23 protein-coding genes (1 of these 23 running past the window's edge) are annotated in these 57,671 nt (G+C 69.7%); 22 read left to right on the top strand and 1 reads right to left on the bottom strand.

Annotated features, from left to right (window positions below; genetic code table 11):
• From ACWPXK_RS23690 to ACWPXK_RS23590, 21 genes are all read left to right on the top strand, one after another.
• A protein-coding gene (locus tag ACWPXK_RS23690; RefSeq protein ID WP_454198383.1) for a WXG100-like domain-containing protein crosses the window boundary here: on the top strand, positions 1-18,412 show its 3' portion. 6,446 nt of this gene lie to the left of the window's left edge; 18,412 of the gene's 24,858 nt are visible here — the last part of the coding sequence; the start codon falls outside the window, past its left edge; the stop codon is at positions 18,410-18,412.
• A 36-nt stretch (positions 18,413-18,448) separates the two neighbouring features.
• A complete protein-coding gene (locus ACWPXK_RS23685) occupies positions 18,449-18,745 on the top strand; it encodes a hypothetical protein (protein ID WP_454198382.1) in 297 nt (98 codons plus the stop codon).
• A 155-nt stretch (positions 18,746-18,900) separates the two neighbouring features.
• Complete coding sequence (locus ACWPXK_RS23680; RefSeq protein WP_454198381.1) at positions 18,901-20,481, top strand: hypothetical protein; 1,581 nt, start codon at positions 18,901-18,903, stop codon at positions 20,479-20,481.
• A gap of 43 nt (positions 20,482-20,524) precedes the next feature.
• Positions 20,525-20,833, top strand: a complete 309-nt coding sequence (locus ACWPXK_RS23675; RefSeq protein ID WP_454198380.1) for a hypothetical protein — start codon at positions 20,525-20,527, stop codon at positions 20,831-20,833.
• 113 nt (positions 20,834-20,946) lie between these two features.
• The gene (locus ACWPXK_RS23670; protein ID WP_454198379.1) at positions 20,947-21,273 is read left to right on the top strand and encodes a hypothetical protein; all 327 of its coding nucleotides are present in this window, start codon (positions 20,947-20,949) and stop codon (positions 21,271-21,273) included.
• Positions 21,274-21,317: 44 nt separating this feature from the next.
• On the top strand, positions 21,318-21,812 hold the full coding sequence (locus tag ACWPXK_RS23665; protein ID WP_454198378.1) for a YbaB/EbfC family nucleoid-associated protein: 495 nt from the start codon (positions 21,318-21,320) through the stop codon (positions 21,810-21,812).
• Between the two features lie 18 nt (positions 21,813-21,830).
• A complete protein-coding gene (locus ACWPXK_RS23660; protein ID WP_454198377.1) occupies positions 21,831-29,309 on the top strand; it encodes an alpha/beta hydrolase in 7,479 nt (2,492 codons plus the stop codon).
• A complete protein-coding gene (locus ACWPXK_RS23655) occupies positions 29,198-44,866 on the top strand; it encodes a sigma-70 family RNA polymerase sigma factor (RefSeq protein ID WP_454198581.1) in 15,669 nt (5,222 codons plus the stop codon). Before ACWPXK_RS23660 ends, ACWPXK_RS23655 begins: the two co-directional genes overlap by 112 nt.
• Positions 44,863-45,540: a hypothetical protein gene (locus ACWPXK_RS23650; RefSeq protein ID WP_454198376.1), complete on the top strand. Its 678-nt coding sequence runs from the start codon at positions 44,863-44,865 to the stop codon at positions 45,538-45,540. Before ACWPXK_RS23655 ends, ACWPXK_RS23650 begins: the two co-directional genes overlap by 4 nt.
• Before the next feature lie 249 nt (positions 45,541-45,789).
• Positions 45,790-47,652, top strand: coding sequence for a hypothetical protein (locus tag ACWPXK_RS23645; RefSeq protein WP_454198375.1), 1,863 nt, complete (start codon positions 45,790-45,792; stop codon positions 47,650-47,652).
• A complete protein-coding gene (locus tag ACWPXK_RS23640; RefSeq protein ID WP_454198374.1) occupies positions 47,649-48,431 on the top strand; it encodes an ESX secretion-associated protein EspG in 783 nt (260 codons plus the stop codon). Before ACWPXK_RS23645 ends, ACWPXK_RS23640 begins: the two co-directional genes overlap by 4 nt.
• 27 nt (positions 48,432-48,458) lie before the next feature.
• Entirely contained in the window at positions 48,459-48,701 is a 243-nt protein-coding gene (locus tag ACWPXK_RS23635; protein WP_454198373.1) for a hypothetical protein, read from the top strand.
• A 69-nt stretch (positions 48,702-48,770) separates the two neighbouring features.
• Positions 48,771-49,097 (top strand): hypothetical protein, encoded by a 327-nt coding sequence (locus tag ACWPXK_RS23630; RefSeq protein WP_454198372.1) that lies wholly within the window; start codon positions 48,771-48,773, stop codon positions 49,095-49,097.
• A 14-nt stretch (positions 49,098-49,111) separates the two neighbouring features.
• Complete coding sequence (locus ACWPXK_RS23625) at positions 49,112-49,417, top strand: YbaB/EbfC family nucleoid-associated protein (protein WP_454198371.1); 306 nt, start codon at positions 49,112-49,114, stop codon at positions 49,415-49,417.
• A gap of 129 nt (positions 49,418-49,546) precedes the next feature.
• The gene (locus tag ACWPXK_RS23620) at positions 49,547-49,864 is read left to right on the top strand and encodes a type VII secretion target (RefSeq protein WP_454198370.1); all 318 of its coding nucleotides are present in this window, start codon (positions 49,547-49,549) and stop codon (positions 49,862-49,864) included.
• Positions 49,861-51,150 (top strand): hypothetical protein, encoded by a 1,290-nt coding sequence (locus tag ACWPXK_RS23615; RefSeq protein ID WP_454198369.1) that lies wholly within the window; start codon positions 49,861-49,863, stop codon positions 51,148-51,150. Before ACWPXK_RS23620 ends, ACWPXK_RS23615 begins: the two co-directional genes overlap by 4 nt.
• A 12-nt stretch (positions 51,151-51,162) precedes the next feature.
• Positions 51,163-51,456, top strand: a complete 294-nt coding sequence (locus tag ACWPXK_RS23610) for a PE domain-containing protein (RefSeq protein WP_454198368.1) — start codon at positions 51,163-51,165, stop codon at positions 51,454-51,456.
• A gap of 12 nt (positions 51,457-51,468) precedes the next feature.
• The gene (locus ACWPXK_RS23605) at positions 51,469-52,449 is read left to right on the top strand and encodes a PPE domain-containing protein (RefSeq protein WP_454198367.1); all 981 of its coding nucleotides are present in this window, start codon (positions 51,469-51,471) and stop codon (positions 52,447-52,449) included.
• A 103-nt stretch (positions 52,450-52,552) separates the two neighbouring features.
• Entirely contained in the window at positions 52,553-53,344 is a 792-nt protein-coding gene (locus ACWPXK_RS23600) for an ESX secretion-associated protein EspG (protein ID WP_454198366.1), read from the top strand.
• 85 nt (positions 53,345-53,429) lie between these two features.
• Positions 53,430-53,726, top strand: coding sequence for a WXG100 family type VII secretion target (locus ACWPXK_RS23595; protein WP_364329655.1), 297 nt, complete (start codon positions 53,430-53,432; stop codon positions 53,724-53,726).
• A gap of 37 nt (positions 53,727-53,763) precedes the next feature.
• Positions 53,764-54,051 carry a WXG100 family type VII secretion target gene (locus ACWPXK_RS23590; protein WP_454198365.1) on the top strand — a complete coding sequence of 96 codons (288 nt, stop codon included), beginning with the start codon at positions 53,764-53,766 and terminating at the stop codon, positions 54,049-54,051.
• Positions 54,052-54,157: 106 nt separating this feature from the next.
• On the opposite strand, the gene eccE is transcribed toward ACWPXK_RS23590, so the two are convergent.
• Positions 54,158-55,882: a type VII secretion protein EccE gene (gene eccE, locus ACWPXK_RS23585; RefSeq protein ID WP_454198364.1), complete on the bottom strand. Its 1,725-nt coding sequence runs from the start codon at positions 55,880-55,882 to the stop codon at positions 54,158-54,160.
• Positions 55,883-55,977: 95 nt separating this feature from the next.
• Between eccE and eccB the strand changes: the two genes are divergently transcribed.
• Positions 55,978-57,429 (top strand): type VII secretion protein EccB, encoded by a 1,452-nt coding sequence (eccB, locus tag ACWPXK_RS23580; protein ID WP_454198363.1) that lies wholly within the window; start codon positions 55,978-55,980, stop codon positions 57,427-57,429.
• Positions 57,430-57,671 lie beyond the last annotated feature (242 nt).

Raw genomic sequence — 57,671 nt, 5'->3', positions numbered from 1 at the left:
CGACGGATCGGCCGACCTGAACGATCGCAGCGCGCCACGGGGCCTGCTCGGGCGGATCGCGGATCGGCTGTCGTTCGGGTCGCGGCCGGAAACCGGCGCCACGCCGCTCGGTGCAGCCGATCCGCGCGAACTGCCGCCCGACCGGGCACGATCCGAGGACGACCTGGACATCGCCGACGACCCGGAATCCTCCGGCCGCGACGGCGACGTGCTACACGAGGGAAACCTGCCCGAATCCGGAACGCCGTTGTATCGGGGCATTCCGCGCCTGCTCCCGGACGGGACGGTGAATCCGGCCTACCAACGCGCTCTTTCGGGCATCGCCCAACCGCGCGGGACGGCGGACCTCTCCGCCGAGGACCACATCACGCAGCTGGGCGCCGAGGACAGCGACTCCACCTCGTGGACCCGAAGCCGCAGCACCGCGGCCATTTTCGCGCACGGGGACGGCATCGTCCTGGAATGGCGGACGGGTGCGCCGCCGGAGGGCGCGTCCTGGCGATTCAAGCCGGTTTTCGACGTCGAGGGCGATCTGTCCCAGGTGCTGATCCAAGGCACCTTGACCGACGCCCGTGCAGTGCGGATCGTGGCGGAGGACGCCACTGGCACATCGCGCCCCGACACGCAATCCGTCGAATCGCCCGACCCGTCGGGCCAGGACGGACCCGCCCGACCCCACCCCGGTGACGCGACGCAGGACGGCCCCGCGGACCGTTCCGAACCAGCCGACCAGCAGGCGGCGCCGATCCAGGACGAATGGTCCCGGCTCGGCCCCGAGGAGGTCGGGCGTGAACTGGCGAACCGAACCGGGCTGGAGACCTTCGGTTTCGACCTGCCCGGCATCGAACCGGAAGCGGCGCGGGAGTACGCGCGGGCGGTGGTGGCGATGCGGGCCGCCTACCCGGACGTCGATCTGCGTGCGGTCGGTATCGGCGACCTGAACGGCTGGGTCGCGGGCCGTGCCTACTCCGCGATCGATCCGGCGACCGGCAGGCGTTTCACCGAGAAGATCGTGATCAGCACCAGGGACATGTCGGACGTCGCCGCGTTCCGGGCGCGGCTGGAGTCCAACGTCGCCAAGGGCCGCTTCGGCGACGGCGTGCTGCACCGCCCGATTTACAGCGTCTTCGTGCACGAATACGGTCACGCGATCGACGGCGAGGGCCAGCGCGGCGCCCGGGACGCCGCGGACGACGTGCTGCTGCAGCACTACATGACCACGCACGACCCCGCGACGGTCGCCGGGTACGAGCAGTGGCTGCGACAGCTCAGCGGCTACAGCTTCGACGACAACGGCCAGCTGCGCCCGCACGAGGCGCTGCCCGAGGCCTTCCGTGATGTCTACCTGAACGGCGACAACGCCAGTGAGCCCGCGCGGGTGCTCAACGACCTGCTGCTGCGGTCTGCCGGGCTCACCCCCGCCGATCCGGCCGGGTCGCCGGGCCGGACGGATGCCTTCGACACCGGCCGCCGCCTGGCACAGGACGATCCGGTACAGCGCGCAGCCGACCACGACCAGCTCGATTCCACGCCCGCCGATCACCCGTCCGAACCCGACGACGAATGGTCGCGGATGGACGCCGCCGAGATCCGGCAGACTCTCGAAGAGCGCCACGGCCTCGACGTGATCGGCTTCGATCGCGACACCGTCGACATCGCGGCGAAGCGGGAATTCGCGCGAGCAGTCGACGAGATGCTGACCAAGTATCCGGAGATCGACCTGCGCAGCCTGCGGATCGCCCCGATCGAAGGGCACACTCACGGGGGCGGAAGGATCTCCGGCCGCGCCGTCTGGGTGGTCGACCCGAACGACATCTACCGGTACCACACCGAATCGATCACGTTGAACGAAGACGTCGCGGGCGATCCGGAGGCGTTCCGCGAGACCAAGCGCCGCAGCGAACACTTCTTCTTCACCGTGCCGGGTGTTTCCGCGCGTCCGGTCTACACGACGATCCTGCACGAACTCGGCCACGCGCTCGACTACGCGGGCGGCATGCGAGCACGCAGCCGCGCCGAGGACGCGCTGCTGGAGCACTACGCCGCGACCCGCGCCCGGGTGGATCCCGACGAATACAGCGTGTGGCTGAATCAGCTCACCGGCTACAGCTTCAAGCGGGGCGATTTCTTCTCCCCGGAAGCGATGGCGGACGCGTTCCTCGATGTCGAGTTCAACGGCGACCGGGCAAGCGAACCGGCGCGGGTCCTGCACGACTTGCTGGTCCAGGAGGCGCGCACCGATCCGAATCGCGATGTGCCACGCGACCGGTCTTCCGACTCCGACGACATGGCGGTGGAACCACCCGAGCGGCAACCTGATCCGGTCGGCTGGCTGAGCAGGCCGCCGGACCAGGACGCGGCGCAGGTCTGGCAGGTACTCGACCAGACCGAGGTCGGCCGCGGGGCGGCGGCGACATTGCGGGAGGCCGGGGCGGCGGTTCGGTTCGGCGAATCCGGCGACGGCGCGGTGCGACCGGATTCGTTCAACGGCAGGACGATGGATGTCGTCGTCGGGACTCGGGACCGGAGCCAGTTGGCTCAGGCCGCAGCGGTGGTGCGGGCGGCGGTGCTGGCCGAGGCGGTGCTCGCCGGTCGAATCGAGGTGACACCGGCGGGGATCCGGGCAATGGATCGCGCGGATCATGTCGCGGCGTATCTGCGTGCGGAGGCTGCCGCGTTGGGTCGCGAGGCCGAGTTCAACCGGGAACTGCGCGCGGCGGGCTACGATCCGACACCCGGGCCATTGCATGACGTGACGGAAGTGGCGTACCGCCGGGCGCTGGAAACCACGTATCTCGATGCCTACGACGCGGCGGTCGCCGCTGCCCGCCGGCAAGATCCGAGCATCGACGCCGATCAGCTGCGGCGTATCGGTCGCGAAGCCGGTGTGGCGGACCTGCTGGCGAGCGAACTGTTCGATTCGCCGGACTACCCGGCCGCGGGGCACAGCCACCGCGATGTGGCGGGCCGGGAATGGGATGCCCAGCATCGCAGCACCGCGCCGGACGGCATGCACGAGCATGTCCCGTCGTCACCGGAATCTGCTCGGACGCTGCAGCAATTGGTGCGCGAGCACGCGGCTCTCCTGCGGGAGATGACGCGGATCGATGCCGAATGGGATCGACTCGTGCGGCGCCTGCAAGGTGCGTTCGGCGTTCCGGACGACCTGATCGGACCGGACCGGCAGGCCGTGCTCGACTTGCTGATGGATCGCTCCCGGTTCGTCGTCTTCAGGAACTCCGATGCCGATATGCGGTTGCTGGTCGATCTGGCCGAGCGGCATGCCCAGGCCGAAACCGAGCGCACCCGGATCATCGACGCGATCTCCACAGCCGTTCAGCGCGACACGCCCGCGCCGACCGGCACCGATGCCGCGCCGGTCGGACCTGTCCGGATCCACCTGGACGAATCCGGGGTCCTCTTCGTGTCTCGTGACGGTGCGGAGCCGGTGCGATCCGATGGACCGGACGACGTCGCGCCGCCACCCGAAGCGGATCTGCCGGGCAACCTGACGGCGGTCGCCGATCGAGCGGACGACGCGCTCACGCGGACCCGGGAACTGCTCGGTTCCAACGATTTCGGTCGCTGGGCAGCCGACGCGCTGGAGCGGCATGGGGTGCGCATCCGATACAGCACCGAGCCGGAGGCACGCGCCCGGCGAGACGACGGTGGCCGGTTCGAACTGGGCCGAGTCGCGGGCTACGACCCGGTCTCGAACACCGTGGTGCTGGACCTCTCCGACAATCCACGTCAGCAAGCGGTGGCCCTGGTCCGCGCGGCCGTACTGGCCGATCAGCTGAGCGTGACCGAGGGCCACCCGCTGGAGCGGTTCACCCTGTCGCGCGACGAATACGTGGTCCTGATGCTGGACCGCCAGGCCGAGGCACACGCCGCCGGGTTCGCCTTCAGCAGGCAGCTGCGGGATACGACCGGCGCCATCGGATCTCTGGCGGATCCGTTGGCGAGGGAGTATGTGGCCGCGCACGAGCGGGGGGTGGAGACGGCGAGCGACGTCTACCGCAGGCGGCGTTACGGCAATCGGTTCATCATCGCCGGGGAGTGGCTCAACGCGGCGGCGCACCGTGCCGGTGTCCGCGCGGTGCGCGCTCGCTTGAGCGATCTCGGCCCGCTCGTGGACGGCCTCGACTACGCCCAGCGGTACGGGACGGAGTGGGACCGGGCCCATGGCATCAGTCCGGGCACGGACGCCGTGACGTGGTCCGATGCGCCGCGGGCTCCGCGCGGCGACACCCCTGCGATGCGGGACCAGCGCAGCCGGGACTACGCGCTGGATATCGAGGCCTTCCGGATGCTGCGCGAGTCGGGCAGGTTCGTCCCGATCAGTCCCGCGGAACGTGTTTACGCCGATGCCTACGACAAGGCGTATCGCAAGGCGAGCCGGGCCGCCGCGCGTTCGGCCGACGCGCCGCCACCGGAACGGGTCGCCTACGAGGCCGGGCGTGCGGCGCTTCGGCGCCACATCGATAAGGTCGGCTTGGAGACGGCCGAGATCGCCTTCGATGTCGCGCGTTCGGTCGACAACGACGGCATCCGGTGGGCGAATCCCCGCCCGGAGCCGAACGTCTCGGACAGCGCCCCGATTCGCGAACCGGCCGACACGAGGTCCCAGTTGTCGGAGGCCGACGCCACCGACCTCGTTCGCCGTGCCGTCGAAGGGCAGCTGCGCCTCGAACCCGGCGGTGAGCCGCTGACCGACCACGTCTTGGCCTATCCGCGCCAGGAGGGTTGGGGCAGAGTACCCCGATTGGTCGTCGTGGCAGCCGAGGGACGGCACATGGACGCCTTGCGCGAGCTGGCGGCGAACCGGCCGGAGTACAGCACTGTGCTGTGGGACGGCACGCACTGGCTCGACTACCGGCAGGTGTCCCGCGGACCTGACGGTGAGCTCGTGACGGAGGCGATCGACGCGCGCGAGGCCGAGGGACCGCAGCGCCGTCCGGACCGGGACGAGGCGGTCTCGCACATGCTCGCGCATTACCTGCGCTACCGCGCCGAAGGCCTGACCTCCCTCGGCTATGACGCATGGCTCCAACAGCTCGACGGGGATGCCTTCTATACCAAGGCGGATGAGCGGGATGCCCGCCCGACATTGAAGTCCTGGCGCGCGGCGGGCAGGCTTCGCGAGAATTTCACCGCGGTCGGACATCGTGCGTTCCAGGCCGATCCGTCTCTCGGGCCACCGCATCCCGCGGAAGTCGCGCATCGGTTGTACACCCGTCAGCTGCCGCGGCAGATCGGCGGGGGGTCCGCGCAACGGTATGACACGCGGTTCAGGGTCGGCCACGTCAGGGTCCGCGGGGATTCCCTGCCGATCGAGCTCCTCAGCGACGGTAACGGCGGGTGGCGGGTGCCGCCGCCGATGGGTTCCGGCTCGATCTCCGATGTGCTGGCTCGTCACTTCCAGGGCTGGTCGGACCGAAGCCCGGAACGGCTCACGGACCGGATCGGCCGATTACTGCAAGATGGTTCGGCGGACCTGAGCGGTGCGCCGCGTGGTTTGCTCGGCCGGATCTCGGATCGGCTGCCGTTCGGATCACGCCAGGATGACGACGCCGGGTCGGCCCGGACGGAGGCGAAGCCTGCTTTGCCGGACAGGAACCCGGCCACCGAGGGGGAAACGAACCCGAACCGGCCGGATGAGATGGCGGTCGACGACGAGGGCACGGGCCATGTGCCGGACCGGACCGACGCACCTATCCGGGACGAGTGGTCGCGACTCGATCCGGAGCAGGTCGGCGAACGCCTGTCGGAGCTGACGGGTATGGAGACGTTCGGATTCGACCGGCCCGGCCTGGATCCGGAAGCCGTGCGCGAATACGCCAGGGCAGTCATGGATATGCGCACGGCTCATCCGGATGTCGATCTGCGCCGGGTCGGTATCGGGCCACTGCGCGGCTGGGTCGCGGGGCGGGCGTATTCGGCCATCGATCCGGCGACCGGCCGGACGTACACCGACTCGATCGTGCTCAGCGACCGGGATCTGTCCGACCCCGGCGCGTTCCGGGATCGCTTGCAACGCAACGTAGGCCGCGGTCGCTTCGACCCTAGTGTCCTCGACCGCCCGATCTACAGCGTGTTCGTGCACGAGTACGGGCACGCGATGGATCACGCGGGCGATCGGGCGGTCCACGACGTGGTCGATGACGCGCTGCTGCGGCACTACACCACGAACCACGATCCGGCGACGGTCGAGGGTTACCAGGCGTGGTTGCGCCGGCTCAGCGGCTACAGCTTCGACCAGCACGGTGTCCTCGACCCGAAGGAGGCGGTGCCCGAGGCATTCCGTGATGTGGTGCTGCGCGGCGCGAACGCCAGCGAGCCCGCCCGGCTGATCTACGACCTGGTGCGCCGCGCCGCGGGCTTGCCGCCGGATGGTCTCGGTATCGCCCCGCGGCCGGATTCCGCTGACCCGGGCGGCATTCAGGAACCACCGCAGGCAGGTGACGACGGTCCACACCGCGACGACGCCCTCGACACGCCCGACGAGCAGCCCGTATTCGACGACGAATGGTCGCGGATGGACGCCGCCGAGATCCAGCGAACGCTGGAACAGCGGCATGGGCTTCAGGTCATCGGGTTCGACAATCCCAGAGTCGATGTCGACGTCCTCAGAGAATTCGCCAGGGCGATCGATGAACGCCTGATCCGCTTCCCACAGATCCACCTGGACAGCGTGCGGGTCGAGCCGCTGGAGGACGGAATCTTCGCGAAGACCGTCTCGATCCACCGGCCGGCCGACGGTCGACCGCCGTATGCCGAGTCCATCATCCTCAATGAAACACTCGCGACGGATCCGGCGAAGCTGCGCCGTTCCGTCGCGCTCAATGTCGAAGACGGGCGGTTCAATCCGGCCTACAACCGCAGGCCCGTCTACAGCATCATCGTCCACGAGGTCGGCCACGCCATGGACACCTCGGGTTCGCCGCTGACCCGATTCCGCGTCGACTCGGAGCTGGTGCGGCGTTACACCGCGACGCACGAGAACCCGACGCCCGAGGGCTACGACGAGTGGCTGCGCCAGATGCCGAGGCTGTGCTTCGACGCGCGCGACGCCCTCTACAACTCGGAGGCATTGCCCGAAGGATTCGCCGACGTAGAACTGAACGGCGACAACGCTTCCGAGCCCGCGAAGGTCCTCAATGCCGCGTTGTTACGCGCGCTGGAGGAGCACGGGACACCGCGCCACGGAACCGGGACCCCACGCACCGACTCCGACGACATGGCTGTCCCGCCGGACGACTCTCCGCCACCCGAACCGAGGGACGCGCGGCCGGACCCTGCTTCCGATGACGCGGCCGAGCCGGTAGCGGAGGCTGGTGGCGGATCGAAGAAGCCCCCCGAGGAGCCGCAGGCGCCTCCCGCATCCGAACCCGACGAGCCCGACGGCGGACAGCCCGGCTCGCCACATGAGGAGGCGGTTCGCGCTCATGCCGATGCCGTCGCCCGGCGCGATGAGCTGGCCGCGCGGATCAGGGAACTCGCCGATGCCCTCCTGACCTCGGTGGACCCAGAGGACCTTGCCCCCGAACGGATTCGAGCGACCGTTGCCGACTTGTCCAGCAGGAAACTACTGCCGGAAGGCGACGACGCCCTGGTGGCGGAACTCCGCATGCTCGTCCCGGAATTCGAGCGCGCGGCCGCCGAGGTGGGCGAACTCGCGGCACGGATCGGCCTGATCGAGGAATACGACGGGTTGCTCCGGCAGCGCCAGGACCTCGTTCGCGAACGTGAGTTCGTCCGTGCCAAGGCCAACGAACGCGCGGCCAACCTCGGCGTGGACGATTCCACCGAATGGGTGCGCCGGGACGCGGATTCGCGGGACGAGGCGATCCAGGCGCTGCACGCGGGCGCGCGCACCGACGTCGTCGAGGTGAGCGGCGGTCTCGAAGAAGCCGACCGGCAGGTGCGCAAGCCGGTGACGCCCGAGGAGCGGGAACGGCGCACCGAGGCCCTGCGCAAACTGCTGGCCGCGACCGAGGAGTTCACCACCCTCGACGAGCGGATCCGCCGCGTGGACCAGCGCCTCACCGAGCTGGAGGAGGCGGGCGTCGCGCGGCACCGCCCACCGTCCGACGAGGCCGCCGCCGAATTGGACCGCATGGCGCGGGAGCGGGCCGAAGAGCTGCGGCGGATCAAACCGCGGCGTGGCATGCGCGACGACCTCGCCGTCCGGCTCGGGGTGGTCGACGATTCGGGCCGCCCCGACGAGGCCGCGCTGGGCCCGGACCGGCTGCGCGACACGATCGACGAACTGCACGCGCAGGTGCGGGACGAACTCCGCGACGGCACGCTGCACGTCGACGAACTGCCCGCCCGGCTGCTCCAGATCGAGGGGGTGGCCGATGCCGCGGACGATGTGAACCAGGCGCACAACCGGATCGGCCGGTTGCAGGACGAGATGGCGCGGGCCGCCGGTGTGTGGCGGCGACTCGTCGAGGCCGAGGGCGGGCGGATGGTGACCGACCGGGTCGGCATCGTGGAAGGCGAGCGGCCGCGGATCATCGTGCTCGGTCCCCGCAGCGATCCGGTAGCGCCGCGCGCGGATCACGATCGCGCCCTCGCCGACGCGCTACGTCGCGACGCCGCGGTTGCCCAGGCTTTCGTGCGCGAGGAAACGACGGTCGAATACCGGCAGGTGCTGGCCGACCGTGAGGGCAACGCACGGACGGCGGACATGGCGCCGCCGGAGGTGGAACATCTCAGCAGCGGCTGGCACGACGGCAGACGGCTGCACATGACCGCCTGGCGAGACGCCGAAGGCAACCTGCACCCGGTCGACCCGACCCGCCCCACCTGGACGACCAACCGGGACGGCGGCACCCTGCCGAAGAAGTACAAGACGAAGGACCTGCCGGACGGCGTGAGCGGGTGGGCGATGGAGGACGTCGTCAACGACATCACGCTGCCCACCGATGACATACCGCCGGGTCAGATCCCGGAAAGCTCGCTGCCGGTGCACATGCCGCAGGCTCCGGCGCAGTACGACACCTCCGATGTGCCGCCGGGGATGAGCGTATTCGCACAGCATTGGGGCGCCGACTCCTACAACATCGTGCGCCTGATCCTGATGGCGGCGTTGGTGCCGAACCACCCCGCGGTGAAGGCATGGATCCAGCGTCATCCGGAGATCGGCGAGTGGGTGCAGGCCCGGCCCTGGCTGCAGAAGATTCCGCCGTTCGGCACGGTATTCCGCGACTACGAGTGGTTCGCGCCGCCGGAGCGCAATATCCAGCCGATGCATCGGCCGTGGGATCCGGCCGAGCACGGCAACCCCGCCGATCGCGTGGAGATCCCGGAATCCCTTCAGCGCGAATGGGATGCGGACGTAGCCAACTGGCGTCGCGTGCAGGAATGGGCCGACAGCGAACACGACCGGTTCCTGGCCGACGGCACCGACGTGGACCGGATAGCCGAGGGGCTGGAGGCGCATCGGCGGGCACGGCAGCACGCGGCCGCGCGTGACGTGGTCGACGTCGTCCGAGACGAACTGGTCACCGGGGATCGCGGCGTCAACCCGCTGCTCGACGTCGACGCCCAGCTGTTGCACATGCAGGATGCCATCGATCGGGTTGCCGGGCAGCTGGCCGACCGCTTCGCCTCCGACGACCCGGACGCGGTGCGCGACACCATCGAGGACATTCGCGAACTGCTGTACTTCGGCACCGATCCCGACGCCATCGCGGCCGTCCTCGCCGAGCACATGCGCGACGACGTCCCGGTGTTCACGCGCGACCAGCTCGAGCAGATCAAGAACCACCTCATGGTGGACGAGCATCGGGTGCGCGATTACACCGACCCCAACGGCGCGTACGTGCGCCGGCCGATGGACCGGCTCGCCGATGTTGCCGAGGCGTGGAATCGCCTCATGGCGGGCGAGCCGCTGCCGCAAGACCTGGTGCTGCTGCAAGACGCCTTGGCCGAGTCGGAGTTCCTGCGCGCCAACCCGAGTGCGGGCTGGCGCGAGGCGAATATGCACGCCATCGGCCTCGGGTACCACTGGGACGCGGCCCGGCCGCCGCTCACCGGATGGCGCGCGGGCATTCCGTACGCCGTTCACCCGGTCGCGCCGAATCCCGCCTGGCTGCCGCCCACCTCGGGAACGGACGGCCCCGAACTGCCGCCGCCCGACGGACCGCGACCTGCCGCACTTCCACCGCCACCGGACACACCGAGTTCCGGCGGGACCAGACGTCCGGAACCCGCCGATCCGAATGCGGCCGAATCGCCGGACCCGGCGACGGGTCGACGCGAGACTGCGCCGCACGAACCCCCGGCGATTCGTCCGGACCAGGCGCCCGAGTCCGCGACCGGCGAGACCGAGCCGGGTGTGCTGCCCGAGTCTTCGACCAGTCGTCGGGATGACGCGTCCGAGGACCTGGCGCGTTCGGCGGGCCAGCCGGGTGATGTGCGCGTGTGGCCGCCGGAGTCGCGGCGAACTCCGGTACAGCCGGAAGCCACGGATGCGCCCGCCCCTTCGTCCGGGCGGCTGACCGGGCCGGATGAACCGCCTCAGTCCGCGACCGGTCGTCGGGAGGATGTGTCCGGCGACCCGGAGCGTGCGAGCGGTGAGTCCGGGAAGGCGCGGGTGCCGTCGCCGGAACCCGGCGAGACGCAGGAGCCGTCGGGTTCCGTTGAGGGCCCTGAGGCGAACGCGGGTGGTGGAGCGCAGAAGCCGCCCGGCGGGCCGCCGACGCCAGCGCCCCCGCCCGAGGATGGACCGTCGGGACCCGAGTTGCCCGGTGAACCCTCGGACTGGTTCCTCCGCATGCAGATCGAGCAAGCCGAATGGAACGCCAGGATGGCGGCCGAGCACGCGGCGTGGCTGCACGAGATGGCCGAGCAGCCGTTGCCGCCGGACGCGACGATCGTCGACGAGATGCGGCAGTTCGCCGCCCGCATGCGCGCGGAGAATGCCGATATGGCGGCTCGCGTGGCGCAGCAGCGGGTGCAGGAGCTGCGTGATCTCGCCGCCGCGCGACGGACCGCCGAGCCCGAACCAGGGGTCTCCGAGGCGGAATCGTCCGCCGGCCGTCCGGACGGCTCGTCGCGGGCCGACGAGGGTTCGGACCTCCCGATCCGTCCGGACAGCCCGGACGACTGGTTCGAGCGGATGCGTGTCGAGCAGGCCGAATGGGAAGCGCGCATGGACGCCGAGCGCGCCGAGTGGCTGCGCGGTCTGTCCGACCGCGATCCGGAGGACAGCTGGGCGCGTTTGCAGGCCGAACAGGCCGAGTGGGAGGCCCGCATGGGCGCCGAGCGCGCCGCCTGGCTGCGGGATATGGCGGGTCTACCGGAATCCTCGGGCGCGGAACCCGCCGAACGACGCGGCGCCACAACGGAACCCGGCCCGCAGAGGGCGCCGGAACCCGCTCCTGGGGACAATGAAGGCCCCACCGAGCCGCCCGGCTCCGGACGACCCGGTGAACCGGTCGCGCCGCGCGCGGATTCCTCTGAGAGCGAGGGCGCGACACCCGCGGAATCGCCCACGACCGCGCAACCTGCGCCGGACCCCGCTTGGAACGCCGAGGAACCTTCCGCGCGGCAGCGGGATTCGGCGTCTCGGGACAATGGCGAGCCCGGTGACGTCCGGGTGTGGCCGCCCGAGGGCGCGGAGCAGAAGGCGGAGCCGGAGCCGCATGGTGCGGGCGGATCGCAGCATCCACCGCATGAGCCGCCGAGCGCGGCGCAGCCCGAGCCCGGTGAGCCCGATCCGAGTGGATGGCGGCCGGACGGACCGGCGCGCTCGCACCAACCCGTCACGCCGGAACTGCGCAACGCGCTGCCACAGCTGCAGCAGCGGATTGCCGACGCCGCGGCCGCCCGAGCGGCGGTTGATCGAAGCATCACCGAACGCGCGCGTCTGCTCGGTTTGCATCCGGAAGGGATGACGCCGCACGAGATCTCGCGTGCTGTCGACACGCTGATGCAGGCGGAGATCGGGCGCGCGGAGGCCCTGCGCAACCGCGAGCACGTGCCGCGCGAGGAGATGGTGCAGTACTTCGACGATCTTCGCGCGGCCGAGCGGCGCGTCGCCGATCTCACGTCTGCCGTCCGCGCCATCCGATCGGACCTGAACAGGCTCCACCAAGCGGTCGCCGAGGAGAACAACGCCAGGACCGAGGCCGGGATCCTCGCCGCTCGCGACGTGCTCGCCGCCGAGGGCGCGCGGCTGGTCGCCGAGGGCGTCGGTGTGCTGCCGGACGGGCAGCGGGTGGTGGTGGCGTCGCCGTTGGCCGAGCCGGATCCAGTGCTGGCGCCGGAGACCAGGCGGCAACTGGCCGATCAGGGTGTGCGCGTCGACTTCCGCCTCGTCACGGTGGACGAGAACGGCGTACACGTCACCACGATCCGGCCGCCCGAGGAGGGGGGATCGCCCGCGCGGCCCGCACCCGACACGCCCGGTTCCGGCCCCGCACAGGGCGAGTCGCGTGCGCCCCGGCCGCAGTCCGGACAGCCGCGCACCGCGGGTGAGCCCGGCGGCGAACAGCAACGTGCCGCAACCGAAGATCAGCGGCCGACCGAAACGGATCGCTCGCCCGCAGGTCAGCCCTCCGCGCCGGAAGACACCCGCACCGATCAGATCACGCCCGAGGCGCGGGCCGAACTCGAACGCCTGCGTGCCGAGCGTGCGGAAGCGGTGGCGCGCAGCGAGGAACTGCGCGCCCTGCGTGATCAGCGCGCCGAACTGTTGCCGGTCGACCCCGGGACCGACCTCACCCCCGAGCGGCTCGACGCGACGTTGGCGGAACTGCGCGGCAAGACGATGCGGGTCGACGATATGACGCGCAGGCACGCGGCCATCGATGCCCTGGAAGACGCGGCCAGGGCGTGCAACGAGGCGGACGAGCGCGTCGCCGCGCTGGACGAGCAGATCGAGGCGGCGTATCTGGCGGGAACACCCGACGGCGTCTACCACGCGTTGCTGCGTGAGCGTGCCGCCTTGGCTTCGGAACGCGAGTTCTGGCGGGCGAAGCGCGATGACCGGTTCTCTCGATTCGACACCCCCGGCCGCACGATCCACGACCCGGACGAGGCGCTGAACCAGGACAACTTGACCGCGATGATCGAGGAGCTGACCGCGGACCTGGTCGGCGTCCGGGACGTCGCCGGTTTCGGTGACGAAACCGACACGCAGATTCCGGAAGTGGTCGGCGAGGCGGAGCGCGCGCAACGCTTGGCGGCGATCTTCAAACTCCAGGACGCCGCGGAGCGGTTCAACGAGGCGGACCAGCGGCTGGCGGAACTGGATCAGCGCATCGCGCGACTGGAAGCGGCCGGCGCGGGTCCGCATCGGCCTCCGGACCCGGAGACCGTGGCCGAGCTGGAACGACTGATCGCCGAACGCGCCGAGATCAAGAACGCCAAGGACAAGTTCGCCGACCCGGACGCCGCTCTCGCGGAACTGGATCGACGCATCGACGCCCTGCGTGCCGACCTCGCGCGGCAACAGCCGTTGCCGTCCGCGGAGGTCGCCGCCGAACTCGACCGGCTCGGACGCGAACGCGCCGACCTGGTGCTCGGCATCAAACCGTGGCGGGTGATGCGCGACGACATCGCCGCCCGCCTGCGCGTCGATCCGGACCGGCTGGGCCCGCATGACCTGGCCGACACGCTCGACGAGGTGGCCGGTCGCACCATTCGCGCCGATGAGGTGGCCGAACGGGCCAGGAACCTGGAGTTGCTGCGCGAGGCGGCCGAACGGGTCAACCGGGCCGAGAACGAGATCGGCAGGCTCCAGGACCGCATCGCCGAGCTGGGCGGCGCCTTCCGGGACGTCTTGGCCGAGGCGGGCGCGCGCCGCATCACCGATCGCGTCGGCATCGTCGACGGAGAGCGGCCGCGCATCATCGTTGTCGGCCCGCGTGGCGCGCTGGACAGTCCGCGCGCCGATCACGACGCGGCGCTGCACGACGCGTTGCAGCGCGACGCCGGGCTCGCGCAGGCGTTCACCCGGCCGGAGACGACCATCGAATACCGGCAGATCATCGCCGACCGCGAAGGGGACCGGCACACCGAGGATCTGGCGCCGCCGCGCCGGGAATTCGTCACCTCGCGGTGGCGCGACGGCGACCCCGGCATCCACCTGACCCGCTGGCAGGACGCCGAGGGCGAATGGCATCCGGTGAACCCGGACCGGCCCGGCTGGGAGCAGCGCGGGCATTCGGGGACCGTGCCGAAGAAGTTTTCCCCGCGCGATCTGCCCGAGGGCGTCAGCGGGTGGGCGGTCGATCCGTTCCAGGCAGCCATGGTCGATCCGTTCGTCGACAATGGGCCCGGCATCAACGCGGACTTGCTGCCGGTCATTCCGGGTGGCAAGCCGCTCGACCCGGGCATGCCAACCTATGAGCTGCCATTCGCCGACGTCTTCTACAACACGATGCGGATCATCCTGGAGTCGGCGAAGCTGTCCGGGTTCACCTGGTTCAGCGACAAGGACCATCCCGGACGGATCCGCCCTGGCTTCAAGGGCCATCCGTGGTTCCGGGCGCCGCGCCCCGACGTGCAACCGATGGCGCGGGAGTGGGACGTCCGCGATGAGGTGCCCGACCGCGGCGACCTCACCGAGCCGTTCCTGCGCAAACAGCGCGAGGCGCAGCAGAACTGGGCGCGGGTGCAGGAGTGGGCCGATGGCGAGTACCAGCATTTCCGAACCGACGACAGCGACATCGACACGATCACCGACAACCTCGCCGCGCACCGCGAGGCCGACCGGACCGCGCGCGCACGGGATCTCATCGCCCAGATCGCACATCAGCTCGCGACCCGAGGCGAGGTCGACGTCGACGGGCTCGCGGAAGGCTTGGCCGGTCAGTTGCGCGACGAACAGCCTGGCGACGCGATGCAATTGGTCACCGACATCAGGGACGTGTTGCGCGAGGCCACCGGCGTGGCCGACCTCGCGGATCTCGCCCGGCCGGTGGCCGATCAGCTCGCCGACAGCACGCCGGAGTTCATCCGCGACGAGATCGAGCGGATCAAGAACCACCTGATGCGCGACGAGCACCTGGTGCGCGACCCGCGCGACGGCGTGCTGATCCGCCGTCCGCTGGACGCGGTGGCCGACGTCGCCGAGGCATGGAACCGGCTCATCGCGGGTGAGCCACTGCCGCAGGACATCTTGATGCTGCAGGACGGCTTGGCCGAGTCGAACTACCTGCGCGCCAACCCGACCGCCACCTGGCGCGACGCCAACCAGCACGTCATCATGATCGGCCTGGACTGGAACGCCAACCGCCCACCGCTGACCGGCTGGCGCGCCGGAATCCCCTACGCGCCCGCGCCGCTCACACCGGACCGTCAACTCCCGCCCCGCGCGGACGCACCGGAGCTCCCGCCCGGCCCAGAGCCCCGTCCTGACACTCCGCCGAGCGCGCTTCCTCCCGCAGAAGATGGGGCGTCGCGTGCGGACCAACGCCCCGAACCCTCACGTTCGGCAATGCCGGACGAGGATTCGGCCCCTGATGGTTCCACGGAGCCGCCCCCGCACCGGTCATCCGAAGACGCTGCCACACAACAGACTTCGTCCCCCGACCGTGCCGCTGCGGATCCGCCGCGCAGCGAGTCACCGGACGACGCCGTTACCGCGCCGCTCCCGCGTCCGAACGCCACTCCGGAAGCGGACACGGCACCAGCCGAAGGGATTCCGCGGCCGGAGGACGACACGTCTACGCACCCCGTCGCGCGCGCCGATCAACCGGCCGAGCAGATGCCGCCGCCCGACCCGACCGGCGGTGTTGCCGACCAGCCGGAGGGCGTGCCGGAGCGTTCGGTGGAGTCGCGCCGTATGCCATCGGACGCGGGGACTGAGCACGGTGTCGCGCAGCCCACGGGTTCGGTGGTCGAGCCGGGTGGTTCCGGCAGGCGTGCCGACGGCATCCAGGGCGCGGATATCACAGGCGCCGAGGCTATTTCGCGGCCCGCGGAGGACGAAGGAGCTACGGAGGCGGCCCGGCGCGCTGGCGAACCGGTCGAGCAGGTGGCGCCGCCCGAGGGAACGCAGGGCGCCGCCGACCGGTCGCGGCATGCGCCGGAGGAATCCGTGCGCCCGCACCGTCCCGCCGACTCCGAGACCGACCGCGGCGATAGCGAACCGGAAGAAGGCGGTGCGGGCACGGTCGCGCCGTATGGTCCGCAACCGCATCGGCCGGGCTCGGGCACCACCGCCGAACCGCCGGTGCGGCAGGATGACACGCCTGTCGCCGGTGACGAACGCAGCTCGTCCGATGGTGTCGGTCTTGCGGGGGAGGACTCCGAGAGCGGTTCTTCCGAGCGGGGTGGGCCCGAGATCGAGCTCTCGGAAGGAGAATCGGCTTCGGATCGGGACGACTCGGCCGACCCATCCGACGAAGGAAGCGCCCGCCGCGACGAGCCGCAGACCGACGAGGAAGACACCGAGCCCACGGAGGAGTCAGACGCGCAGTCGTCGGAGAGCCCCGAGACGGGCGCACGCTCCGAGCGCGGCGGTACGCCCAACCCGCCAGACGGGCCCACTGGTGAGAACGGCGACGGCAGCGCGGAACCACCAGGCTCGCAGCCGAACCCGCAGGGCACTCCGGGCCGTTCCTACCTGCCCGGTTCGTCGTTGCGATCGCACATTCCGCACCTACCGAAGCGCTACGACTTCGACATGCCGGATCCACTGCACATCCCGGTGCAGGACCTGCCACCCTTGCTTCCACAGCCACAGCCACAGCCACAGCCACAGCCACAGCCACAGCCACAGCCACAGCCACAGCCACAGCCACAGCCACAGCCACAGCCACAGCCACAGCCACAGCCACCGCCACAGCCACAGCCACCGCCACAGCCACAGCCACAGCCACAGCCACAGCCACAGCCACAGCCACAGCCGCCGGAGCAGCCGGAGTTGCCGGAACCGCCGGGCCTGCCGGAGCGTCCGGAGTTGCCGCAGCCACCGGGGTTGCCGGAGCGTCCGGAGTTGCCGGAACCACCAGGCTTGCCGGAGCGTCCGGAGTTGCCGCAGCCACCGGGGTTGCCGGAGCGTCCGGAGTTGCCGGAACCGCCGGGGTTGCCGGAGCGTCCGGAGTTGCCGCAGCCACCGGGGTTGCCGGAGCGTCCGGAGTTGCCGGAACCGCCGGGGTTGCCGGAGCGTCCGGAGTTGCCGGAACCACCAGGCCTGCCGGAACTTCCGGAGCTGCCCGAGCACCCGGATACGCCGGACAAGCCGCGACTGCCGGATCTGCCGGGTGCGCCGCAGCTTCCACATCTACCCGGGTTGCCGGACCTGCCCGAGACTCCGGGTATTCCCCAACTGCCGGAGCTTCCGCATGCGCCGGAGGTACCGCGCCCGCCGGGGTTGCCGCATGCTCCGAACCAGCCACCGGCACCAGGATCGGCGGACGCCCCGGAACTTCCGCATGGGCCGGACCTGCCCGACCTCTCGGGGCACGCGAGTGCGCCGGATGCGCCGTTCTCGCTGTACGTGCCCGAGTCACTGCGGCTTCCGCACGTGCCGGACCTCCCGACGGCTCCGCAGTCACCTGCTCCGCCGCACGCGTTCCCGCCAGAGGCCTCGTCCTCCCATAATGGCTCCACGGCATCGAGCGAATCGGCCGGATCGAACGGCGCAGGGCCCGGCTCCACGAATTTCTCCGGGGCACCGACCTATTCGGGCACGCCGGTGGTGCCCACCTGGCCGGATACCTTGGGCCCGCACGATCCCGCACCGCTCCCGAACGACACTTCCGGAAACAACGGCGGTTCGCCATCCACGCACACCGCACCGGACCCGGCGCGCGAATCGGCAGGCCTTCAGGAGTATTCGGCCCCAAGAGTGGACCAGCACACCCCGCGGCCGGACATCGGCGCACCCAACCCCGCGACGCCAGCGCCCCACCAGCCCGGACAACCCGGTGCGCCGGGCATGCCCGCCATGCCGCCGATGGCCTCGCCCTCGTCCGGTTCCGCCCCGTCGCGCGCGTTCCCGCGTGCGTCGTACGGCAACGGGCGAGACAACGGCGGTAATGGCGGGCCTGCTACCAGCAGCGGGATTCTGGTTCGCGCGCATGCCGGGTTCGGTGAAGTCTCCGACTTCGACCCCGTGTCCGGAGCCCTCCGCGGCGTCGCGCTCGGCGTGGGGCCGGTCGGCGGGGTCTACGGAGACCTCGGGCCGACACCAATGGTCTTCTACCGGGACGGCGCCCGCCTGCTTCTTCGCGCGGGCGAGCGGGTGATCGATCTGGAAGACCGGCAGGTGGCCGCGCAGTGGCACCAGGTGGACAACCGCACCACGCGGTTGGTGCTGACCGTGGCGGACCGGGTGGTGTGCGATGTGCACTATCCCGCGGTGCCGCCCGACTTCGACCTCGGTTTGCTGATCCGCGACGTGCTCGCCGACCCGGTCCGGCGCACCCGCATCTTCGCCGGATGAACCGGCGCGGAGAATGGACGAGAGTAAGGAGGGATCGTGCGCGACGACTATCCGACCGACGACGAACTGCGCGCCAACTTCGACGAGTTGCTTGCTTCGGTGCTCACCGGTGGCGGCATCTACTCCGAGAGCGGCTTGGACATGGAAACCGAGGAGGCGCTGTGGACGATCGCGCGCGCCTACCCGGACGTGTCCGACGAACTCGTCGATGCGGCCCGCGCCGCGTTCGCCGGTCAGCTGGACGGTTCGAACGCCGCCGCCAGGCAGGCCGCGCTCGCCCGCAAGATCGAGGAGTTCAACCGGCGCAGGGCAGCGGAACAATCGGGCAAGTAGCCGGGGCGCCGGGATCTGCGGACTACCTCGTAGTTCAGCGGCCGCCGGGCGGGTCGTTGTGCCAGGATGGGACCAGTGACACAGCTCGGGCACCGGCGCGCCGCTCCCGCGTGGGGTCGTGCCTCGGTGCGGACGAATGAGGAGATCGCGTCGACGTGACCAAGCCAGACGACGAGGCCGAGGACCGCGGGGCCGGCAACGACGCGGGGTCCGGCGGCGATCCCGAGGAGCCGACCGCGGAGGCCAACGAAGCCTTCATGCGGCAGTTCATGGCGAGCTTGCAGGAGCACAGCGACGACCCGGACGTGGAATTCACCCTCGTCGAGAACGAGGCGTCCGATATCGCCGAGCGGGCCAAGCAACTCAATCACCAGATCGCCCGCGAGCTGGCGGCATTGGGTCCCCAGGGCTGGGCGCGGCTGAACGCGGTGTTCGCGCTGACGACGGTGGCGGAGGTGGCGCAAGTCGTCTTCGCCGACGATCAAGAGCGCTCGGTGCGCATCCAACCCCCCGAGGCTGTGCTCGCGCTGGTACGCGAGCATCGGCAGCTGTCGGCGCAGCTCAGTGACGGCCCTTGGTGGCGATTGGTGCTGACGTTGACCAACGTCGGGGAGATCGAAGTCGACTATGACTACGGCGACGAGCCGTTCCCGGACGATCAACTGTTCCCGCCGGAGATCTACCGCGCGGATCTCGAGGCTTTTCCCCGGGATACTTTGCCAGTTTGGCTGGCGGCCTATGTCGGACACGACGGCAGGCAGTCGCGCACCGCGCAAGAGGCAGCGGTCCAGGCGCGAGCCGATCGCGAGGCGGGTGTGCGCGGGGTCTTGTCCGAGCAGGATTTTCCCGCCTACCCCGTGATGTGGTCGCGGTGGGCGGTGATGGCAGCTGCGTTCGTGGCGACCGGATCACAATGGGGCCCAAGGGTATTGCCCGCGCTCGGCTGGTTCGAGGGCGCCAAGCGCAGTGGCTCGACGTTGTATGTCCTGCCTGGTGGCCGGGCCGTGCTGTCGGGCGGTGTGTGGAACGCGCCGGAGCTGGATGCCACCTATAACGGCGGCGAGCCGATGCCCGCGTTCTTCGCGGGCGCGCCGGAATGGGTGGCGAATCCGGTGTTGAATCCGCGTGCGGCCAACGGATTGTTGTCGTTCTGCTACTGGTGGGAGAACGGAAACTGGTATCGCGGCGAGTCGCCGCGGGCGAATCAGCTCAGTGACGCGGTCCCCGGCATCTGGACCGCCGACACGGTGGCCGAGGTGATCACCGGACTGGTGGCCGAGCAGCCGACCGACCAGCAGCGAGCAGCGGTGACCACCCTGGTGTCGGCCGCCGAAGTCGGCGTCGTCACGCGCGACACCCTGGTGGACGTGTTCGGCGACGACGGGAGTTTCGACGTCGACAGCGCCCTCTACCAGCTGACCATGGCCGGTGTGGCGATGTCACTGCCCGAGCCGATGGCGGCGGACGAGGCGATTTCCCGGGTGCGCCAGTTCATTCGGGACCGCGGCATGGACACCAGCGGGTATCCACTGGACCAGCTGCGGGCCGACCGGATCAGTGTGGGCTGGATGGTCTACGTGCCGACCCAGCCGGGTGAGATCTCGATCGGCCGGGCCATCTTCTACATCGCCGACGACGGCGTGCTGGAGCAGTCCTCGTCGTCGGTGGCGCCATCGGTGTACACCGCCGAGTTCGAGCAGCGTTTCCAGCAGCGCCACGGCTCGGTGGAGGCGTGACCAGGGATTCACACAGAGCAATCGTCGCAGGAACCCTACGCACATGGGAGAACCGATGGTACGAGGCCGATACCCCTCCGAAGACGAACTGCGGCGCAACTTCGAGCGTGAACTAGGGTCGGTCACCACCGGTGGTGGGCTGCATTCGGAAACCGGGCTGGACATCGAAACCGAAACGGCCCTTATCGATATCGCCCGAGCGTATCCCGAGGTCACCGAGGGTTTGGTGACGGCGGCCCGGTCCGCTTTCGCAGGTCAGCTCGACGGCTCGAATGCCGCCGCGCGCCGTGCTGAGCTGGAACGGGCTATCGAAGAGCACAATCGGAAGAAGGGGCAGAACCCTAGCGGGTGAACACATCCGGCGCAGTCCGCGGATGATCCCAGGTCGCAGGGATTTTACGTGCTGGACAGTTGACGTTCATGCGATGATCGAAGTGGGTGTTCGATCAGTCGAAGGACAGCAACATGGCAGCAGGCGAAATCGAGAACTACACCGAGAAGCTGCGGACTGCCGGTCTGGACACTTCCAGAGCCGATGAGGAACTGCTCGGCATCGTGTCCAGCGCCGAGGACGCCGCGAGCCGAGCGAACATCGCCGCGGGGCCGGACAAGTTCGGCAGCAAGTTTCGCGACGGTCCAGAGGGCTTCGTCAACGTGATGGACAGCATCAACGATGCCACGCGGAACATCGCGACCTCCTTCGAGCGGATGTCCCGGGGCCAGTACCAAGCCGCGGAGGCGTTCGACAAGGGCGAGCAGGCCGGTACCGATAACTTCGATCGCCTCGTCTGACCCGAAGGGCCGGAATGAGCAACGCAAGACGCGATGAGCGGGATATGGACTCGATCCTGGAGGCATTCCAGGACCAGATGCGGATCATCGCGGAGGCTCAGCAGAAGCGGACGAAACTCACCGGGACCGCGACCTCGCGGGATAAAACGGTGACGGTCACCGTGAATGCCAACGGTGTCGTCATCGAGACCAAATTCTCCGCGGGCATCGAGGATTTGAGCTACGCGCAGATCGCGAAAACGGTGACCAAGGTCGCGCAGGACGCCGCGGCCGATGTGGCACGCAAGAACCAGGAATTGGCCGCGCCCATCACGGATCGGCGTGCCCGGCTGCCGAAGCTTTCCGATCTGGTCGACGGCATGCCCGACTTCGCCAGTGAAATCCCGGTCGAACCACCGGTATCGCTCGCGCCGCCCGGTTCGCCCGAGCGTGCGGAGGACGACGATGACACCACCGCACTGCGATTCACCGACGTGGAGGAGTTCGACCACGGTGAGCGCGAGGCCGAGCCGGGGAGAGTCACCGACCCCAGCTGGTAGCACGAGGATTACGCCGCCATGCCCTTCTCGATAACCATTCCGCCGTGGCTGGAGTGGCTGGAGTGGGTGGCGGGGGCCGACTGGCCGAAAGGCCTGGAGGGCGATCAGAAAGCGGCCGGAGAAGATCTGCAGCGGCTGGCCCGTCAGCTGCGCACACGCGCAAGGCAGAAGGCGGAGACTGCGACCAATTCCACCGTGGTCGCCTATCCGGCCGGTGACGGTCGCGACGAGATGGAGAAGTCGCTCAAGGAGCAGCTGAAAGCCATCGACAAGCTGGCCGACAAGTACGACGCGGCGGGGCAACGCGCCATCGACTCCGCAGCCGAGATGCGCGCGACCAAGCTCAATGACATCTTCTCGCTGGCATGGTTGGCGGCGGAACTGGCGTACGCGCTGTTCCTGGGCCCGGGGGCGCCTTTCGCGCAAGCGGGCGCGATCGCGGCAACGCAGGCCGCGTGCCGCTGGCTCGGTGGCTTTCTGCTGCGCAGGATCGAAGCGATCCTGGCCAGGACGGCGCTGTCGCAAGCGAGCAGGGAGATCCTCGCCAAGGTCATCTACGAGATCGTTCAGGAAGCGATTACCGAGGTATTCCAGGGCACGTCGCAAGAAATGGCGGTGCAAGGGCTGAATATCCAGGCCGGGTACCAGGACGGCGGACTCAACTGGAATGCGATCGGCCAGAACGCGTGGATCTCCGCCGTTGCCGGTGGCGCGGGGGGTGCGGCGGGCCACGGCCTGCATAATCTCGTGCGTCACCTGCCGGGCGGACCCAGTGGGCTGGCAGGTCTGGGCAAGGGTGCGATCACCGGTGCTGGCGCGGGTTTGGCCGGTGCTGGTGCGGCCTATCTGGCGACCGGATTATCCGGGGGCGGTTGGGAATTCGACCCGCGGATGTTCACCGGCGGTGCTCTATCGGGCGTCGGGCCGAGCATGGTCTACGGCTACCGTGGCGGATCGAACTACTCCGGCGGGCCGATGGGCAACGGGCCAGGGCTGACTCCGAACGTCGGCACCATGCCGGATGGCACGAGCCAGGCTCCGGCTTCGGGTACCGGCCCCGGGGCAGGAACCGGCAACGGCGCAGGGACTGGAACCGGCACAGGGACCGGCTCCGGTACCAACGGTCCGGGAGCTGCCACAACCCCTGCGGGTGCGAATGGCAGCGGCACAGGTGGAGGTACCTCGGGTGGTGCGAATGGTGCCGGCGCCGCGGTAGATACCTCCGGCGGCGCAAACGGTGCTGGTGCCGCAGGGGATGCGTCAGGAAGCGCCCAGAATACGAATGGTGCTGGTCCCGCTGGCAATACGTCGAGCGGCACACAGCGTGCGGATGACGCCGGTATCGCCGCCGATACCGCTGGTGGCGGGCAGAGCAGCAATGGTGCCGGCGTCGCCGGGGATACGTCGGGTAGCGCGCAGACCGGCGGGGATACCTCCACCGGTACACCGCGAGACGGGGGCTCGGATGCGGCCGCCGCAAGCACGAACGGCGACAGCCGTGGCAGCACGGAAGGTGCCGGTGCTCAGCAGGCCGGACCCGCCGATTCCGATGTCGACTCCGCGGGCCGATCCGACGCGACGGCAAGCCAACCCGCGGCCGATGCGGGCCAACGCACAGCTGACGCGGGTCAAGGCGCACCTGACGCAAGCCGAGCCCCCAGCACCAGCCGGGACGGGGGAAACATCGGCGAGAGTGCTGACACGACCCAGCCAGGCGGGTCTACTCCGTCCTCCACCTCGCAACCGGCTACCGCACCGCAAGGTCCGGCCACCGACCCGCCCCCGACAGGCGCCACATCCGGTACCTCGGCTGGATCAGTGGCGGCACCGGGTTCCGGGACCGTGCCCGGAGCGGGAGCGGCGACGCCGACCGGTGCCGCGCCGAACTCGCCCTCGACCGCACCGAGCACGTCGGCGAGTTCGTCCTCGACCACGGCTGGGACCTCGGCCTCGTCCTCGACCGCGCCCGGCACTTCCACGAGTGCGTCCTCGACCGGTGCCGCCGCGGGTCCGGCGCGAACGGTCGGCGCGGCGACCGGAGGTCCGGACCAAAGCCGAATGTCGCTGCCGCAGACGGATTCTCCCGTCGACCCGCGTGCGGGTCGTGCCGAGGATCGAGACGGAACCGCGCCGCGCGCCAGCAGTACCGAGGCGCAGGACGGTACTCGGGCGCGCGCCGGTGCCGCAGGTCGGACCGCTGCCGGGCCGCTCGGACGGGACGGGGCCGTCCAAGCCCAGTCGGCCGATTCCGAAGCGCCGCAAGCGAGATCGGACGCCGACGCGGACGCGAACGCCGACCAGAGCGAGCATGGTATACCGGACGACGCCGTCCGGCCCGAGGATGTCGCACTGGTCGCCGGGCCGATCGCGGCATCGTCCAGCCCAGCACCAGATGTCCGCACCGCCGACTCCAACCGCGGCCGCCCCGACCCCGACGCCGATCGCCGGACCGACACGGACTCGGAGTCGTCCGGGGAAGGAGAGACCTCCGGCCGGACCGCCACCGATGCCGATAGCGATGTCGATACCGCCGCCGACACCGACAGCGCCGCGGACACCGACAGCGCCGCGGACACCGACAGCGCCGCGGACACCGACAGCGGTCGTGACACCGGCAGCGGTCGTGACACCAGCAGCGGTCGTGACACCAGCAGCAGTCGCGACACCGGCAGCGGCCGTGACACCGGCAGCAGTCGCGACACCGGCAGCGATGCCGACACCGGACGGAATCGCCGAGATCGGGTCCGGATCCTGCCCGAGGACACCAGCCCGCCGAGCCGAGCCGAGATCGACGATGCGAACGCCGCGCTGCGCCGTCTGGCCGACGACGCGCGCGCCGAAGATCTGCGGTACGGCGAGAACACCGACACCGATGCGGCGGGGGATCAGGCCCGCAGGAATGCCGACTGGTGGAACTCGCTGCGCGACGGCGGCACTCCGGACGGTGAGCTGAGTCCGCTGCAGCGGGCGATGGTCCGGACACATCCGGACGTGATCGGCAACGCGCCCGGCATCGACGCGGCGGCGGCGAACGAAGCGAATCGGCTGCAGATCGCACGCGAGATCGAGGATCTCCGGTCGCGCTACGGCCTGAGCCGCGCCGAGCGCGCGCAGCTGAGCAATCTCCGGGGAACCGTCCGAGCCCTGGCCAGCGCGCATCTCCAGGCCGCCTCTCTCGATTCCGCCCCTCCGGTGCACGTCGTGGCCTACGACTCGACCGCCTTCGGCGGAAAGGGACGTGCGGCCATAGCTATTGGAAATATCGACACCGCGGACCACGTGTCGTGGCACGTGCCCGGCATCCGGAACACCGTGGCGAAGCTGCACGCCGGTGTGCGTATCGCCGCCGCACAGTATCGGTCCTCGGCGGGCCGGGTGCGCGAGGGCGAGTCGATCGCCTCGGTCGCGTGGGTCGGCTACGACGTGCCCAGCGGTCGCGCGCAGGGCGTCTTCACCCGCAGGGCGCGTTCCGGTGCCGGACTGCTGGCGCGCGACATCGCCGCCGCAGACGCGGCGCGGGAGGTCAGGGGTGGACCGGATGCCGTCCCGACGAACAAGGTCTTCGCACACGGCTACGGCATCGATGTCGCCGAAGCCGCGGGCCGCGGCGGCAGGCTGGAGGGGCTGGCCGGTGACGTCGTGCTGTCCGGGATGGCCGAGCCGCATATCAGGGACGGGCACTTCGGCGACGTTCGCGTGCACGTACCCGACGGGACGCGCGGACTGTTCGACAGGATCGATCCCGTTGTCCCGGACGGCGGTTCGGAACCACCCCGTGGAGTGCCGACCCGAGCGCTGCACGACGTCGGCCGAATCGGGGCCGACCTGGTGGGCTCCGTGGACCACCGGACCCCCGACACCGCGCCCGATCCGGACCAGCCGCCCGCGCACTCGGTGAACAATTGCGGCGAGCTCGCGCTCTGGCGAGCCGCCGTGCAGACCGGCAACGGCTCGATCACGCTGGTGGAACCGGGATCGGTAGGCCCGGAGGGCATGTCCTGGCACGACTTGGAGGTCGCGTCGGGCGGTGAGATCACCAGGGTGGTCGGCAGCAAGAAGCGTCCCGCGCATCAGATGATCGCCGACGGCCTGCGGTATCTGGGTGGCGACGCGGCGGTCCTGGTCGTCGACGAGCACAAGGGCAAGGCCGACGAACACGGTGTGGGCGCGCATGCCTACGTCATGTACCACGACAAGGCCACCGGAAAGATCATGGTGGACGACCCCTTGCGCGGCGGGGTCTTCGAATTCGATCCGGACGCCGTGCCGGACGCCAAGTCCACCTGGGGCGTCTTCTTCGGCGCCGAAGGCGAGCACCTGCGCCCGCTCGCCGACGCAGGAGCGGGCAGCCGAGCCCGCGGCATCGCGGTGGGCGACACCGAACCGGACGACGACGAAGAGCCGGTGGAGCCGGCCGACAACCTACTCGCCGACGCGGTGGCACGGCGCGATGAACTGGCGGCGCGCATCCGGCAGCTGGCCGAGACCATACAAGCTTCTGTCGATCCGGAGGGGCTGACACCGGAGCAGCTCGACGAGACGGTGCGTGACCTGTCCGATCGGGACCTGGCCGACGAGGACGTCGCCCGGCTGTCCCAAATCGCCGATCTGGCCCCTGACTACCGGCACGCGGATGCCGAAGTCCGGCAGCTGGAGGCAGGGCGTCCGGTCGCGACCCCGGATACCCGCAGCGACGCTGTCCCCGCAGGGACGGATCCGTCGGCTGGGACGGACGCTACCGGCGCCGACCCAGACCGCTCCGGCACCACTACGCGTACCGAGGCTTCGTCCACCGACTGGGGCGCCGCCGATACCGGTGCGCCGGAGCCGGACGCGCCACGGCAACGCGGTGACCAGGTGCCGCCGGAGGACTCGACCGAGCCGTCCGGAGACCGAGTCCTACCGGAAGACCTGTCCGAGCCGACCGATGCCGAAGTGGACGCCGCGGACGCCGCGTTGCGACGGCTGGGACCGGACGCCTCGGCGGCGGACCTGCTGCACAGCGACCATCCCGCCGACGCCGTGGCCGCACGCGCGAAGGAACTCGGGCGACGTAACGCGGAGTGGTGGAACTCGCTGCGCGACAGCGAGGTACCGGCCGGGCAGCTGAGCCCGATGCAGCGGGCGATGGTGCGGGTGCACCCGGCCGTGATCGGCAACGCGCCTGGCATCGATGCCGCCGCCGTGGACCAGGCCAACCGGCTGCGGATGGCCAGCGAGCTGGCCGAGCTGCGGTCGCGCCGCAGGTTGACCCGCGCCGAACGCCAGCAGCTGCGCGTTCTGCGCGCGACCGAGAAGGCGCTGGCGGGTGCACAGCGGCGAGCCGCGGCCGTCGATCCCGATCTGCCGGTGCGTGTGGTTGCCTTCGATTCCACGGCTTTCGGCGGAAAAGGCCGGGCCCTGGTTGCCTTCGGCGACATCGATACCGCCCAGTATCTGGCGTGGCACGTCATCGGCATGGGCCATACCGTCGAGAAGCTGCACGCGAGCCTGGATTTCGCGCTCAACGAATATCGGGTGACCGCGGGCAGGCTCGGCGCGGGCGAGCGCAACGCCTCGATCGCGTGGGTCGGCTACGACGTGCCCGCGGGCGGGAAGATCACCGCGCTGCTGCAGGCGGCGACCCTGCGCCGTGCCAAGGCGGGTGCGGAACTGCTGCTGCGCGATATCGCCGCGACCGACGCGGCGCAGCAGCATGTTCGCGGGTCGGATGGAAAGCCGGTCAACCGCGTTTTCGCACACAGCTACGGCACCGCCCTCACCCAAGAGGCAGGGATGGGTGGCAGGCTCGCGGGTCTGGCGGGCGATATCGTGCTCTCGGGCGGCCCCGGCGGCCCCATGACGAATGCCGCGCAATTCGGCGGTGACGTCGACGTCTATGTCGCCGCCGCGTCCAACGACATCTTCACGAGGCTCGGCGCGACGGTGCCCGGTCGAGCGGGTCGGATCCTGCCGATGCTCGGCCTCGGGCTCGGCACCGATCCGGCGAGCGCGGGTTTCGGCGCGATCCGGATCGCCGCCGAACTACCGGACAGCAGGCGTTTCTCCGGCGTCTGGCAACGGCATTCGGGCTATTACAAGTTCGCCGACACCCGCGCCGGAACGCCGACCGAGGCGCTGGACAACTTCGGATTGATCGGTTCCGGTCGCGGCGGCGAGGTGTCCACCGCGCCGCACCGCCCCGGGGTTGCCGATCCGGGCTGGGTGCAGCGCCAATTGGGCGCTCGATTCGATGATCCGGAGCGCGGCCGGGTGCCACGCGCCGGCGACGGCTCCACGCCGCATCGGGTTCCGGATACCGTCCCGGATCAGCGGGCCGGCCAGCCGGATACCGCGAGTCGAGTCGAGCCGCGGCACGATGAGTGCGCGCCGCGTGCCTTGCGCTGGATCCAGCGTTTGACCGGCAGCGCCGCGGTGCGGCTCCCAGCGGGCGATATCGGCCCGCCAGGCATGAGCGCGGACGAACTGGAGTCGCACGCCGGTGGCCGGTTGCGTGCGTATGGGGCGGACCCGCGGCTGTCGGACCCGCACGATCTGATGGCGGCCAGGCTGCGGTTGCTCGGTGACGGTGCTTCGGTGCTGGTCGTCGACCAGTACCACGGTCCAGCGGACGACCACGGCGTCGGTGCGCACGCCTATGTGCTGACCAACGACAACGGAACGATCATGGTTCACGACGACAGCGTCGGTGAGCCGCACCCGTATCCGCCTCGCACACCCACCCGCGACCTCGCCGGAACCTGGGGAATCTTCTACGACGCGGACGGCAACCCGCTGGACCCGACCGAGGGCGTTGACCCCGCACCGCGGGATGGTTCACTGCCGTGGCATCGCATCGGCGCGCCGCCGGCCGATCCCGGCTACTCGGTCGCGCCCCGCAACCCGGAAACGGGCTTGCCGGACGACGTGCCAATCACCCGGGCCGACCACGATCTCGTGCGTGCGGCCGAGGATGCTCTGCGTGATCGGCTCGGTCCCACCGCGAACGCCGATTCCCTGCTGCGCGGCCTGAGCCCCGGCGATCCGGACGGCGCCGCACGCACACGGGCCGAAGTGAACGCCCAGTGGTGGTACGCACTGAGTTCCGACCAGCGGCGCGCCATGGTCGCGATCCACCCGGAGATCATCGGCAACGCCGACGGCATCCCGGCACGGGTGAAAGACGAGGCGAACCGGCTGTCGATCCGGCGCGACCTGGACACGTTCGTCGAGCGGCTGGGCGCCCACTATCGGCGCCACCCCAGCCAGCTGGAGCGGGTGCTCACCGGGACCGCACTCGACGCCGCGGAACGCAGACAGCTGCGCAATCTCCTCGCCACCCAGCGGCTCTGCTGCGGGCGGATCGGCTGGCCGGTGCCATGCATGTGGACGTGCCGACGCCGCGGGTGCACGTTCTGTCCTACAGCGCGACGGATTTCGGCGGCAGCGGACGAGCCGTGGTCGCGTTCGGCGATGTCGACACGGCGTCCTCGGTGTCCTGGCATGTATTCGGCGTGAATTCCAGCATCCGGACCATGGCGGAGCAGCTGAAGCTGGCCAGGAACGCCTACGAGATGACCGTGCGCACCGATTCGGAGGTCACCGCGGCGTCCATCGCCTGGATCGGCTACGACGCACCGGACAATCTGGCGCAGGCCACGACCACCGTCCGCGCGGAGGAAGGCGGCGCCCGGCTGGCCCAGGACGTGGTTTCCTTCCAGGCCACGCGCGCGTACCTGGCCGCGCGTCAGGGCGGCGAGCCGGTGCCGACGAACCACCTCTTCGGCCACCGCTACGGCGCCACCACGGTCAGCGAGGCCGCGGCGGACGCTCGGCTGGCGCGGGAGATCGGCACCGTGACGATGCTGGCCTCGCCGGGTGCGGGCCGGGTGCAGAGCGCGGCGGAGTACGGCGCGGACGTCGAGGTCTACGTGGCAAGCTCGTCCCGGGACTGGGTCGCCGGCATGGGTGCCAATACGCCCGGCGCCCGGGGCAGGCTGTTGAACGTCGGCTTGGGCGTGAACCCGGCCATCGACGCCTTCGGCGCCACGCGCATGGCGGCCGAGATCCCCATCGAGGGCAACACCGGCACCAAGAAGACGGTGTTCTCCCGGATCTCCCTGAAGCTGCTGGGTTACCCGGACCCGCGGTTCGCGGCGGGAGCTCGGGTGCACAGCCAGTACTACTGGTTCACCGACGAACACACCCGCGCGCCGACCGAGGCGCTGGCCAACATCGGGCGCATCGCCGCCGGGCACGGCGATTCCGTGCGGCAGGTGCAACCGCGCGCCGCGGTGGCGGATCCGAATCTGTGGCAGCGCCGCATCGCATCGCGGTCGGCCGACCCCGAGGCGCAACGGCCGCTCCGGTTCCGCGACGGAGCTCTTCCACCACCCGAACCCGCCGCCGCTGAGGACACCGACGCGCTGGTGCGGGAAGCGCTGGCACTGCGCGGCGACGGCGTGCGCCCGGCGGACCTGATGCACCGGGGCTACGCCGACGACTACACGCGGGCGCGCGAGCTGGCCACCGCGAACGCGCTGTGGTGGGATGCGCTGCGCGACAGCGGCACTCCGCAGGGCGAGCTGAGCCCGATGCAGCGAGCGATGGTGCGGGCGCATCCGTTCGAGGTGGGCAATGCCGACGGAATCCCCGCCCACGTCAAGGATCAGGCCAACCGGTTGCAATTGCGGCGGGACCTGGACGCACTGCTGGCCCGCAGGCCGCGCGGTGGCTCGCTGGCACGCATCTTCCGCGGTAGCGACATCACCCCGCTGGAACGCCAGCAGCTGAAGAACATCATCGCGACCCAGGAGGCGTTGAACCGCTCCACCGGCGTGCGCCCCGGAATACCGACGCCGCCAGTGCATTTGCTCGCATATGACGGGCTCGCCTTCGGTGGCGAGGGCCGCGCGGTGGTGGCGATCGGCAACGTCGACACCGCCGCGCACGTGGCTTGGCAGGTGCCCGGCGTCACCACGACCGTGGAGAAACTGACCAAACGCCTGCAGGCGGCGCGCGACCCGTACGAGGCCATGGTGCTGGCCGATCCCACCGTCGAGGTCGCGTCCATCGCGTGGATCGGGTACGACGCGCCGAGCGGCGCGAAGATCTGGCTGGAAACGAGGACACCCGAGTTCGCGGAAGTCGGTGGCCGCCTGCTCGCCCGCGACGTGATGGCCTATCGAGCGGCGCGAGCGGCCCGTGCCGGGCGGCCCGTCGACCAGGCAGCCGCCGATCCGGCGGTGACCGATTCCCGGCCGGTCGCCCCGCCGCCGCCGAAGATCCACCTTTTCGGCCACAGCTACGGTTCCACCACAACGGGTTACGCGGCCGCGAACGGACGACTGGCTCGCGACGTCGCCACGATCACGCTGGTCGGCTCGCCGGGCGCCGGGCCGGTCCAGCACGCCGCCGAGTTCGGGATCGGCGCCGAGAACGTCTACGTCGCCAAGCTCTCCTACGATCCGGTCACCGGACTCGGTGCGCTCATGCCCGGCCGCCACGGCCGCTTTCTCAACATGGGTTTGGGCATCAACCCCTCGGTCGAGGCATTCGGCGCGCGGCGCGTTCCGTCGCAGTTCCCGGCGGTCGGCCCGTTCGGCCGTGCGTTCCCGGCGCACGGCTTCTACTTCGACTTCATCGACGCCGATGTCGGCGAGGCCCCGGAGTCGCTGGCCTACTTCGGCCTGATCGCGACCGGACACGGCGACGAAGTGCCGCAGGCGCCGCACCGCGTCGTACCCGAGGACCCCGGTGTCTTGCACCGCGCCGGGTGGGCGCCGAAAGACCCCGAGGGCCAGCGAACTCCGGTCCGGCAGGACCAGCTCGGGCGCAGGCCCGCCGACGGAACTCAGGAACACCGGACACCTGACTCGAGCGAGCTACGGGATCCCGCGTCGCAGCGTCGAGTGCCCGAGGATCGGACCAGGCCGGAGATCCAGGGCCACCGCGGTGGTCGTGGACTGTGGTCGGAGAACACCCTCGCCGGCTTCGCGCAAGCGATGGATCTGGGCGTCGACGTGATCGAACTCGATGTCGGGCTCACCAGGGACGGCGTGCCGGTCATCGCGCATGAGCAGAAGATCGACGGCCACACCGTGCGAGACACCGGCCCGGTCCGGCCGAACGATCCGCAATTCCCCTACGTGGGTAAGCCGATTCGCGAGCTGACGGCCGAACAGATCCGCACACTCGACACCGCGGTGGTGAACAAGTCGTTCGCCGGAACCCAACAGGCCGCGCCGCGCGGCAGCGGGGTGCCCACCCTGGCCGAAGCCGCGGCGCTGGCCGCCGGCCGCGGCGTGACGCTGGCGGTGGAGATCAAGACCGATCCCTCCTGGAGCGACGCGGAAGTCCGTGCCGTGGTCGCGGCGACGGTGGAGTGCCTGCGCGGCTACGCCGTGCCGTATCGGGTGCTCGGTTTCGACTGGCGGGTGCTGACGCACGCCGCCGAGCTGGCGCCGGACGTCGACCGCGTCGCGCTGGTGAGTTCCCGCACCGCCACCGCGGCGTGGCTGGGCGTCGACCCCGGCGTCTCCGGGGCGGGCCGGGTCCGTGGCATGGCGGCGCAGGTCGTCGGCCCGCGCCGTTCGCCGGGCGGTGACCTCCCAGCCGCCGCACGGCAAGCGGGCGCGACGATGCTCTCGCCGGAGCGCGCCATGCTGACCGACGAGTTCTTGCAGCAGGCCGCCGACGTCGGCATGCCAGTGGTGCCCTACACGGTCAACGATCCGGACGAAATGCGCCGCCTGATCGAGGAAGGCGTCGCGGGCATCGTCACCGATTACCCGGACCTGCTGCGCGCGATCCTGGTCGAGCAAGGCTTCGAGGTTCCGGAATCGGTGCAGCCGAGGGGCGATTACGGTCCGGAGGACCCGCCGCCCGCGCCCGGTCCCGACAACCGCGGACCGGATCGAGGCCCGAACGATCGCGGTCCGCGTTCCGGCGGACCCGATGCCCGGCGGCCGGGCGACGCCGATACGGCACGGACGGACGGCACGGGGGAGCCGGACGCCTCACGCGGCGGACGTACGGACGACCAAGCCGATCAAGGCCGGTCGGGTGACGACCGGCCTGCTGCCAGGGCGATAGTCGCCGACAGCGGACACACCGACGTCGAGTCCAGTAGCACGCCACCCGCGCGTGGCGTGGAGGGTGGCGGACACGGCCCGGACGACCCCGAGGACACCCAACCGGCGACTTCCGACCCGGATGAGCCGGGGCACGGCGATAGTGACCGAGGCGGCGCGGATACGCACCCGCGCCACCTCGGTCCCGCCCTTCCGGTGGATCCCGGATTCACCGACGAGCAGCAGCGGATTGCCGACGCGGCGCTGCGGGACGGGGGCTTCGACGGGCCGGATGGTTTGCAGCGCAGTGGAACCCGCAGCATCGTCGACTCCGCGCGGCGGCGGGCGACGGAGAACGCCGACTGGTGGCATGCGTTGGCCGATCCGGGGCGCCCCGGCGAGCTGAGCTCGACACAGCAGGCTCTGCTGCGGGTCTACCCGCATCAGATCGGCAATGCCGACGGCTTGCCCGCGCAGGTCCGCAACGACGCGAACCGGCTCGCGATCACCCGCGACCTGGAGACGTTCCTCGCGCGACGGCCCGAAGGACGCGGCATGTGGTGGTCGCGCACCGTGCTGAGCGCGGCGGAGCTGAAGCAGCTGGGCAACCTGGTCCTGACCCGCAACCACCTGGCGCAGCTGGAACAGCAGGCACGTCAGGTGCCGGGCAATCCGCCCGTCCACGTGCTGTCCTACGACGCGACGGCTTTCGGCGGCGACGGCAAGGTGGTCGTTGCGCTCGGCAACGTGGACACCGCCCGAACGGTGAACTGGCATGTGCCCGGCACCAATACCACCCTGCGGTCGCTGCACTATCAGTTCACCCCGCTGCGTCATCTGTACGAAGAGACCAAGCAGGTGGCCCCCGATCTGGAATTGGCCTCGATCATCTGGATCGGATACGACGCGCCGACCGGCCCGATCAACACCGGATACGTCAGGGCCGCCTTCCGCGGCCGTGCGAAGGTGGGCGGCGACCTCCTGCTGCACGAGATCGCGGCCTTCCACGCGACCAGGGCGCACGCCGGAACCGCTGACCCACGGCAGCTGACGAACCGGATCTTCGCGCACAGCTACGGTTCCGTCACCGCCAGCTTCGCGGGCAAGCACGGCAGGCTGGCCGGACTGGTCGGCTCGATCGCGCTCTCGGGTTCCCCTGGCGCGGGCCCGGTCCGCAGCGCCGCCGCGTTCGGTATCGGGGCGCGGAATGTCTACGTCGCCGCCTCCTGGCGTGACCCGGTGACCATGTTCGGCGCCGACCAGCCGGGCGCGTGGAGCCGCTACCTCGGCACCGGGCTCGGCCTCGGCATGGATCCGTCCTCGGAAGCGTTCGGAGCGAGACGAATTCGCGCCGAATTCCCGCGGTCGGAGAACTTCGGCAATGCCGAACAGGTGCACCAAGGCTACCTGCGACCCAGCGATCCGCGGACCGGGCGGCCCACCGAGTCGCTGGCCAACTTCGGCCGGATCGCCGCGGGGCTGGGCGACACCCTGCCCCTGGTGGATCATCGCCATCCGCCGCCGGACCCGGGGTGGGCGCGGCGCCGGGTCGGTACCGCACCGAACGATGTCGAGCGCGGCCGTTTCGACGACGGCACCAGCGATACCAGGGCACCGGACGTGACGACGACGCCCGGCGTCACACATGTGGGGGAGACCGGTCCACGCGACTGCGCCGTTCGCTCGTTGCAGCTCGTCCAGGACCGGACCGGCAGCAGGGCGATCAATGTCGCCGCGGCCAGGGATGTCGGCATGGACGGCATGCGCTGGCAGGATCTGGAAGCGCACGCGGGCGGCCGCCTGCGAGCCGAAAGCCACGCGACCATCGCGGCACGCTTGCGGCGCATGGGCAACGGCGCCACCACCCTGGTCGTCGACGAGTACCACGGTGTCGCCGAGCGCAATAACGGCGTCGGGGCGCACGCCTATGTGATGACCAACGACAACGGCACCATCCTGGTGCGCGACCCCGCGACGAACGAGGTCCGCCGCTACCAGGACTGGACTCCGCCTCCAGGCGTCGCGGGAACCTGGGGAATTCACTTCGACGGCACAGGCGTTCCGCAACACCCGCATGATCTCGGCCTGGACGATGGGGCCCGTCCGGCCAGTCTGATCGGTGCATCGCCGCACCTGCCGGGCGATCCCGATGCCCAGCTCGCCCGGGCGCGTGCGCAGTGGACCGCGGTGGAAGAGGCCGTGCGCGCGAAAGGGGAACCGGTCGGCTACGCGCGCATTCCCACCGGGCCGGAGAGCAACGCCGTCTACATCGTCGAATTCGCCGACGGCAGCAAGTGGGTGTACAAGCCGGCATCCGGTCAGACGTTCGGGCAGATCCAGGTGCTGCCGTCGGGTTCGGTCGTCCGCGAAGTCGCCCGCTACCGAAGGGATCTGCTGCTCGGGTACGGCCATGTGCCGCCGACCATCGCGTGGACCGGGCGTTATGGCGCCGGTTCGCTGCAGGAACTGGTCCGGGTGCTGCCCAGTGCACCGCTGCCGGAATATTCGCTCGCGCAGCGGCACGCGGTGGCGATCGGGGTCTACATCGACGCCGATCAAGATCACAACGACTATCTCACCGCGGCCGGTGACGCCCGCCGCCCCCGTGGATCTCTCGTGATCCACGATGGTGAGCACACCTCGCCGCTGGACACCAGCCGGATCGGCATCCGATCGAGTTTCGTGGTCGACGCACTGCACGAGTCGCTGCACCCGGATCCGCTCGCGGCGGCGAGGGAGCTGCATCCGGACGCGCTGCGCGCCGTGCTCACCGAGTTGGGCATCGAGCCGGAAGCCGTCGACGGCGAGATCCGGCGGCTCGGGGAGATCCAGACCGACGGCGTGATCAGCGGCAGAGAATGGCCGGGGCGGATCAGGGACGTCCCCCGCATCACCCCGCCGCCGGAGCCCGAGGTCGCGCCCACTCCAGAGCCGGAGACCACCGAACCCGATACCCGCGTGGACACACCGAGCCTGTGGCGGCGCCTCCGCAGCCTGTTTTCCAGCGACAGCGGCCCCGCGCCGGACGAGGAGGTCGTCGACGGTACGACCGAACAGCGCGCACCCGACCACACACCGACCGACACCACGCGATACCGCAACGACTGCGCACCACAGTCGCTTTCGCGGGTGGTCGACCTGACCGGCAGCACCGTCGTGCGGGTGCCGCAGGCGGCGGTCGGCCCGCAGGGAATGACGGCCGATCAGCTGGAGGATGCGGCCGGTGGACGTCTGGAAAGCCTCGACTCGCGCGACGCGATCGCCGACCGGCTGCGCGGAATGGACGACGGCGCCACGATTCTGGTGGTCGAGGACTACCACGGCCCCGCCGACCAGCACGGCGTCGGCGCACACGCCTACGTCATGACCAACGAGGGCGGCACCATCATGGTGTACGACTCCGCCCTCGGCTTCCCGCACCCATACCAGCCGGGGCAGCCCACCCCCGACGTGCGCGCCATATCGGGCATCGTCTACACGCCCGACGGGACGCCGACCCGCTCCATCGACGAATTCGCCCCGGACGCGAGCGCCCGCCCGGACACCGGGATCGGCATGTCCTCGGGAAACGATCCATCCTCCGGTGCGGTGCCTGTGCGCCTCGAGGAGACCTTCGGTACGAATCCGGACCTTTCCGCGGACGAACGCAGGGCCGATGCCGAGACCGCGCGCAACTGGGTGGTCGAGAAGCTGCGCGAACTCGGCTGGCGCAATCCTGGGCAGCTCGACGACGTGCGCGTCGTCGTCTCGGAGCTGGTCGCCAATGCGCTGGACCACACGTCCGACCCGGTCCGGGTCGTCCTCGAGGTCACCGGGGACGCGGGCGCCAGGACACTGCGCGTCGACGTGATCGACACCAGCAGCGTGCAGCCCGAACTGGCGGGCTTCGAGCTACGGCCCGACGACCTGATCGAGCAGTCGGACGAGGACTTCGACCTCGACGCGCTGATCGCGGGTCTCGGCGAGCGGGGCCGCGGCCTGCCGATGGTCGCGGACATGACCCACGCCAGCGGCACCATCGAGCTCGAGGCGGGTAAATCGACCTGGTTCGTGCTGCGGGAACTGTTGGTCCGTGTCGCACCGCAGGAGGGGCTCGCGGCGGCGTTCGCGCGGTACGGCGACACCGGCGGCGGCTGGACCGGCGCCGACAGTACCTACTCGCGGCGGTTGCCGGACGGCAGGCATCTGTGGATGTTCTCCGACACGTTCCTCGGCACGGTGCATCCGGACGGATCCCGGCCCTCGGATGGCCCCTTTGTGAACAACACCTTCGTGGTGGACGACAACGGCGAGATGTCGACGATCCACGGTGGGACACAGGAGGTTCCGCAGGCCGTGGTGCAGGCCGGAGCGGATGGTTTCTACTGGCTCGGCGGATCATTCGTCACCGGATCCACGCTGAACGTCATGTTCGTCGGGTTCTCCCGCACCGGTGCCGGAATGTGGGATTTCGCCTTCCGCGACAACGTGCTCGCCCGGTTCGACACCGATGATCTCCGCCTGCTCGACATCACCCCGATGCCCTCGGAAACGGGCGTGAATTGGACGGCGTGGGCCGAGTTCGACGGCACGCACACCTACATCTACGGCATGGAGGAGGACGGCGCGTCCAAATACATGCACTTGGCCCGCGTGCGGGGCGACGATCCGCGCACGCGGTGGGAGTTCTTCGACGGCTCCGGGTGGTCGTCGAGCGAGACGGACTCCGCACGGATCATGCCGGGTGTCGCCAACGAGTACAGCGTCACCCGCTGGCGCGGCCGCTATTTGCTGATCACGCAGGACACCAGGTCCGCGTTCGGTACCGACATTCTCGCCTACGTCGCGGACGCACCGACCGGACCGTTCACCTCGCCGACCGTGCTCTACCGGACGCCGGAGACCGGCGCCGAAGGTTCCTACGGCGACGCGAACATGATCACCTACAACGCCCACGAGCATCCCGAACTCCGCCGCGGCGACACCTTGATCATCAGCTACAACGTCAACAGCCTCGACCCCGGCGGCGTGATCGACGACGTGACCAAATACCGTCCGCGCTTCATCGAGGTCGAGCTGAATCCCGATTCCGGCGGGCCGGATTCGGGTGGCGCCCCATCGGCGGATCCGCACACCGGCCCGGGAGAGCCGCACAGCGGTCGACGCGCCGACCCTGGCGAGCCCGAACCCGGGCAGGTCGGCGACGTCGATCCGGCGATGCAACCTGCTTCGGAACGGGAGGCGTTGCCCCGGTTGTCCGATGCGCAGCTGCACCCGCCCGCGACAACAGCACCGGCGAGTGAGGCCGATGTCGAAGCGCTGATCGCCGATCGCTTGGCGGCGCTCGGCATAGATACCGAGGCGGCGCTGCTGCTCGAGGCCAGTTTGCTGATCGAGGAGAAATATCTGAGCACCGCGGTGATCGCGGATCAGCCTCGGCCGGAGACGATCTTCGGACTCGCGGAGTGGGCCGGTTATCTGGATGCCCGCCTCCTGGCCAGACAGTACGGCGATCGGGAATTGACTCCTGACTTCATCGTGGCCCTGCATATGCGGCTGGCAGCGATGACGGCGCCGGAGAAAGGTGCGGAGTTCGCCCGGCCGGGTCTGCGGACCTGTGTGTTGACTTCCACTCCGACCGAAGATCAGATAGCGGCGATCAACGAGAATCCAGCGCTTTCCTATCTGCCGCCACCCGCCGGGCCTGATGTGCACGGCGTCGTCAAGTATCCCGAGTTCGCCTCGCAAGAGGAGGTCAGGCGAGAGCTGCAGTCGTTGTGCGACTGGTACAACGCGGCAACGCGCGAATCCGGCTACGACCCCTTCGAGATCGCCGCGACCTTGCAGCACCGGCTCGTCTCCATCCATCCTCTGCACTACAACGGCCGTCTTTCGCGACTCCTGATGAACTGGTCGCTGGAGAATGACGGACAACCGCCGAGCGCCATCCGCGAGTTCGACGACGACTTCCTCACCCGGTTACCGGACTGGGTGGCGGAGGTCCGGGCGGGCAGCGTGCGATATGGCGAATGGGCGGGCAGGCTCGCCGAACTGGGGCCGGCCATCGACCCGGTGACGCTGTTCGGTCTGGAGCAACTACGGGAACGTTATCGGCAAATAGGCGGGCAGACCGCTCCTTTCGTGGTGGGGCAGCGGCACGACGGTGTCAAGTACCGGCGATTGCTGGCGGCGGTGATGTCCGGTGACGCGCTGCCGGATGTCGCCGACCCGACGCCTTCGGCTCCCGACGCCGTCACCGGCGCGCTCGAGGAGCTTCGCGCATGGGCGGCCAGTTTCGACGACCGGCAGGTTCAGCACCTCGTCGGCGAGAAGCACGCCGAGACCGCGGCCCGCCTGGCGGCGTTCCAGCGTGGTGAACGACCTCCGGTCGATGAGATCATCGGCACCGCACGGGAACTGGGCGTATTTCTGCGGGAAGCCCTACAGTGGCTCATGGTCAGAGCAGCCCGGCCCGGTCCGGTTCCGGACGATGCCGCAGGACTGTTCGACATGGCGCGGGCGTTGCCCGATCGCTACCCGGAAGTAGCGGAACTGCGTGCCGCCGCGAGCACGTTGGTCTCGGTCGACAGCGCGCTCGCGCAGTTGCGTGCCGAGCCGCTCGAGCCGATCACCGGACCTGGTTCCGGTACCGGTGCCTCGGACCGCCATGGCCCGCCGGAGTCCGGCGATGCCCCGCCATCGCCGGATGGGCAGGTTCCAGCACAGCGTGGACCGGCGGTGGAGCCCGCCGAATCCGAAGTCGTGCCGCGACAGCGGAGCCAGGTCCGGAACGCCGCACGCTTGGCGTCGGAGCGCGCTGTCGACGCGGCCTTGGTCGCCGCGGTCAAGGCGGGAGACACCGAGGCGTTCGGAACGCTGTATGAGCGGCACGTGGGCGCCGCCCGCACTGCCGCGGCCGGGGTGGTTCGTGGCAGCGAGCACGTCGATGACGTGGTGGCCGAGAGTTTCGCGAATGTCTTCGCGCTGTTGAGCCGCGACGGGCGCACCATCGAGCATTTCCGTGCGTACCTGCTGACCACGGTGCGCCATGTGGCCGCGGCGTCTCGCAAGCAGGGGGACCGGCAGGTCGCGACCGACGACCTGGAGCGTTTCGCTCCCGAGGAGCCGTTCCGCGACACGGTGGTCGATGAGCTCGACAGTTCGCTGGTGGCCCGTGCGCTCCAGTCGTTGCCCGAGCGATGGCGAATGGTGTTGCACAGGCTCGAGATCGAGGGCATGAAACCCCGCGAGCTGGCGTCGGAGCTCGGGTTGACCCCGAACGCCACGAGCGTTCTCGCCGCCCGCGCCCGGGAGGGTCTGCGGCAGGCATATCTACAGATGCACCTTTCCGGTCCGGTTCGGGAGGAGTGCCGCCCGGTGGCGGAGAATCTCGGCGCCTACGTGCGTGCCGGTCTCGGCAAGCGTGAGACGACAGCCGTGCGCGAGCACCTGGCCACCTGCGCCGACTGCGGTGCGCTCCACCGGGAACTCGCGGACATCGATGCCGTGATCCGCCGTAACCGGGGCGAAGTCCCCGACGCGCCGCGGCGACAGCCGCCGGGCGACGGCACGGTGCCGGTCCAGCGCCTCTCGGATCAGCCGGGTGGTGGCGGGGTCCAGTCCGATTCCGCTGGGCAGGACAGCGCGGACCGGAATCCGCCGACGACAGGCGGAAAGGAGGCTACGAGATCGGGCCGACCAGCCGACGGGGACGACGCGCCGTCGCCCGGTCCGTCGGCGCATGACGCTCAGGCCGCGTCACCCTGGACCATGACTCCGGCGGAGCGCGCGCTACTCGACATTGGCGCGGTGATCCGTGAAGAAGTGCTGGATACCGGCCATTTCCATCTGAACGAAGTGCTGGTCGTGCACTTCGAGAACGGGACGGCGGTGTATCGGCCCGCGGCGCGCGAACCGATCCCCGGCATGGAGCTGCCCACGGCAGGGCCGGTGGCCAGCGAGGTCGCCACCTTCCGGTTCGACCACCTGCTCGGATTCCATCAGGTTCCCCCGACCGTCCCCTACGAGGGAAGCCGTGGACCCGGATCGCTGCAATACTTCGTCGCCGAGTTGACGGAACCGCTTGCACCGCAGGAATATTCCGTCACACAGCGGTTCATGATGGCGATCCGGGACGCCATCACGGGTGAGTGCGACCGGCAGGGCAGCGACGGCACCGCGGGTGCGATCGCCATCGCGGCCGACAACGACTTCTCGTTCCCGGAGCACGCAGGCTCGTTCGTCGTCACCGACCCGGATCTGATCCTTACCGACCGCCCGGACGCGCGAACCGATCTGCCGTTCCTCGGCACCAGATTTCCTTACCTGCTCGAGTTGATGGACCAGCCGATCCCGCCGGAAATCCTGGCCAAGGTCCGCGCGGTCACGCGCGCTCGAGCGGAGGCGGTCCTCGCGGAACTCGGCCACTCGCGCAGCGCGATCGACGGCGCGCTGCACCGCCTCGCGTCGATCCAGGCCAGGGGCATGATCACCGCGGAAGTCTGGGCGTACGCCGGTCCGCCACCGCGCCGAGGCGGCGAAGGGATCGGCCGAGCCGACGGCACAACGCCCGGTCAACCGGACGATATCGGCCCAGGACCGGCCTCGATCCCAGCTCGTCGCGGCGAGCGGGATTCCGCGGCCGAGCCGGTGGACCAAAGGACCGAGAACTCCGGCCGGGCTGACGATCCCGCATTACCCAGCGCGGCCACCGAATCGGCCCGCGAAGTCCCGGAGCCGATCGACGACGACTTCGCCAGATGTCGCACCGCGGAGGAGGTCGGCGCGCTGCTGACCGCGAAACATGGTGTGGTCACGGTGGGATTCGACGCCCGCCGCTCGACCGGCGGCCGGGTCATCGATGTGGAGGCAGCCCGCGAATTCGCCAGGGCGCTGGACGACAAGCTCACCAAGCATCCGTGGCTGGATATTCGCGAGGCGCGCATCGGGCCGACCGACGATCCGAAGAACTTCGCCGAGACCGAATACGGGGTCGAGAACGGCAAGCTCTATGCGAAGTCGATCGTCCTCAATGAGCTGTACGCCGCCGACCCGCAGCGATCCATGCGGGAGTGGGACGAAGACCTGGCCAGCGGACACCACGTCGGTCCCGAAAACCGGCCCTGGTACGGCAATATCGTGCACGAGATCGGCCACGCGGTGGACTACGCGGGCGGCCTGGCAGCCCGGCGCGAGGTGCCGTACGCACTGCTCGAGCATTACCTGTTGCTGCAAAGCCGGGCGGGTGTCCATGGCGATGCGGATCTCGACGGATACGAGCACTGGGTGCGCGAGCAGTTCAGCAGGTACTGCTTCGACGAGCGTGGCGATCTGAAGTTCGGCGAGGCATTGGCGGAGGCGTACGCCGCCGTCGAACACGACGACTCGGACATCACCGAGGGCGAAGAGGTGCTGTACGACCTGCTGATGCGGCATGCCGGAGCATCCTCCGGCGCGCAGGTCACCATGGCCGACCTCGCTATGCCCGAGTCGGGCAGGGAAGCCGTCGGCCCTGGTGGTCCGTCCGAAGATGATCACGCACCGTCGCCGGAAGGTGCCCCTCAGCACGGGACAGTCGGCAACCTCGGTGAGTTCCGCGGCGACGCACGCGAACCCGGCCGCGATCCCATGCGCCAGTCCGTTCTGATGCGACAGGTCGAAAGCGCCCTGCGGCTGATCGCCCCGGAGGAAGTGAGCTGGTTCCGGCCGCCGCCGGTGGGTCCGGCGGGATCCATGAGCCGCGTTCGCGAAGACGGGTACTTCAAGCTGCCGGACGGCCGGACGGTGCACCTGCGCGTCGGCGAGGTCAGCGCGGAAGCGGTCGCCGAATACCACGCGCGGCCGGACGGTTCGGCCTTCGATCTCACCGTGTCCGACCGGGCGCGTTCGCGCGATGTCGCGCGTGCGGTGGCCGATCTGCTGGTGCAGATCCGGTTGGCCACCGATCCCACCTTCCGGCATCCAGGCGGACGTTTCGCCGAACTCAAAGTGGTTGCCGCGCAACTCGATCAATCGGTCTTCGATCCGGCGCGGTCGAATCTCACATCGGACTACCGCCGGGATCTCGCCGACTTGCTCGATCATCTGGGTATCACCGCCGACCCGGTCGGCGAAGCCGCCGAGCTGCTCGCCGAACACGATCCCGAGCTGGCACGGCGAATCGGACTGGAGTACGGCGGTGTCGTGGCCGCCCGCCCGGTCTTCGGGCTCTTGCTGACCGAACCGGCCTTCGAGGACGCGGCCCAGGCGCATCTGACCCGCCTCGGCGAACTGCTGCGCGGCGAGTACGCGACCGACGTGCTGACCATCGAGGCGTTGGCGCTGAACGGGCGGATGCACGAGGAACAGGTCCGCCGCATCTTCGATGCGATCTATTTCGATCCCGCCGCCGATGCCGCGCGCGGAACCGTGGACAGGGACGCCCTGATCGAGGCGCTGATCCCGCTCAGAGCGGCGATCAACGATCCGCTGCCGCACGGCCCGCGGCGGTTGGCCGCGATCGAGGCGGCCATCGACGAACTGCGCGCGTCACCGCTGATCACCGACGAGCTGCGCGGCGCGGTGAATTGGGCGCGCATGCGCCAGGCCGCGTCCGCGTTGGTGGCGATGCCGGACTGGATCGGAGGCGTGCTGCACCGGAGCACCGGACAGGTCGAGATCCGGGCGGCCCTACCGGCGCATTCGCAGGGCACATCGATGTCGCTGCTGGACTTCCTGCACACCGTGGACAGGGCGAATCGTGGTGCCGCACAGCATGGTCTGAACGCCGAGTACGTGGTCGTGATCCACGACCAAGCCGACGGACGGTCCTCGGTGGAGGTGCTCTCCCGCCCGCGGCCGACCTACCGGCTACCCGCCGAGCGCAACGATCCGGTGCTCTTCGCGCCCCGTCCGTCGGTACCCGCGGCCCGCGCCGGTGGGCACACCGTCGACGTCGGCGTGGGACGCAGCGCGTTCGCGGTGGAACTGACCCCGATCCAGGACACGATGGGCCGCGGTCTGATTCTGCAGACCGAATTGCCGCAGGACTTCGCCGACGCCGGGCAGCGCCGCCGCAACCTCGGCGTCCTCGATCCGGGTCCGCTGCCGATGCCGGGCGCGCTCGTGTTGTTCGCCGACCTGCTCACGCACGGCGAGGTGCTGGCGGCGGGCGGCAACGGCGGTGTCGCCAGGTTCTATATCAACAACGTCAGCGCGCACTACACCGCCGCCCAGTACGACGCGCTGGCCGCGCAACTGCCGCGGACCCTGGCGCCGGGCGCGCGCATCGAAGTGCAGTGGGACATGACCTCGGAGCGGGCCGAGGGCGGCAGGCCCGGCGACCGCGGACACATCCAGGGCGATCTGCTGATGGAAGCGATCGAGCGGGCGCTGCCGCCCGCGGTCGGCGGCGCCTTCCGGGTCGTGGAGCACACCGTCTTCGACCCGCCGGGCAACGAGGACTACCTGTACTCGATCGACGCGGGCGCGAGCAACGTCCTCAACGCCGGGACGATGGCGCTGTACACGCCGCCGAAACCCGACCACCGCATGGTGATCGCCTACGAACCGGACGCGGGCGCGCCGGTGGCGGCGGTGGAGCGGGTCGCGCCCGCCGTCGACGTCGACGCGATCTTGGCCCACGACCGCAGACCGGAGGTATTGGCCCAGCCGACCGGAGATCCGGCGACCGCGCATCTGCCGACGCTGCGTCAGCACTACATCGCGGAGGTGCGACGCCTGCAGGCGGTGGAGGACGCGCTGCGCGAACGCGGCGCGTCCGACGAGGAGATCGCCAGGACTCTGCAGAACGCGCGCCGGGAGATCGGCGCCTTCTACAAAACCCAGGACTACGGTGAACTGGAGCACCTGAAAGACCGGATCCGGAGGCGAAACATCCGCGAGTACAAGGACCCGCTCGGCCCGACCGTCGAATATCTGCGCGAGGTCAAGGGCCTCAGCTGGGCGCAGATCATCGCGGGCGCCAAGCGGCCGGGTGGCGCCGATCTCGGACTCGGCAGTGACGAATCGGGAGGCAGCGCGTGAGCGCACCTCGGGCTCGGCTCGACCGTGCGGCGGAGCAGCTGCGTGACTACCTGCTGTGGTTGGCCGCGCGGCTGACGCCCGGCGCGACCCCGCGGGTTTCGGTGCCCGACCACCCGGTCGCGGTGGACTGGCACGAGCCGGTGCGGTACCAGTACCGCGCCAGCGCCCGCGTGCACCAGCCCGGCGCGGCCTACGATCCGGCCGTGGTGCACCGGGCGGTGGCCGCGCTCGCCGAGGCCGGGTGGTCGGTCGACGTCGAGCGCTCCGCGGATGAGTCGGGGGCGGTGCAGTCGACGGTCATCGGTAAACGCGACGAGTTCGTGGTGCGCATCCGCGTACAGGAAGGCTATGGCGGCGTCATTTTCACCGGTGAGACACCCATTATTGCCGTACCCGAGGACGATTCGTTCGTCTCGCCCCAACCGGTCGTCACGGCGGATACCGTCGGCGCGGACGCGGTGTTGTGCTACGAGTGCGCGGGCCTGGGCTGGTGCCCGGCCTGTCAGGGCCGCGGCTGGACCGCCACCGGCCCTTCCGGCCGCCAGCGCTGCCGGGAATGTCTCGGCACCAAGGTCTGTCCGGTCTGCCGCGGCGCGGGTGAACTCGTGATCGCCGAACTGACCCCGGCCGATCGAGCCCATTACCCCGATCTACCAAGCACTTTCGACCGATGAGTGAACCATCGGTCTGTCGGATGGACAGTGTTGTCACTTCCCGGACATCCGTTGTTCGGATGAACCTTCGAAACTTCGTTGCGGAAGGAGAGGTTGCGGCGAGAGCACGGGTGGGATGATCAGATCGATGGTGTCTGTGCGGGTGCGAATCCGGCCCGGCATCATCGGCCACACGGCGCGCCGGGTATGGCCCCGAAGAATGTAGCTTGGGGATACAGGACGTGCGACGGATAGGCAGGAGCAGGACCTGTGGGCGACGGAGTGAACCCATGGACGGGATTGCAAGGGTTGGCCCGTGACGGCAAGATCACGGTGGACCACGGTGTCGCGGAGACTGCCGCGATCAACGTCGCCGACGCGCTCACGATGGTGGGTATCGTGCACACCGCCGTCGAGCGGGTCCTGAATTATCAGGGCTTCGGGAATCTCGGTTCCGGCGCCGCACTGGCGTCGAAGTTCTTCAAAGCCGGTCGCGATCTGGACGATCGGCTGAAGGACCACAAGAACATCCTCCGCGAGATGGGGGAGACGTTCGTCGTCGCGGGCCGGCTGTACCGGGACGGCGAGACCGACTCGGAGGCGGCGTTCACTCGGATCAAGAATGGCCGCTGGGGCGAATGGCAGGACTTTCCCCACGTGCCGGACGCCGGTGAGACCCAAAGGCCGGACTGGGCGACCGGGAACGAACTGCCCGCCATGAACGAGCGTCTTCGAAACGTCAGCTCGTCGCGGGACCGGGACACCGCGGCGGTGACACCGGAGCGGGCTCCGGAACGGCCGCGGGACAGCGCGCAGAGCGGCGAGCACTGGAACGAGAACTCGGTGCGCGTCGAGAACGCCTATGCGCTGGAGTACAACACCTACTACAGCCTCGGCCAATCCATCGGTGACCACATTTCGGAAGTGACCGACGCGGCAGGCACCTGGAAGTGGATGGCCGACCGGCTCGAAACGGTCTTCACCAACCTCAAGAATCAGCTGACCCAGCTGCAGTCGAACGGTTCGTGGACCGGCGACGGCGCGGCGGGCGCGGTCTCGGCGGCAACCGCGTACCAGGGCAACGTCACCGAGCTGACCGGGGACATGCGGCTGGTCAGCGACAATCTCATGTACACCTCGGGGTGGCTGTGGGCCACCAAGATCAACATGCCGCACACGCCCTGGGCGAACGTCGGCAAGCCCTACGCCAGGGATGAACTGCTGCCGAAGGCCAGGACCGCGTTCAGCACCTTCTACACGCCGGGTATCACGGCGTCCAGCAGCGCTATTCCGCTACTGCCCGCCGCGCTGACTCCCGTCACCGCTCCCCAGGGCCCCGGTCCCGGTCCTGGTGCCGCCCCGGGGCCCGGTACCGCCCCAGGTCCTGGTATCGCTCCCGGCCCCGGGATCAACGGTCCCGGCCCCGGAACGTCCCAGACGAAAGCACAAGCGGACGCGCAACGCCGCGCCGAGGCCGCCGCGCGCCGACAGCAGCAGGAGGCGCTGCAATTCCAGCGAGAGCAGCAGGCCGAGGCGCGCCGCCAGCAGCAGGAGGCCGCGCAGTTCCAGCGGGAGCAGCAAGCCGCGGCGCGCCAGCAGCAGGCACAACAGGCCGCTCAGCAGGCCGCCCAGCAGGGCCAGCAGGCGGTGCAGCAGGCGATGGCCGCCGGACAGCAGGGCCTCCAGCAGGCGATGCAGGCCGCCCAGCAGGCCGCCCAGCAGGCCGCGCAACAGGCATTGCAGGACCGTCAGCGTGCGGGCTTGCCCGGGGTACCGTCGATACCGGGCACCGAGATCGACCCCAAGACCGAGTTGCCGAAAGGCGCCGGTGGACCCGGCCCCGGTGCGGCGGGTCCTGGCGCGCCGGCCGGCAAGGATCTCACGCAGGCCGCCAAACTGTTCCCGCGTGCGAGCACGGCCACCACGACGGCGGCCGGTACCGCGGTCGGCCGTGGTGCGGGCATGGCGCCGATGGCGGGCATGCCCGGTTCGCCCGGAGCGGCGGGAGCCGCGGGCCGAAGCGCGGGAGATGGCCAGGCGCACAAGCGGCCGACATTCCTCGATTCCACCGAGCACCTGGAAGAAGCGCTCGGCGATGCCCCGCGCGTCGTCAAGCCGATCGTGGAGAAATGAAGCGAACCTGGACGTTCAGCGACATCGAGTTCTTCGTGCTCTGGGAGAGCCACGCCAAGGACGCGCTGCCACCACCACTGGTCTTCACCAGTCGCACCCCGCTGCTGGACGACTTCGAGCTGGAAAAGAGCAGCACCCGGGATGCGCTGCGGAACAAGGTGGACCGCTCCTTCGGCGAGGTGCTGGAGACGCTCGCCGCGCCCGACATCCGGATCATGGTGGACGGCTGGGACGGTACGGACGGTGACGACCCGAAGAAGTGCGTCCGTTTGCTCGCGGCACGGCGCGGCGACGCCGGGTACGTCGTCAAGCAGCTGCCCGGGGAAACCATCTGGCACAGCGGCGGGTTCGAAGTGACCGAGTGCGCCGCGGTGGGACTCGCCGACGCGGTGGTCGCGCAGATGCCGGAAGCCGGAGCGGGCAAGCTGGCGGAGGTGGTGCTCGCCACGGACAGCGGGTCCGACATGGATTACGCGTACGGCGAGTCCGCGGTGGAGGACTCGTTCGATGACACCGTCGCCTACCGCTCGGAGAAGTTCCTGAAGACCGAGGCCACCACGATCGGGACCATCGCGGTGATCCAAGGCAGCTCGGTGTTCGGGCCGCGTGGCGTCACGCGCCGCGAGATCCTGTGGCGCGACGTGGTGGACGACGGTCGCTACGCGAGCACCCCGAGCCTTCCCTCCGTCGCGGTCGGGGCCGACGCCGCTCGATTGACGGCGATGATCAACACCGAAGTCGCCGCGGTGGTGCGGGCGATCAAAGACGAACGCCGGTAGGCCGAGTCGACCGGCGATCCGCAATTGGTGTCGAACCCGTTGTGGACCAATGCGCGCGTCCTGGCTATTCACGCCGATCGCGAGTCGGTCGTCCGCTGCGAAGAATTGCAGAAAGATGATCTTCCCGTTCCATTCGGCTTCACTGCGCGTTCACCGGATCTGCGGGTGACTCCTGCAATCGTGGCAGGCCACGATGCCGAGCGGCCGGCCACCATGATCAATTCCGAAATCGCCGAGATCGTTCGCGTCGGCAAAGATGAACGGGTGTAGCCGGAGCCCAGAGAAATATGGGTGCTACTTGTCGGTAGCGGGTCGTACACTTTCAGGTACGACGAGCGGATGAGGGATGCCATGTGGAAAGCAGCGTCCAAGAGTGGCTCGATCTCGGTTGAGACCACCGAACAGGGACTGCCGGTCCGTATCACGGTCGAACCTGGGGAGTTACGGCGCGATCCAGGGGAGTTGGCGGGGGAGATTCTCAGATTATGCAAACAATCGGCGAATCGCGCCGGGCTTGCTCGCAGGGCGGAATTGCAGGCGGCCGGGCTCACCAGCGATGTCTTGGCATTGACCGGCTTGCCCAAGCCGGAAGACGTTGCGCGGCAGGAGCTGGCGGAAGAGGCGGAGTACGAGGTAGAGCCGCAGAGCTGGCTCAGGTCGGTATGAGTGAGGCGGCGGGTATGAACGAGGCAATGGACGCGCTGGAGGCGCGAGTTCACCGTCAGCTCAACCGAATGCGCGATCTGGCCGACCAGATGGCCGCGGTCCGCGTGCGTGAGACCTCGCCCGACGGCGCCGTCACCGCCGTGGTCGACGGCAACGGCGCGCTCGTGGATCTCGAACTCTCCGGCGCGATCACGAAACTGTCGCCCGCCGAGTTCGAGCGAATCTTGGTGAGCACGGCGGCTTCCGCGGCCCACCGTGCCTTCGCCGAACGCGGCGCGCTGGTGACCAGCTTCAACGAAGAAGCCGCCGAGTATGCGTAGGAATTCGGTGCCTGAAATGTCATGGAAGTGTCTACCGGTGTTTACGAAATATTCCCGGATCAACTGGTGGGATGATCCGGTACATTTGAAAACAACGGACCAATCATGTTCCGGCAGCGGAGGTTCCCGATGAACGAGATCCTTGTAGTTTCTGACGCCATCCGCAGGTACGGAGACGCTTCGGCGGCCATGGCCGTCGATGTAGCGGTCGCGGGGGCGGCCAACCAGGCGGCGACAATCGCCGCGGCCATTCCGGTTTTCGGCCTGATCGGGCAGGATTTCCTGGCCGCCTTCGCCGTTGCGCAGGCCAACAACCTCACGTCGGTCGCCGAGCTGGCGCATGTGCACGGCATGACCGCTGTCGCCGCACACGAGAGCGCCGCGACCTACGACCTCACCGACGACGCTTCGGCCGGCGACTTCGGGTCGATCAGCAGATCGATATGAGCGCGCCGCTCGACCAGTCCGTCCTGGATCTGCTCCGCCAGAGTGCGGTGGGGCCCATGCTCGACCGGCCGGTCAATGATGTGCTGAAAGACATGGGTTTGCCGCCGCTGCCGGAGATCTCGGGTTTGCCGCCGCTGCCGGAGTTTCCGCCGCTTCCGGTGATCGACCTTTCCCTGCTGGCCAAGCCGCTCACCGATCTGGCGAGCAGCTTCGGGACCGGGCAGTTGCCCGCCGCACCGCAGCTCGACCCGGCGCAGGTGTTGTCCCAGGTCTCCACCGTGGTGCAGACCGCGATGACGCTCGGCACCTCGGCGTTGCAGGTGGTGATGCAGCTATGGCAAGGCATGGGCGCGTCCTCGGCGGCGCAGAAGGCCGGGCAGGCGGCGTCCGACGGTACCGCGGTCGCGAGCCAGAGCGCGGCCACCTCCGCCGGTGTCACGGTGGCCGCGGGTTCGGTGTTCCAGGGCGCGAGCCTGATGGCGGCGATCATCGCGAAGTTCATGACCTCGCTCGCCGCGTCGGCGCCGTTCCTCGGCACGCCGGGTGGCCAGCTGTTCGTGGTCGCGCTGACCACCGAAACACTCGCCGAGGCGACGGCCGTGGTCGCCAAGACCCGCGGCGAACTCACGGTGCACAGCGCGGAGATGACCAAGACCGGACAGAAGGTGCCGGTCACGAACGCGCCCAAGAACGTCGACCCGATGCAGTCGGTGTCGCAGCTCATGCAGCTGCTCGGCCCGCTGACGCAGATGGCGACCACCGGGGCGCAGGCGCTGCAAGCCGCGCAGACCGCGTTGAACGTGCCGAAGTCGATCTCGGACGCCGAAAAGGACCGGGAGCGACTGAAGGAAGGCGAGCATCCGGACGGCGTGGAAGGTGCCGGTGCGGGTCCTCTCGGGGCCGGTGCCGGTGGCGTCGGTGGCGCGGCCGGAACTCCCGCGCGGCAATTGACTCCGTGGGCGGGCGCGCGCGGAGCCGGATCGCTCGGCGCCGCCGGCGCGAGTATGCCTGCCGCCGAGGCCGCTTCCACCACATCCGCCTCCGCGGCGCGTGGCATGACTTCCGGCCCGGGGATGGTGCCGATGGGTGGCGCGGCAGGTGCCGCGGGCATGGCGCGCTCCGGCGAGCAAAGCACCGACGGCTTGCGTGGACTGCTGGTCACCGAGCAGCACGGCAACGAAGTCGTAGGGGAAATCGAGGGCGCCTCGCTGCCGGTGGTCGGCGCGGCCGAACGGGTCTCCGAACCACTGGACTCCGAGCCGCCGGACAAGTCGCTCACCCTCTGACAGGAGGACGTCATGGAATTCGATCCCGCCGAGGCCCGCAAGTCCGCCGCGGACCTGGACGCTCTCGCCGCGCGTCTGGAGGCCGATCTGCGGCAGAGCATGCCCGCGCTGGACGTCGAGCCCGCGGGTTCGGACGAAGTGTCCGGTCGCGCGGCGGAGACGTTGCGTGGTGTCGCGTCCTCCTATGACGAGGCCGCGTCCGCCGGAGTGCTGGAAATCCGAAAACTGGCCGCGGCTTTGCGTTCCCACACCGATCTGCTGGTGCGGATGGACGACGACAATGCCGCCGGCTTCGGAGCGAACTGACACGGAGCGCGCATGGTCGAACCACCGGTAATCGGATTCACCGGTGTGGTCTGGCAGGCCAGGCCAACCGAACAATTGGCACGGGATCTGACCACGGGGCCCGGTGCCGCGCCGATGGCCGACGCGGGCACGGCATGGGCGAAGCTCGCCGCGAGTTTCGGCGCCGCCGTCGTGGAATACGACCAAATCGTGGCGAAGATCCGCGAGTCATGGCGATCCGGCGAGAGCGAGGTCGTGCTCCAGCGCATCACCAAGCTGCGTGACTGGCTGGTCGACGCCGCCGCGGCGGCCGGCCAGAACGCCGCGAAGGCGGGTGCGCAGGCGGTCGCCCACGAAGTGGCGCGCCTGGCCATGCCGCACGTCGCCGAGATCGCGGCGCTGGAAGCGGCGAAGCGCGGGATCGAGCAGGCCGGTGCCGCCCTGGGCGCGCCGCTGGTCGCGGCCGCGGCACAGGTCGATTCGGAACAGGACCTGGCTAAGGCGAACGCCGCACGGGTGATGCAGAGCTATGAGGCGGCCACCGCGCCGCTGGCCATGCCGTGGCAACAGCAGCATCCGCCGGTGATCGCGAGCGGCGCGGCGCTGGAAGCCGAGGCAGGCGCGAACCAGACCACCACGGCGGCAGCGGCCGCGGCGAGCGTCCCGCGCATCGGCGGCATGCCGAACCTGGGCGCGCTGTCGATGCCGCGTGCGAAGACCGCCTACCACGCGCAGACGGTGTCGCAATCGGTGGCCGCGCCGGAAGTCGTTCCGGTGGAGCCGGCTCCGGTCGTCACCGACAACGCGGCGAGCAGGATGGTGCCCGGCGCGATGGCTCCCGGTATGGCCGCGGGCGACGCCGAACGCGCCGTCCGCGCCGGAGGCTCCGCGGCACCGCGTCCCGGCGAGGGCCTGCAGATCGACGCGGGTGTCGAAGCGGCGCCGCCGGTGCTCGGCGCAGCCCCCGAGCAGGCCGCGCGGCCGGACTCGGCACCGACCGAGGCGGCGTCGTGACCGAGCGTAGCGAGGGAGCCATCGAGCACAGCACGAACGGGCGCGCCGCGGCCGAGCGCCGACGAGGCGGCGTTGCGCCCGCACCGCGTGGGAGGAGGCCGGTATGCCGACGATGACCAACGACGAAATGCTCGCGGCGTCCGGCCTGATCGGTGTGCAGACGCTGCCGTTGGTGCTCGGTGTCGGCCCGCGGCAGGATTCGGCCGAGGCATGGCAGGAAGCGCAGCGGCAGGCGCTCACCGGCTTGCGTGCGTCCGGGCTCGTCGACGGCTACGACGAACTCGACGCCGAACTCGCCGCCGCGCTGCAGACCTTGGCCCAGCCCGATCGTGAGCTGGTCGCCCGCATCTACACCGGAACCGGACCCGTGCGCGTCTGTTTGGCTCGCCGGGGGAGTGCGCACGCGGTAGCCGTCCGGACCGGTGACGCCTTCGACGTGCGCACGACTTGGGCCGACAACGACGGCGCTGCGCTCGCGCGCCCGGTGCTCGCCGCGCTGGGCCCATGCCCGCCGGCCGAGATCGCCGGCTTCAGCGCACCGTCGGAGGAATTGCGCGAACGTCTCGACCGCGCAACCTCATCGAGCGATTTCACCCAGGCGGTGTACGCGCTCGGCGTGCTCGACCAGCGCGACGCGATCGAATTCGGTCTCGCCATGTCCAGCTGCCATGCGCACGCCGAAATCGTCGCCTACGCCCACGAGGACGGGGCGACCCTCCGATCGTCCGGGGCGGTAGCCGTGTACGACACCGCAAGGGGTCGTATCGCGGCCAGCCCCGGCGCCGCCGCGGACCTTCGGGTCTGGTCCACCTTCACCCCGGGTTCCGATCACCGCATCGCGCAGGCGATTTCGGCCCTGATCGAATCCCTGCCCGGAGGAAGGTGGATGCCCTAGCTCGCGCGTCGTCGAGAGCTGCGTGCGAAACCCGGGAAACGTGAACCGCCAAAACGAGTAACGACAGACGAAGAAAGGTCACACAATGTCCAAGGTAAGTCTCGACGATGCCGCGGCCGCCCAGGTCGTGAACGATTTCATGACGGCCGTCGGTCAGATCAAGACGACGATCAGCAACATCGGCAGCGACATCGAGGCCGCCAAGCCGGGCTGGCAGGGCGACGCCAACGATGCGTGCGGCCGGGCCGCTCAGGCATGGCAGGACGAAGGCGCCCGCCTGAACAGCAAGCTGGACGACATGACCTCGAAGATCTTCGAGGGCAGCCAGACGAAGAACAACGTCGACGCCGAGAACGTCGACTCGTTCACCAACCTGGTCTGAGCGCGGCGCCGACCCATCTCCTACGAAAGGATCCGACATGCTCTACGACCCCAAGTACCTGGTGCCGCTGATGGATCAGCTGGACGGACACTACCGCAACCTGCAGACCCAGATCTCCAATCTGGAGGAGGCGGCGGCGAAGCTGATCAACGTGGCGTGGGAGGACAACCAGTCTGCCGAGGGTTTCCGCACCGCCCACACCGCGTGGACCACCGAGTTCGGCGACACCGCCGACATTCTGGAGCGGCTGCGCGACGCGGTCGACCGCGCGCTCGGCAACGCGCAGCACGCCGACATGAAGGTGTACAACAGCTTCTCCGGCTGAGCGGCACCGCTGACCGCGAACGGCCCGTTCTCGATAAGGGCGAACGGGCCGTTCGACGGCTTACCGAACAGAACCGCCGTGCTCTCCGCACAGCGGGGATGATCGGTCAGTACGACATCGCGATCGGCGTGCCGAGGTAGTTCATCTCTGCCGGGGTGGCCACCATGTAGACGGTAGTGGTGCCGGTCGCGGTTCGTACGGTGACCAGGTTCGCCGTTTCGGCGTCTTCGATCAGCGTGACGTCGGCGTCGAAGGATTCGGCGCCGGTCGCGTCCGAACGCAGCACGATGACCGTCGCGTCGGAATGGTGCGTGGACGGCGGAATGCCGTCGTAGACGAACACCGTCGCCGACCGATGCGAGCTCGCCTGCTGCGAGCCGGCCGACCAAGACGCCAGCGACAGCGAGTGCGGCGCGTCGACATATGCCACCATCGAGCGCCACGCGTCGTGCCGGTTGGTGTGCACCACCACGGTGGCGCCCAAGGCGATTGCCCGCAGGATCACCTGTTTGGCGATGAGCAATGCGCCGATGATCTCGACCCGGCGCACGTACTGCCCGACCAGCGGCAGTGCCACACCTTGGCCGGAGGAGTCGGCGCCGATCACCTGGCCGCAGCCGGTGATCGGGGTGAACAGGTCGGCCAGGGATTCCGGCGTGCCCAAATAGCTGTCGATCGGCAGCTGCGGACCCTGGGTGTCCACCGGCAGGTATTGCAGCAGCGCGCGACGGTGCTTGCCGGACATGGGCAGCAGGCCGGGGATGTTCACCTCGAGGGGCCGGTCGCGCGAATCGAATCGAACGGTGGCGGTCACCGCGATGGTGGCCGGCCCGGCGTCGTTCGGCCGCGTGGTCGCCCCGGCCGCCTGCCGCAGGCGCAGAGTCACGGTGGTCGCCAGACTCGGTGTCGCCCAGACCTCGGCGAGGCCGCGCGGACCGAGGGCTTCCGGCGCCATTCGATAGATGGCCGAATGGATGCCGTCGTGTTCGACGCTGTGCTGGGTCTCGGTGAGCTGGTCGAGGGCGGCGCCGCGAGTCAATTCGTGTACCGCCGAGGTGATTTCGGCGGCGGACAGCACCGACACGGTGAGGTCACGGGCGGCCAGGCGGTTGGCCACCCGGCGGGTGGCGACGATCGCCGACCGCAGCGTTCCGGTGGAGCCGCCGCCGCGCCGGTCCACCGCGGGCGCGTTGGCCAGCGGATCCAAGCGCAGCACCACCCACACCGTGCGGTGCGCGACCGCGGGCAGCGGCCCGAGGATCTGCTCGTAGAGCCGGGCCACCTGGCCCGCGTCGGAGGTGCGCGAGCCGGTGCTGATCACGTCGATCGAGGCCAGGCCGATGTCGAATTGGTGCAGGCAGCGGGCGATTTCGGGAAGCGGAACCATTTCCCCGGTGTTCAGGCCGCTCGGACTGAGCAGGGTGACTCCGCGCGGCTGCGCATCGATCCGCAGCACGGTGAGCAGCCGGGTGCCGTCCCAGCGCATGCCGTAGCTGCCGCCGTCGGGCAGCGGCACGTCGAACGGCGCATGGTTGACCGCGGTCGAACGGTGGCGAAACGCATGCCACCGGAAAGTGAATTCTTCGGCGAGAAAGGCGGCCAGGCAATTTCCGCGCCGGCGGACCAGCCCGAGCAGCACGATCAGCGCGCCGCCCGCGACCGCGGCATAGGTCGGCGCGTCGAACGCCACCGCGATCAGCGCGACCGCGATGGCCAGCAGCAATACCGGGAGCACCAGGCGAAGCGGGAGAGTGCGGAACAACCAGAATTGTCGTGAGTGCAGCGGCGGAGCCGAAACCCGTGTGGCCCGGTCGGCCGTCGTTGACGCCATGGGCTCATCATGGACCGAACTTCCACGGCTTCGCTACTGTAGAGCCGCGCGACCATGTCGCACCCCGATCCACCCGCGTCCTGTTCGGAGGATTCGTGCCGGCCCAGTTGACCACGCGCGCTCAAGTCAACGGCTACCGATTCCTGCTACGCCGTTACGAGCACGCGCTCGTGCGCCGGGACGTACGGATGCTGCACGACCCGATGCGCTCACAGTCCCGCTCCCTGGTCGTCGGTGCGGTGCTCGGCCTGCTGGTGGTGGCCGGCGCCGCGATTCTGGCGTTCCTGCGGCCGCAGGGCTCGATCGACGACGCGAAGATCGTGATGGCCAAGGAGAGTGGCGCGCTCTACGCCGTCGTCGGCGACACCTTGCATCCGGTGCTGAATCTGGCCTCGGCCCGGCTGATCACCCAGAGCAACGAGTCGCCCACCTCGGTCAAGGAATCCAAGCTCGCCGCCCTGCCACGCGGCGCGCTGCTCGGCATCCCCGGCGCACCCGCGTCGCTGCCGGGTTCCTCGGCGGGCAAGCGGTCGATCTGGACCCTGTGCGATGCGGTGCAACTGTCCCCCGCCGGAAGTGCGGCCCGCTCACCAGGGGTGAACACCACGGTGATCGCGGGTGGTCCGGAGACCGACGCGGACGGTGCCGCCGGGCCGCTCGGCGCCGACGCGGCGCTGCTGGTGGCCCGCGAGGGCAAGACCTTCCTGCTGTTCGACGGCAAGCGCGCGGAGGTCGATCCGAAGGACTCCGTGATGGCCCAGTCGCTGAACCTGCGCGCCCATCAGCCGCGGCCGATCAGCACCGGGCTGTTGAACGCCGCGACCCAGGTCGCCGCCTTGGCGCCGCCGCAGATCGAGCGTGTCGGCGAGCCGGGACCCGGCAAGCTGTCCGGCGTGCCGGTCGGCGGCGTGGTGCGGGTGCGCGGCGTGGTCGCCGACGACCTCTACGTGGTGCTCGCCGATGGCGTGCAGCGGGTGTCGCCGTTCGCCGCGCAGGTCATCCGGAACGCGAATTCCCAAGGCATGAGTGAGATCACCACGGTGCCGCCGGACCGGATCACCGGCGTCCCGGTGGTCGAGCGGCTCCCGCTGGACCACTTCCCGCGCGAGACGCCGAAGATCCTGGCGGCCGAGGACGCACCGGTCGGCTGCACGTCCTGGTCCAGGGGCGCCGATGATCCGGCGGCGACGGTGACCATCCTGGCCGGTCGCAAATTGCCGCTGTCCTCCTCGGCCACTCCGGTCGAGCTGGCCACCGCCGACGGTACGGGCGAGCGCGTGGACGCGGCCTACATTCCGCCGGGCACGGGCGAATTCGTCCAGGTCACCGGGATCGATCCGGACAGCGCTCGGCGCGGCACGCTGTTCTACGTGGGCGACAACGGCATTCGCTACGGCGTCCCGGACGCCGAGACCGCGGCGGTGCTCGGCCTGGAATCGAAGCCACGACTGGCTCCGTGGCCGATCGTCGGCCAATTGGTGCCCGGGCCCACGCTCACGCCGCGGGACGCGCTCGTCAGTCACGACACACTGCCGTCCGGACGTTAGTCCGAACCAACACCGCGTTCGCGGCGAAAACGCAGTGCCGCAGGCGCGGGTCAGACACCCACCTCGCCACCCAAAACCACACTGGCCCAGCTTCCGGTTACGAGCGGAGCGAGATCGAGCATTGCCCGTTCGCGGCCCGGCTCGCGTCCGAGTGGCCGCCGCGTCCGCGACGAAGTCGCCAGCGGCGGTCGCTCGGACGCGAGCCACAAAGGGGCCGCGAACACCCAGCGCCGCAGGCGCTG

The sequence above is a fragment of the Nocardia sp. Marseille-Q1738 genome (assembly GCF_965283145.1).
The sequence above is the reverse complement of the archived record's forward strand: the minus strand, read 5'-3'. Positions and strand labels throughout refer to the sequence as shown.

Coding starts and splice junctions, on each gene's coding strand:
- ACWPXK_RS23595 (WP_364329655.1), top strand. CDS start 53,430: ATGTCCAAGGTAAGTCTCGACGATGCCGCGGCCGCCCAGGTCGTGAAC.
- ACWPXK_RS23675 (WP_454198380.1), top strand. CDS start 20,525: ATGGGAGAACCGATGGTACGAGGCCGATACCCCTCCGAAGACGAACTG.
- ACWPXK_RS23660 (WP_454198377.1), top strand. CDS start 21,831: ATGCCCTTCTCGATAACCATTCCGCCGTGGCTGGAGTGGCTGGAGTGG.
- ACWPXK_RS23610 (WP_454198368.1), top strand. CDS start 51,163: ATGGAATTCGATCCCGCCGAGGCCCGCAAGTCCGCCGCGGACCTGGAC.
- ACWPXK_RS23625 (WP_454198371.1), top strand. CDS start 49,112: ATGAACGAGGCAATGGACGCGCTGGAGGCGCGAGTTCACCGTCAGCTC.
- ACWPXK_RS23615 (WP_454198369.1), top strand. CDS start 49,861: ATGAGCGCGCCGCTCGACCAGTCCGTCCTGGATCTGCTCCGCCAGAGT.
- ACWPXK_RS23665 (WP_454198378.1), top strand. CDS start 21,318: ATGGACTCGATCCTGGAGGCATTCCAGGACCAGATGCGGATCATCGCG.
- ACWPXK_RS23605 (WP_454198367.1), top strand. CDS start 51,469: ATGGTCGAACCACCGGTAATCGGATTCACCGGTGTGGTCTGGCAGGCC.
- ACWPXK_RS23630 (WP_454198372.1), top strand. CDS start 48,771: ATGAGGGATGCCATGTGGAAAGCAGCGTCCAAGAGTGGCTCGATCTCG.
- ACWPXK_RS23600 (WP_454198366.1), top strand. CDS start 52,553: ATGCCGACGATGACCAACGACGAAATGCTCGCGGCGTCCGGCCTGATC.
- ACWPXK_RS23640 (WP_454198374.1), top strand. CDS start 47,649: ATGAAGCGAACCTGGACGTTCAGCGACATCGAGTTCTTCGTGCTCTGG.
- ACWPXK_RS23620 (WP_454198370.1), top strand. CDS start 49,547: ATGAACGAGATCCTTGTAGTTTCTGACGCCATCCGCAGGTACGGAGAC.
- ACWPXK_RS23590 (WP_454198365.1), top strand. CDS start 53,764: ATGCTCTACGACCCCAAGTACCTGGTGCCGCTGATGGATCAGCTGGAC.
- eccE (WP_454198364.1), bottom strand. CDS start 55,882: ATGGCGTCAACGACGGCCGACCGGGCCACACGGGTTTCGGCTCCGCCG.
- ACWPXK_RS23670 (WP_454198379.1), top strand. CDS start 20,947: ATGGCAGCAGGCGAAATCGAGAACTACACCGAGAAGCTGCGGACTGCC.